Raw genomic sequence first — 56,528 nt, forward strand, 5'->3', positions numbered from 1 at the left:
GCCGATCAGCGGCAGTGCCTTGACCTTGTGAGCGCGCACCATCTCGGCGGTTTCGGCGAGTGCCTCTGCCTCGCGGTCGAGGATCGCGACATCGGCGCCCTCCTGGGCGTAGGCGATCGCCGCCGCGCGGCCAATGCCGTTGCCGGCGCCGGTCACCACGGCAATCTTGCCGGCGAATTGTCTCTGGTCAGTCATGTTTTCCCTCCCTGCGGAAATCCCGGTCTGTAAGCTGGTTGAGGCGTCAGCCGTGACGGTCGAAAAGCGTCAGTGCTCTGTAGGACAGGTCGTCTGACCCCGGCTGGCCGGGCGGGCTGCCGGCAGCAAAATCCTTGTAGGCGTCGGCGTCGACGGCGCGCTTGGTAGACCAGTCGAGCGTGATCGAGCGTCCGAGGAAACGCCACTCGCCATCGTCGCGCCTGTAGCGATCAAGGCTGCGGCTGCCGGTGATCACCTCATAGGCGTCAGGCCCGTGCGTACGGTGATAGTTGATCTTGTAGACCTCGCCCTCGGCGCGGTCGCCGTCGATCTCGAAGCTGGAGTTGACCACGTAGTGCGCAGTCGCGGCATAGCTGGACAAGGCCTTCTCGACGAAAGCCATATAGTCGTCCGGCCCGCCGCTGAACATGTCGCCATGCGCCTCGAACGCCTCGTCATGATAAAGGCTGCGCAGCAGCTTGAAATCGCGCCGGTCGACGGCGCGCGAATAGGCCGTCACCAGCCGCCGCAGCGCATCACGCGCCGCAAGTTCGTTCAGGTTCGCCTCTCGAATGCCCATGCAGGTCCTCCCAAAACCTATGCCCCAATCGACCGCGGCCTCTACAGCTTGCCGCGCGGCTCCTTGGGCATGCCGAGCCCTTGCTCGGCGATGATGTTGAGCTGGATCTCGTTGGTGCCGCCGTAGATCGTGTCGGCGCGGGCAAACAAGAACATCTGCTGCAGCCGTTCGCGGCGCGGATCGTCTGCTACAACGTTGGCATCCATCTTCAGCACGTCCATGGCGAGGCGGCCGAGGTCGCGGTGCCAGTTCGACCACTGGTACTTGTAGGTCAGCGCCTCGCGACGCGCTTCCGCCGACTGATCGTCGCTCAAAACTCGCATGGCGAGGTAGCGCATGGCGCGCAGGCCGGTCCAGGCATACGCGACGCGCTGGCGGATGGCAGGCGAGCGGTCAGAGCCGTTCTCCCTGGCGATCTCGACGATCAGGTCAAGTTCTTGCTGGAAGCTCATCTGCTGGCCGAGCGTCGAGATGCCGCGTTCGAATCCGAGCAAGGCCATGGCGATCTTCCAGCCGTCGCCGGGCTGGCCGACCACATCCTCTGCCTTGGCGCGCGCGCCATCGAAAAACACCGAATTAAACTCAGCGCCGCCGCCGATCTGCTTGATCGGATGGATCTCGACGTCCGGCTGGGAAAGCGGCATCAGCAGGAAGATCAAGCCATTGCGGCCGATCGAGCCCTCCTCGCACCGCGCTACGACGAAAATCCAGTCGGACAGATGCGCGAGCGAGGTCCAGACCTTCTGCCCCGACACGATCCAGTCGCCTGTTACAGGGTCGAGCTTGGCACGGGTCTTGATGTTGCCGAAGTCGGAGCCGGCGCTCGGCTCGGAATAGCCCTGGCACCAGAATTCGGTGCCGCTGAGGATGCCGGGCAGGAAGCGTTTCTTCTGTTCTTCCGTGCCGAAGGCGATCAGCGTCGGCCCCATCAGGCCTTCGCCGATATGGCCCATCCGGCCGGGCCCGCCGGCTCGACTGTACTCTTCCTGGAAGGCGATCTGCTCGGCCACCGATAGACCGCGCCCCCCATGCTCCTTTGCCCACCCCGGGCAGGTCCAGCCGCCGGCAGCCAGTTCGCGTTCCCATTCCTTGCGCAGTTCGGGCAGGGCATCGCCCTCACCCGAGCCACCGCGAAATTTCAGCTCGGCGAACTTGCCGGTGAGATGGATTGCCATCCAGTCGCGCACCTCGGTGCGGAAAGCTTCGACTCCGCTCATTTGAGGCCTCCATCAGCGAAGACAGATGCGGCAATGCGGTCGAGATGCGCCTCGCGCGAACCGAGCAGCGCAGCACTGGCCTGCGCGCGCTTGAAGTAGAGATGGGGGTCATACTCCCATGTGAACCCGACGCCGCCGTGCAACTGGATCGCTTCTTCGGCAGCACGGAACTGCAGGTCCGAAGCCAGCACTCGCGCGCCAGATACTTCCAGCGCGCTTTCGGCCGCATCCATTCCGCCCAAACCTGCAGCCGCACCGAAAACCAGCGAGCGTGCCTCGGCGATGTCGACGACGAGTTCGGCGCAGCGATGCTTGATAGCCTGGAACGAAGCGATGGTGCGGCCGAACTGCACGCGCTCGGCGACATAGGCGAGTGTGACATCGAGTGCGCCCTGCGCTGCGCCGAGTTGTTCGGCGGCCAGGCCGAGATTGGCGAAGGCCAGCGCCGACTGTGCTGCTGCGTCAGTGAGCCCGCCAGCGTCGATCCGCTGTGTAGTCGAGACCGCGACGCTAGCCAGCTCAAGCGAAGCGACCGGGCGCGTGCCGTCGATCACCTTGAGCGGCAGGATCACCTGTCCAGTGTCGCGTTCGAGCGCAAACAAGGCGGTCGCACCGTCCTCGAGCTGGGCCGGTACAATCACCAGATCAGCGGCGGCAAGGTCGATCACCTGCGCTACCTTGCCAGTCAGCACGTAGCCGTCCGCCGATTTGACCGCCCTGACAGAAGTGCCCGACATCGGGTTCGCCGCGGAAAGATCGCCCAAAGCGACGGTCACGGCCATTTCACCGGCGGCAATAGCGCCAAGGTACTTTGTCTTCGCAGCCTCGCTACCGGCCGCCTCGATGAGTCGTGCCGCCATGCAAACCGTCGACCAGAAGGGCACGCAGGCAAGGCGCGCACCGGTAAGTTCCATCAGAATCACCACTTCGGTGGCGCCGAGCCCCAACCCGCCGAACGCCTCGGGGATCGCCATGGCGCACCAGCCGAGCTCGCGCGAAATGCTCGCCCAAAGTCCGGCGTCATGGCTCGCGCCAGCATCAACGACCCGCCTGATCGCTTCGGAGGAAGACTGCTCACGCAGGAAGCGCTGGGCCTCCTCGCGGATCATCTGCTGGTCTGGTGTGAATTCGAGCATGCGGACCTGTGGCACGGATTGAGCGGCACGTAGCGCGTGATGCGGAAACCGAAGCGCTTCATGCCGGATGCCACCGACCAGCACCAGCAACATCGTCCAAATGTGGGATGCTGCTGCTTGGCCCGCCCTAGTCTACTCGGCTGAGACGGCCGACGCGAAGCGGTCGCGCATTGCACTGGAGGCGACTATGGGGCTCAAGCGTTTCGACAACAAGGTGGTGCTGGTCACCGGTGCCGCATCCGGCATCGGCCGCGCTACCGCCTTGCGATTGGCCTCGGAAGGTGCCACGCTGATCCTCGCCGACCGCAATGTCGAAGGCGCTAGACAAGTCTGCGCCACGGCCAGCAGACAGTACGGCGTCCGCGCCGATGCGCTTGCCTACGACGCGGCCGACAAGCCTTCGGCGCGCAGGATGGTAGATGATGCGCTGGCCCTGCATGGCCGCCTCGATAGCCTGATCAACAACGCCGGCATCTACCGACGCGACCATTTCGCCAACCAGACCGGCGACGACTGGTCGCTGGTGTTCGGTATCAACCTCGAAAGCGTTTTCCATATCGTGCACCAGGCATTGCCGGCGTTGATCGCCTCGCGCGGCAATGTCGTGTCGACGGCGTCGACAGCCGGCCTGCAGGGCATCGCTTACGCGGCTGCCTATGCTGCCTCCAAGGCAGGCATCATCGCCATGACCAAGTCGCTGGCGACGGAATATGGGCCGAAGGGCGTGCGCTTCAACGCCATCTGTCCTGGCCGCGTGCGCACTGAGATTGGCACCGGCCTGCAACCCATCGAGGACCAGGATCCCGACATCATGGTCAAGCCGCCCAAGCTCGCCGGCAAGGAGAGCGGCGAGCCTGAGGATATCGCCAGCGCCTTCGCCTATCTCGCCTCCGACGAGGCCAGCTTCGTTACCGGCGCCGTGCTGGTGGTGGACGGCGCCCAAACCGTGGGCTGACTAACCGGCACGGAAGGTCATGTCGGTGCGCCTGTGGGCGAAGCGCCAGCCATCAGGGGTTCGGACGAAGCGGTCGAAATAGCGCCCGACGACGCGTGGCAGCGTCGCTTTTGGATCGTCGCGACTTGTTCCATGGTAGGTGAAAGTCGCCACCCCAAGCGCATTGTCGGCATCGATCACATCGATGACGATGTTGTGCGCCATGTGGATGGTGGTGTCTGTCTGCGCCTTGGCGTCGAGATAGGCGCGCATTTCGGCATGGCCCTTGAGCGGCCCCTTCCAGGTTTCCCACAAGCCGTCAGACGCCCAAAGCGCAACCAGGTCCTCGTGCTTGTAGTCGTCGACAAGCACGCAATAACGCAGCACAAGCTTGGCGCATTCGTGCTCGGCAGCGATCCGATCTGCAAGGTTCATCCCATCCTCCCTGAGGTCGGGCCACCGTCGCGTCAGATGAAAGCGTCTTCATCCTCCAAACGAACGATGGCGGACGTGCCACGTCCGGCAGCTATGGAGGCTACGGCAAATGCGGAGGGTAGGATGTCGGATATCGAAGCAAGATTTGCGGTGCTCGAGGCGCGCATCGCAGTGCTGGAGGACCAACTCGCCATCTACCAGCTGTTCGCCACCTACGGGCCTTCGGTCGACAGCCGAAGTGGTAGCATCACCGCGTCGCTCTGGGCCGAGGACGGAGCCTATGATTTCGGCGGCGATCCGCTCGTCGGTGCCGAAATCGTCGGCTCGCTGGTCGATATCGAACCGCATATCCATTATGTCGCCGACGGCTGCGCCCACGTGCTGAGCATGCCGCATGTCACGATCGACGGAGACAAGGCAGTGGCGACGGGCTACTCGCGTGTCTACCTCAACCAGGGCGATCATTGGCGCGTCGAACGCGCCAGCGCCAATCGTTGGGAACTGGTGCGCGCGTCTGAGGGCTGGCGCGTCCAGAACCGCATCAACCGGCTGCTCAACGGTCAGCCTGAGGCACGCGACCTGCTGTCGAGCGGCGTGAAAGGCGATGCCTGACCGTGTTCCGGCCCAAGAAAACGACTCGCACTGGCATCGTCCGAACGTGGGATGCCCGCCTGAGCCGATCCATCCATGATGACCGGCCGGGAGGACACGAAATGAATACACTTCAGGGCAAGTCGGTGGTCATCACCGGCGCCGGATCTGGTCTGGGCGCAGCCTATGCGCGCCATGCCGCGCGCCTTGGTGCTGCGGTGGTCGTCAACGACATCAGCGCCCCGGCGGCGCAGGCAACAGTCGATTCGATCTCGGCTGCCGGCGGCAAGGCCGTGGCGCATGCTGGCGACGTCTCGTCTTGGAGCTACGCCCAGTCGCTGGTCGATGCCTGCATCGACGCTTTCGGCACTATTACCGGCATCGTCAACAATGCCGGCATCTTGCGCATCGGCAAGATCCTCGACCTCACCGAGGCCGACATGCGCCGCATGGTCGAGGTCAACCTGATCGGCACCGCCGCCTGCGCCAGCCACGCAGCGCGACGCATGCTCGCCGCCGGCAAGGGCGGCTCGATTATCAATGTTGCCTCGGGCTCGCAAGCCGGCGACGTCGCGCTCGGCGGCTACGGCGCCACCAAGGGCGGCGTGGCTTCGCTGACTTATAGCTGGGCGATGGAGCTGCGCGGCTCGGGCGTGCGCGTCAACGCGCTGTCGCCACTGGCCGAAACCGCAATGGCCGCCCAGAACAAGGCGTTGATGGCCGAGCAGGCAGCCAGCCGCGAGGTTCATTACGCCGCCCTGCCCGATCCGGAAATCAATGCGCCAGTCGTCAGTTTCCTGCTTTCCGACGCCGCTGCGGAGATCAATGGCCAGGTCGTGCGCATCGCCGGCAAGCAGCTGTCTTTCGTCACCCATCCGCTGATCGCCGACCCGGTGCTCGAAGGCGATTGGGACTATGAAGCGGTTGGCGCTGCCTTCTCCGAGAAGCTGGCCGACAGGCAGCAGCCACTCGGCCTTGGCTATGCGAGGAAGCCGATTTGAGCAGCGCAGAACACTCCTGCCCGGTCGCCGTCGTCACCGGCGCCAGCCGTGGCCTCGGGCGAGGCATAGCCATCGCTCTCGGCGAGGCCGGCTTCATCGTCTATTGCACCGGCCGCAGCGACCGCCAGGCCATCGGCCCATGGGGCGGGACTGTCCGCGATACAGCCCAAGCGATCGACAAGGCCGGCGGCAAGGGCATCGTCGCAATCTGCGACCATCTCGACGACAGTCAGACAGAAGCACTTTTCAAGCGCGTCGATGCCGAGCGCGGCCGGCTCGACCTGCTCGTCAACAACGCCTTCGCCATGCCGGACTGGGCCGTGCCCGACGGCAATTTCTGGGAACGTCCACTCTCGCTCTGGCGCGACATGATCGATGTCGGTCTGAGATCGAGCTATGCGGCGAGTCACTTCGCCGCCCCGATCATGGTCCGCCAGCGCTCCGGGCTGATCGCCAACACCTCCGGCCCCGGCGGCAAGATCTATCGCCACAGCCTGCCCTATGGCGTCGGCAAGGCCGGCCAGGACAAGCTGGCCCACGACATGGCACATGAACTGAGGCCGTTCGACGTGGCGGCGATATCGCTGTGGCCCGGCCTGATCGGAACCGAACGCACGCTGGCGGGCATTGCCGTCGGCGGGGTTGTCGGTGAAAACGCCGGCGGCCTGCCGCATATCGAAACACCGTTCTTCGTTGGACGCGTCCTGGCCGCCATCCATACGGCGGGCGATGCGCGCACCCTCAGCGGCGGCACGTTCTATTCGACCGAACTCGCCGCCCGCTACGGCGTTGTCGATGCCGACGGCCGCTTGCCCGTCTCGCGCCGGGCGATGTTCGGCGCACCGCTATATGCGCCGATCTCCGGCGAGGCCGTCGAGGCATTTTCATGACACCGGTGCGTGACGACAAAAATCCTGCATCGCGGCAGGCTTACAGAAACGCGAACCGTATTATATTCGTTCCGACCCGCAGCGCAGGCTTTGGGCGATTCGACCCCCGGTTGTCGAACGACCCGGCGAGTATCCAAAGCGTGGAGTTGCTGAGTTGAGCAGGATAGCGCGTATGGCACAGATGGACGGCGGCGCAGGCGCAGAATATCTTGATCGCGATGGCTCGGCTCGCGCATCGACCAATCCGCGCAAGGAATTGGTGCGCGAGCAACTGATCGACATTGCCGCCGAGCTGTTCGACAGCAAGGGCTATGTCCAGACTAGCATCAACGACATCGCCCAAGCGCTCGGCCTTGGCCGCTCGGCGGTCTATCACTACTTCCGCAACAAGGAAGAAATGCTTGCGGCTCTGGTCGAATCGGAGGCGCTGACACCGTCGCACCGTCTGCAGGAGTTGATGGCCGAACCCGGCCTGTCGGCGTCCGAGCGGCTGCGCCGCGCCATTGTCGACGGCATCGTTCGCCGCCTGTCTTCTGGCTCGCGCTTCATCCTGTTGTCGCGGCTCGAAACCCAGATCCCCGAGGCGCTGGGCCCGCTCTACAACCAGGGCCGCCGCCACATCTATGATTTCTATGTCCGCTGCATCTCGGACGGGATCGCCAGCGGCGAGTTTCGCACCGTCGACCCCAAGGTGACAGCCTTCGCGGTTATCGGGATGGCCAACTGGACGTCGCGCTGGTACTCGCCTGCAGGCGCCAAGACACCTCAGGAGATCGGCGAGATCATCGCCGACATGGCACTTGCCGGCCTGCGTGCTCATCACGACCAGCCGCGCGATGCCGAAGCCGTGCGCCAAACCATTTCGGGCTTGCGGCAGCAGATCGACGAGCTGGAAAAGCTGGTCAAATAGAAGCGGCCGCCTGATACCAGACGGCCGCGGTCTGACAGCAGTTTCCTGGAAATCAGTCGAACTTGACGCCGGCGTGCTGGATGAAGGCGCTATAGGTGTCGAAACGAATGATCGGATCCGCACCGGTGTAGGCCCGGATGTGGTCGAGCACCGCCTGGCGCGAACGGCGCCACATCGGCGGCACGATCTCCAGCATCGGCCCGTAGAGATCAGGCGAGCGATAATAGAGGATCGATTGGTCCTGGCCGGCGACTCGGATCTCGTAGTCGCGCTCATAGCCGGCAGCCTCGACGCGAGCGGTCGCCTCGGTATGGTCATGCACCCAGAAGCCCAGATGCTGCAGGCCTTCGCGACCGGCCGCCAGGAAATCCGTGTAGGGAGACGAGGCGTCGTTGGTCTGCTCGATCAGCTCGATCTGTACGTCGCCCATGTAGCCGAAGGCGAGCCGCAGCTCGACTTCGACGGGCTGGCCGCGATGCCAGGTGGTGCTGACCGGCTGGCTGACGCCGCGTTCCATGAAGATGAAGGGACCGACGCCAAAGACGTCGATCCAGTGCTGCATCGCCTTCTCGATATCGCGGACGACAAAGCCAAGCTGGGTGGCTGGGCCCAGAATGGGCTTCAATCCTTGTGCAAACCCGAGATGGTCAGCGGTCATCGTCCCCTCCCAAGCAGCGCCGTGCGTCCATCAGGGCGCGCAAGGATGCTTCTATGCCTTGAAACTGTGTGCGATCAGTTGAAGATTTCGAACAGGCCGGCAGCGCCCATCCCGCCGCCGACGCACATGGTAACGACGCCGTATTTCACGCCGCGGCGACGGCCTTCGATCAGCACATGGCCGGCCGTGCGCGCGCCGGTCATCCCGAACGGATGGCCGACGGCAATGGCGCCGCCATTGACGTTGAGTTTTTCCGGATCGATGCCAAGCGTGTCGCGGCAGTAGACGGCCTGGCTGGCGAAGGCTTCGTTGAGTTCCCACAGACCGATGTCGTCGACCTTGAGGCCTTGCTTCTGCAGAAGTTTCGGTACGGCGAAGATTGGCCCGATGCCCATCTCTTCAGGCGCGCAACCGGCGACCGTCATGCCGCGATAGGCGCCAAGTGGCTTGAGGCCGAGCTGCTCGGCGCGCTTGGCTTCCATGACCACCAGTGCGGCCGCGCCGTCCGACAGCTGCGACGAGTTGCCGGCGGTCACGTACTCGCCAATCTTTATCACCTCGCCATCGGCGAAGACCGGCTTCAACTTGGCCAGACCTTCCAGATTGGTGTCGGCACGGAAACCTTCGTCCTGCGCCAGCGTCACGTCCTGGAAGCTGGTCTCGTTGGTGTCCTTGTTGACCACCATCTTGCGCGACGCCATCGGCACGATCTCGTCGTCGAAGCGGCCGGCCTGGTGGGCAGCAGCGGTGCGCAACTGGCTGGCGAGCGAGAACTCGTCCTGGGCCTCGCGGCTGATGCCGTATTTCCTGGCGACGATCTCGGCGGTCTCGATCATCGTCATGTACATGTGCGGCCACTGCGAGGTCACCGCCTGCGAACGCGAGCGGTAGCTGTTCTTGTGCTTGTTCTGGGTCAGGCTGATCGATTCGACGCCACCGGCGACGACCGTCTCCATGCCGTCGACGATGATCTGCTTGGCGGCGATCGATACCGCCATCAGGCCCGACGAGCACATGCGATCGATCGACATACCCGGCACACTGTCCGGCAGGCCGGCAGCAGCAGCGGTCAGGCGGCCGATGTTGTAACCCTGTGTGCCCTGCTGGGCCGAACAGCCCAGAATGACGTCTTCCACGGCGTCTGGTGCGATGCCGGCGCGCTTGACGGCTTCGCGCACCGCATGGCCCGACAGCGCCGGCGCTTCGGTGTCGTTGAAGGCGCCACGAAAGGCTTTGCCGATGGGGGTGCGGGCAACGGAAACGATGACGGCTTCACGCAAAGGACTGCTCCAGAACAGTTGTTTTCGGCAGGGAACCAGGCAGCCAACGCGCAGGACATTTTCTGCTGCGAAGCGCCTGGAACCGAAGTTTTCCAACTACTTGCTAGGAGCGACGGGGCGGCCGAACATCGTCTGAAAAGACTAACGGCGGGTCCGCGATACGCATCGATTGCGAAGCTCGATGCACAAGAGGCAACGGCGCAGATGATGGACACCGCGCCGCAGAAGCGGTCAGACGTGATAACCGCCATCGACGTTGATGACTTCGCCGGAGATGAAGCCGGCGCGGCTGGAGGCCAGGAACGACACTGCCTCGGCAATGTCGATCGCCTTGCCGTTGCGGCGCAGCGGCGTCGCCATGGCCGCCGCCTGCATGTACTTGTCGTCGATGTAGCCGAGTTTGCTGAGCTCGGTGTGCTGGCCGGTCTCGATGATGCCGAGCGCCACGCCATTGGCGCGGATACCGTAGCGCCCCTCTTCCTTGGCCACGCCCTTCATCAGCGCATTCACCGCCGATTTAGGCACCACCGACAGGCCGTCGGCGGCGGCGAAGCGGTACTGCGCCGAACTCTGGCAGGCCACGATCGAACCGCGCGCCTTGCGCAGATGCGGGATGGCGTAGTGGACGACATTAAAGAAGCCGAAGGCGTCCTGCATCAGATGCTTGCGCATCTGCTCGGGCTCGATCTTGCTGAGATGGATCAGTGGCACCAGCGGTCCTGCGGCATAGACGACGGTGTGGATACCGCCATTGGCTTCCGCTACGCCGTCGATGAAGGCGCGGGTCGCCTCGACGTCCTCGATGTTGAGTTTGTGGGTGGACGCCTTGCGGCCTTCGCCGCGAACAGCCTCTGCTGCGGCCTCGGCCTTGGCCTGGTTGCTGTGGTAGGTCAGAGCGACATGGCAGCCGTCGCGCGCCAGCACCCGGCAGATCTCGGCGCCGACGCCGCCGCTGCCGCCGATGACAATGGCCGTTCCTTCAGTCGGGTAAAGTCCGCTCATCTTCGTCCTCCCTATGATTTCATCGCCAGTTCGGCATAGTGCCAGCCAAACTCGGCCACAGGCCGTGCCAAGGCGCCGGCCTCACGGGCGTGCGCGCTTGCTGCATTGCCGTCGACCACGCGCTTCATGATGCCTTGGCGAATGCCCGCGACGCGGAACAGGCTGTAGGCAAGATAAGCGTACCAATGGCGGTCCGACACGCCCTGCTGCCCGGTCGCCTTGAGATAGGCATCGCGGTAGCTGCGCTCGTCGGGGATGCCTAATGCGGCGATGTCGAGGTCGCCCAGCCCACGATAAGGCTTGTTCGGCAGGCGCCATGTCAGCATGTGATAGGCGAAGTCGGCCATCGGTTCGCCCAGCGTCGACAGCTCCCAGTCCACGAGCGCCACGACGCGCGGTTCGATCGGATGGAAGAGCATATTGTCGATGCGGAAATCGCCGTGGATCAGCGACGTGCGCGTTTCAGGAGGGATGTTGCCGGGCAGCCATTCGATCAGCCGGTCCATCGCCTCAATGGTTTCGGTCTCGGACGCCCGATACTGCTTGGACCACCGTGTCACCTGGCGCGCCACATAGTCGCCCGGCTTGCCGAAATCCTTGAGCCCGACCACCCTGTAGTCCGTGGTGTGGAGAGCGGCGGCGACGCGGTTCATCTCAAGATAGATGGCCTTGCGTTCTACAGGCGATTGATCGGGCAAGGCAGGTGCCCAGAATGAACGACCCTCGACGAAATCCATGACGTAGAACATGGTGCCGACGATGCTTTCGTCGTCGCAGAGCAGCCGTGCCCCGGCGACCGGCACGTCGCTGTCGCGCAGCGCGCTGATGACACGGAACTCACGGTCGACGGCATGTGCCGACGGCAACAGCTTGCCGTCGGGCTTCTTTCGAAGCACCAGCTTGCGCTTGCCGTCGAAGGACAACAACATCGTCGGGTTGGACTGGCCGCCGCGGAAGCGCTCGACCGTCAACGCACCCTCGCAGCCTTCGATGTTGGCCTTGAGGTAGGCATGCAGCCGCGTTACATCGATCTTGCTGTCGATGGCGAGCGGCTCGGTGCCGACGAAACGGCTGGCATCCATGACCTGCCCTCCCTCTGTCAGTCGGCGTATTTGGCGAGTTCGATACGCCCGATCTGGTTGCGATGCACCTCGTCGGGGCCGTCGGCGAAGCGCAGCTTGCGGGCATGCGCATAGTAGTTGGCGAGCACGAAATCCTGCGACACGCCGGCTGCGCCATGCGCCTGTATCGCCCAGTCGATGACCTTGCAGGCCATGTTGGGTGCGGCGACCTTGATCATACCGATCTCGGCGCGCGCTGCCTTGTTGCCGACAGTGTCCATCATATAAGCAGCCTTCAGCGTCAGAAGCCTGGCCTGGTCGATCATGATGCGGGATTCGGCTATGCGCTCGAGCGTAACCGACTGCTCGCCGATCGGACGACCGAAGGCGACGCGGCTCTTCACGCGCCGGCACATCAGTTCGAGGCAGCGTTCGGCGAGGCCGATCAGGCGCATGCAGTGATGGATGCGGCCGGGTCCGAGCCTTCCCTGCGCGATCTCGAAGCCGCGGCCTTCGCCGAGCAGCATGTTGGTTGCAGGCACGCGCACATTCTCGAAAGTCATGTCCATGTGGCCGTGCGGCGCGTCGTCATAGCCGAACACCGTCATCGGGCGCAGCACCTTGATGCCGGGCGTATCCATCGGCACCAGGATCATCGACTGCTGTTGGTGCTTGGCAGCACCTGGATCGGTCTTGCCCATGAAGATCAGCAATTCGCAGTGGCGGTCGCCGACGCCGGAAATCCACCACTTGCGACCATTGATGATGTAGTCGTCGCCGTCGCGGACGATCGAACTCTGGATGTTGGTCGCGTCGCTCGATGCGACTTCGGGCTCGGTCATGGCGAAAGCAGAGCGGATCGAACCGTCGAGCATAGCAGGCAGCCAGCGCGCCTTCTGCGCCTCGGTGCCGTAGCGCTCGATGGTCTCGATATTGCCGGTGTCGGGCGCCGAGCAATTGAATATCTGCGACGAGAAGTGCACCCGGCCCATAACCTCGCAGAGTGGGGCATATTCTGTATTGGTCAGGCCTGCACCGTGGGAGGAGTCCGGCAGAAACAGGTTCCACAGCCCGACTGCCTTGGCCTTGGCCTTCAATTCTTCGAGGACAGGTGGATGGCCCCAGCGGTCGGCTTCGACCTCTTCGTGATAGCGGCGTTCATTGGGATAGACATGCTCGTCCATGAAGGCATTGAGGCGATCGAGCAGGCTTTTTGTCTTGTCGCTGTATTCGAAGTCCATCTTGCGTCCGCCACTGTCATTCCAGGAAGGAGCCGCCGGCAAACTACTGCCGGCGGCAATGTCGTCACGCCGCGCGGACGCCGGGAGGATTGCCCTTCAGCACGGTGGCGCGGAGATTGTGGGGATCGAGCCTGCCGATGATCGCCATCTGCTCCTCGGTCGGGGCTGCCGTGGTGGTCATGCGTTCGGCGCGCAGCAGCGGGAAGCCGGTGGCGTCCTGCACCTGTTCGAAGGTCACGCCGGGATGCAGCGACAACACCTGGGCCGCATGGTCGGGACCATTGAAGTCGAAGACACAGAGGTCGGTGATGACCACGCCGAGCTTGACGTCGGCGGGCCTGGCACCCTCCGGCCAATTCTTGGCGTTGTAGCCGACGCTCGCCACCACATCGACCTCACCCTCGACGAAGGTGCGCTTCGAATGGCTGGGCAGGAACATCGAGTTCTTGTGGCAGATGGAGTTTCCGGGAAAGCCGCGGACACCAAGCATGGCGACCTTCGGCTTCTGGAACTCGCCGCCAAGTGCCGAGATGTTACCCTGGCCGTAGCGGTCGACCTGTACCGGCGTCACCATCGCGTGGCGACGGCCGCTCCAGACGCTGTCGAAGACGCGGCTATACGGCATCCAGCCGGAGAGCTTCGGCTTGTAGTCGCCGCGTGGTCCGAGTGGGATCGGGTCCTCGACGAGGTAGGCCTCGCCGTCGGTCATCATGATGCCGGGTGCGCAGCTCAGCTTGGCTAGACCAGCCGCCAGACGCGGCAGCGGCCCGATGCCGGTTGCCAGAACCTCGCCGTCGGAAGCCCATGCCTGCGCGCCAACGGCGACGATCAGTTCGGCAAGCGTGAATTCTTTTGCAGTCGTCATATCGTGTCCGATCAGAAAATGGGGAGCGGCAGGGCGCGGATCTTGGCTTCGCCGCCAACGCTCGCGGCGTAGCTGGCCTCGTCGCCCTTCACATATTGGTCGAAATAGCGCTGCCAGCCGCCCTCTTCGCCTGCCGAAACGGCATAGTCCTTGAGGTGACCCATATCCCAGCCATAGGCGTCATGTGCGGCGGTCGGGTGCGCGCCGAGCGGTGCTGACACCACGCCGGTGACCAGGCAACGTTCGAACAGTTGCTGCTTGGCCTGGTCGGAGTATTCGGTGTCGATACGGTCGACCAGCACCTCGGTGCTGACGAACACCTTGTCGGCGGCGCGGGCGAACAGGCCGTCGAAGAATGGATCCGGACCATCAGTCTGGGTGTTGCCCAGACGGTCAGCGCGGCTCGCGTGGATCAACGCCACGTCGAGCTTGATCGCCGGCATCGCCAGCAGCGTCTCACCGTCGCCATAAGGCGACTTCACCGTCTTGAAGTGTGGGTTGTACTTCATGACGTCGGAGCCGAGGCCGACGCGTGTCGCAGCGAACGGCAAATTGTGGCCGGCAGCCTGCAGGCCGAGCAGAAGAAGACCCTCGTCGAGCTCGGAGACTTCGACCGCGCCTGCTTCGCGCGCCTTGCGGAAGTAGGGCTCGATCGGCATCGCATCGAGCGAAACGAAACCGTAGATCAGCTTCTTGACCTTGCCCGCCGCGCACAGCATGCCGATCTCAGGCCCGCCATAGGCGACCAGCGTCAGGTCTTTGAGGTCCGAGCGCAAGATCTCGCGCACCAGCGCCATCGGCTTGCGCCGCGGACCCCAGCCGCCGAAGCCGATCTTCATGCCGTCGCGCAGCTGGGCGACGACCGCTTTCAGGTCCATTTCCTTGTTCATAGCATCCTAGTCCGTCTGTTCTTCGTTCTGGTTCGGCGGGATACGGCTCAACCGTAGAAACCCCTGCCCTCGGCAACCAGCCGCTCGATCAGCGCGGCCGGCTTGAAATATTGATCGCCCACGAGGCCCGCATATTTGTCGAGCGCCGCCTTGACCTTCGGCAGGCCGACCTGGTCGGCATAAAACATCGGTCCGCCCAGATAGGTCGGGAAGCCGAAGCCGTTGGTCCAGATGACGTCGATGTCGCCAGGCCTTGCAGCAGCACCCTCGTCGAGGATCCTGGCCGCCTCGTTGACCATGGCAAACAGGCAGCGTTCGAGGATTTCATCGTCGCTGATGGCGCGCGCGGTGAAACCACGTTCCCTACGATGCGCGTCGAGCAGTTCGTCGACTGCAGGATCGTGCGAAGCCTTGCGGTTCTCGTCATAGACGTAGTAGCCCGCGCCCGACTTCTGGCCGAGCCGGCCGGCCGCGACCAGCCTGTCGACGATGTTGCACTGCTGCTCTCGTGGCGACATGCGGGCGACGCGCGCCGCCCGTGCTGCGGCCATGATGTCCATGCCGGCGAGATCGGCCAGCGCGAACGGGCCGATCGGGAAGCCGAAGGCGGTTAGCACGCGGTCGACCTGTTGCGGCGTCGCACCGTCCTCGAGCAGAAACTGAGCCTCGCGCGTGCGCTTGGAGAGCATGCGATTGGCAACGAAACCTTCGGAGCGCCCGACCATCACCGGCACCTTGCCAAGCCGCTTGCCCAATGTGGTGATCGTCGCCAGGACAACGGCGGCGGTCCTGGCTGCGCGCACATTCTCAAGCAGCTTCATGACATTGGCCGGATTGAAGAAATGCATGCCGGCAACGCGCGCCGGGTTCCTCGACGATCCGGCCAGCTCCTCGATGTCGAGGAACGAGGTGTTGGTGGCGATGATGGCGTCGTTGCGCAGCACGGCATCGAGCTTGGCGAACACGTCCTTCTTGACCGCCATGTCTTCGGTCACCGCCTCGATCACCAGGTCGACGTCGCCAATGCCGTCATAGGATGTCGTCGGCGTCAGCAGCGCCATGCGGCGCTCCATCTCTTCGGTCGACAGGCTGCCGCGCTTGACGCTGCCTTCATAGATCTTGCCGATGGCCTTGACCGCGGTGGCTAGGCCTTCGTCCGTGAGGCCGATCAACGTCACCGGAATGCCGATGTTGAGGAAGCAGGCGGCGATGCCGCGACCCATGGTACCCGGCCCGACGATGGCGACCTTGCTTACGTCACGCGGCTTCACTTCGGCATCGACGCCGTCGATCTTCAGCGCCTCGCGTTCGGCCGCGAAGATGTGGCGCAGCGCCTTGGACTGCGGCGAGACCAGCAGCTCTTTGCAGGTTTTGTACTCAAGCGCGATGGCCTCGACGACCGGCGTTTCGGTGACCATCGTCATCAGGTCAACCGCCACAAGAGGGGCCTTGAAGCCTTTGTATTTCTTGGCCAATGCCGCGCGGCTGGTCTCCAGGACGGCAGCGTCGAATGCCGGCACCGGCAGGTCGCTGGTGCGGCGCAGCCTGGCGCCGTCGGCAATCACCTTCCCCGTGAAGGCGAATGCTGCCGCCTTGAGGTCGCCCGAAACGACTTCGTCGACGATGCCCTTTTCCAGAGCGTCGCGTGCCGAAATCTGGCCACCCTCGCTGATCATCGCCAGCGCCTGCTCGACACCGGCAAGGCGCGGCAGTCGAACCGTGCCGCCCGAACCCGGCAGAATGCCGAGCTTGACTTCCGGCAGGCCGACCTTCGAGCCTTCGAGCGCGATGCGGTAGCTGCACGCAAGCGCAACTTCAAGGCCGCCGCCGAGTGCGGTGCCATGAATGGCGGCGACTATGGGCTTGGTTGCAGCGTCGAGCGTATCGATCACCTCACCCAGCAACGGCGCCACCATCGGTTTCTTGAACTCGTGGATATCGGCGCCAGCGATAAAGGTGCGACCTTCGCAGACGATGACCATGGCGCGCGCCTCGGCATCGCTTTCCAGTGCCTTCACTGCCTCGATCAGCCCGGACCGGACCGAATGCGACAGCGCATTGACGGGAGGGTTGTCGACGGTCGCGACCAGAATGTTGCCTTGCTTGGTGACCGAAACGGTCGTTGCGAGCAGCTCGGTCATGCCGGCACTCCTTCCTTGCTATGTCCTGATTTGCCTGTCACCAGCACGACCTTGCCCTTGACGGCGCGCTCCATGACGACGTCGAGCGCTTCGGCGAAGCGATCGAGCGGATATTCGGCCGAGATATGCGGCCTGAGCTTGCCCTTGGCGAACCAGTCCATCAGCTCGCCGATGTTTTCGGCATTCTTCTCCGGCGCCGAGCGCGCATAGGCGCCCCAGAACACACCAATTAACGCCGACTGCTTGAGCAGCAAAAGGTTGAGCGCGATCTTGGGGATGTCACCGGCGGCAAAGCCGATCACCAGCAGACGGCCGAAAAGTGCCAGACCACGCACCGCCGTTTCCGTCATGCCGCCGCCGACAGGATCGTAGACCACGTCGACGCCCTGCCCGTCGGTCAGTTCCTTGAGCCGCTGGCGAAGGTCCTCGGTCGAATAGTTGATCGTCTCGTCGGCCCCGTATTCGCGGCATAGCGCCAGCTTCTCGTCGCTGGAGGCGGCAGCAATGACGCGCGCACCCATCTGCTTGCCGAGCTCGACTGCTGTCAGCCCGACACCGCCGGCAGCGCCGAGAACCAGCAGCGTTTCGCCCGGCTTGATCTGCGCACGATCCTTGAGGGCATGGTGCGACGTGGCATAGGTGATCAAGAAGCCGGCGGCCTCGACGAAGCTCATCTCGGCGGGGATCGGAAACACCTTCCAGGCGTCGACCGCGACCTGTTCGCCATAGCCACCGATGCCGGCAAAGGCCAACACGCGCGCCCCGGCCTTCAGACGCTCGACACCATCGCCGACCGCGACGATGACACCAGCAGCTTCACTGCCCGGCGTGAAGGGCAGCTCGGGCTTGGTCTGGTACTTGCCCTCGACCATCAGGCCGTCGAAGAAATTGATGCCGCATGCCTCGATGCGGATCACCACCTGGCCCGGCTTAACCACTGGTTCCGGGATCTGTTCGATGCTGAGCTCCGCCCTTGGGGCGAACTCCCTGCAGATCACTGCCTTCATTTCGATACGCCGCTTGTTGCTGCCATTTCGGCACTGCCAATTTCTTCAATCGAAGCAAGGAATGGGACAGGGGCAGACCGCTAACATCGTCTGATGGGACTAGTCACAAGGCTGCAGGTATTTTGGCCGCCAAGCCGCTGAAATGTCCGGCAATCTTAGTCCCTTCGGACGATGTTGAAGGCGCCCGGGCGCGCAGGTTCGCGGCTACAGTTTCGAGGAGATCATCATGGCCCGTCTGGCAGGCAAAGTGGCATTCATTACAGGCGCGACCGGCGGCATCGGCGAGACCGCGGCGCGGCTCTTTGCACGTGAAGGCGCCAAGGTGGCGGTGGCCGGCCGCAGCCGCGACAAGGGCGAAGCCATCGCCTCCTCTATCAATGCTTCGGGAGGCGCAGCACTCTATGTCGAGACAGACGTCACCGAGCCTGACAGCGTCGAGGCTGCGTTCAGGATGGTGATGGAAAGCTGGGGTCGGCTCGACGTGCTCTACAACAACGCCGGCGGCTCGAGTTCTGCCGACGGCCCGGTGACGGTTGCGCCGTTCGAGGAATTCTGGCGCTGCATCAAGCTCGACCTGTTCGGCACCTGGGTCTGCTGCCGCAACGCGATTCCGCTGATGCAGCAATCGGGCGGCGGATCGATCATCAATTGCTCGTCGATCGTCGGCGCCATGGGCATCCCCAACCGCGACGCCTACTCGGCGGCCAAGGGCGGCGTCATCTCGCTCACCCGCTCCATGGCAGTGGAATTCGCCAAGGATAATATCCGCGTCAACGTGCTGGTGCCGGGCGCGGTCGCCACCGACCGTGTGCTCGGCTTCTTCGAGCGTGAACCGCATCTCAAGGCACAGTTCGACGCCTATCTGCTCGGTATCGCCGAACCCATCGATGTCGCCAATGCAGCGCTGTACCTGGCTTCGGACGAATCGCGGAAGATGACCGGTCACCAGTTGCCCATCGACGGCGGCATCCTGATTTCGTGACCGGCGCGCCCGGACTGGCTTAGTCTGTGCAGACGATGCCCGCTTTCGCGGGCAAGTTCTCTAGTCGCCACGGAATCCCAATTTCGACTGCAGGAAATACGAGTATGGAAATCCTGAGCCAGGTGCTGGCGCGGAACGCACGGCTGATCGGCGAGCGCAACTTCATCGTCACCGACAAGGCGACGATCACCTATGAGCGCTTCGCCGAACTGACGGCACAGCTGGCAAATGTGCTCAAGGCGCGCGGCGTGGCCAAGGGTGACCGCGTCGGGCTCTATCTGCCGAGCACGCCGATGATGGCCATCGGCTTCTGGGCCTGTCAGCGCCTCGGCGCGATCCCAGCCCCGCTCAGCGCCATGTTCCGCCACGCCGAGCTGCGCAAGATCGTTGCCCAGACCGGAATGAAGGCGCTCGTCGCTGACAGCTCGACCTGGCCCTATTTTTCCGAGATCAGGGCCGAGTTTGCCGATCTCGCCCATTGCCTGGTCGTTTCGGGCGACGGCAGCACTGACGACCTCACCTCGCTGATGGCCACAGCACCCGCGACATTCGAAGACGTTGCCTGCCATATCGACGACATCTGCGCCCTGTTCTTCACCTCCGGCACTACCGGTGCGCCCAAGGGTGCCGCGCAATCGCAGTTCAACCAGTGCTCGACGCTGCGCGACATGATGGTGTCGCACCGCACGCGCTTTGCCGAGGAAGTCTATCTCTGCGCCGTGCCGCTGTTCACCAATTTCGGCCTGACGGTGACGCTCAACCTCTGCCTCTATACCGGCGGCACCATCGTGTTGCACGAGCGCTGGGACACCCAGCGTGTGCTTTCCGACATCGGCGAATACAAGGCGACCTATTTCGGCGGCACGCCGACCATGTATGTCTACATGGTCAACGAGGTCGATCCAGCCAGGCACGACCTGTCGTCGCTGCGCATCTGCACGACAGGCGGATCGCCGGTGCCGCAGCCGGTCATTCGCCGCTTCGAGGAACTCTCCGGTGCCCGGGTGACCCAAGTCTACGGCTCGACAGAAACCAGCGGCCAGAACGTCATGGAACCCACTGCTGGCATCCGCAAGCCAGGCTCAGCCGGCTTGCCTGTCGGCAGCTCGCGCATTTCGATCGTCGACGACGAAGGCAACGCCGTGCCGCAGGGCGAGATCGGCGAGGTCATTATCTCCGGTGATTGCGTCGCTCAAGGCTACTGGATGGACGAAAAGGCATCAGCCGAGGCCTTCGGCAATGGCGGCTGGAAGTCGGGCGATCTCGGCTATGTCGACGAGGATGGCTACCTGTTCATCGTCGACCGCAAGAAGGACGTCATCATCGCCGGCGGCCACAATGTCTATCCGCTCGAGATCGAGGCGCTGCTCTACAAGCACCCGGCGGTCGCCATGTGCGCGGTGGTCGGCGCACCCGACGAAAGCAAGGGTGAAATCCCGGTCGCCGTCGTCGTCAGGGCTGTGGGGCATGACGCGACGGCGGAAGATCTCATCCGTTACTGCCGCGAAAGTCTTGCCGCCTACAAAGCCCCGCGCGCCGTCCACTTCATCGACAACATGCCCGTCGAGGCGGCCAAGATTCGCAAGCGCGAACTGGTGCTGGCGCTGCGCGAGAACCGTCTGGGCGATTTCAGGAACAGGTAGAGGCTGGGACCAACTAAATAAACTGGCCGCGCATACGCGTCCATCTATTGCGAACCAGGCCGGTTGTCCGCACTTAGTTCAGCCAATTCAGGCCGTCGCAACGTCTCCAGCACCGCCGAAGGCGCTCCAGCCACCGTCGACCGGCAGCACCGTTCCGGTGATGTAGGAGGCCCAGTCGGACAGCAGGAACACCGACGCCTTCGCCATTTCCTCCGGCAGCGCCAGCCGACCGAGCGGCGTTCGTCGTTCCAGAATCGTCGGGTCGAGCGCCTTGCGTTCGAGCAGCGCCTGCACCATCGGCGTGCGCGTATAGGCCGGCGCGATCGCGTTGACGCGGATCCCTGAAGGTCCCCATTCGCAGGCCAGCGTCTGCGTCAGATGGTTGATGCCAGCCTTGGCCGCAGCATAGGCCGAGCGCCTGGGAAAGCCGCCAAGCCCGACGATCGACGACACATTGACGATGGCGCCGCGCTTCTGCGCCAGCATCGGCCGCGACGTAGCCCGGCACATCAAATAGGTGCCGCGCAGATTGACGTCGATGACACGCTGCCAGCGCTCCACTGACTGCTCGTGCACTGGCACAAGATCGTCGCCGATGCCGGCTGAGTTGAACACGAGGTCGAGCCCGCCGAGCACTGCGATCGCTTCCCCTGCCATGCGTTCGGCATCCGCTTCGCTGGCGACGTCACCCTGGGCGACACCGGCCGCGCCAACACGCTGTGCCGCCGGATCGAGTTGTTCGCGGTTGAGGTCGGCAATGACCACGCGTGCGCCGAGATCCGACAGCAGCTTTGCCACCGTTTCGCCAATGCCGCTGGCGCCGCCAGTCACCAGCACCCGCTTGCCGTCAAACCTGATCGCGGGCGCGCTCATGCGTCGGGATCCCCGCCGTCTTCGACGTCCTGCTTGAAGTGGAAGTCCGGCTCCCACTCCTCGCGCGGCTGCACGTGCAGCTTCCAGTAGGCGGCGGCCACGAGATCGTGGTCATAGGGCGATCCGGCCTGCATCGTGCCGTGGATGGCGACGGTCGTGACATGGATACCGGCGGGGGACAGCTCCTTCTCCAGCGAATGTCCGAGGCTGCGCAGGGCTGCCTTGCCGAGCGAGGTCACGCCCCATTCGATCCAGGGCCCGAAGGCAAGCACGCCGCCGGTGAGCAGGATCGTGCCGCGCCCACGCGCGAACATCCCTGGCACTACTGCCTGCGCCGCATGCAGCGCACCGGCCACGTTCGTCCTGAAGGCGTCGACGACGTAGTCGACGCTGGCTGCTTCGCCGTGCGACGTCCAGCCGTCGGCAGTGCCATATTTTACCTCGCCCAGTCGCGACGGCGTGACGAACCGCGCCGGCTCGACGATGGCGGCATTGTAGATCAGCGCCTCGGCATCGCCATGCCGCTCGCGGATCGCCGCATGGACATGGTCCATATCTTCGGGTTTGCCGGCGTCACCGACGAAACCGGCGACATCGAGCCCTTCGGCCCCCAGTTCCTGCTCGTAGCGCGCAATCGCCTCGACGCGGCGGCCGACGAAGGCGACACGATGGCCCTCGCGCGCGAACTTCTTCACAAGCGCCTGGCCAAGGCCCGGCCCCATGCCGATGACGACAGTTGACGGCGCGCTCATTGCGCCACCTTGATTCTGGTCGTGGCCTCGGATCGGTCGGCCGTCTGCTGGACCTTGCGCTCGGCGCGGTTCGCCAGGAATTCCTCCAAAGTGCCGATGATGCCCTTGCGCAGGAACAGCACGCAGAGCACGAAGATGATGCCCTGCACCACCACGACCCAGGCACCGAGGGTGGCCAGCTCGCGCTGCAGCGTCACCAGCACCGCCGCACCGACCACCGGCCCGAGCAGCGTGCCGACGCCGCCGATCAGCGTCATCAGCAGCACGTCGGCCGAGGTCATGAAGAACACGTCGGCCAGCGACGCCAGCTGGAAGATGATCGCCTTGAGAGCCCCCGCGACACCCGACAGCATCGCCGACAGGGTGAAGGCGATCAGCTTGAAACGGTCGGTCGAATAGCCGAGCGAAATGGCGCGCGGCTCGTTCTCGCGGATCGACTTCAGCGTTTGGCCGAAGGGCGAATGGATGATGCGGTAGACGAAGGCGAAGCCGACCAGGAACACCGCGAGCGTCACGAAATACATGTTCAGCGTGTTGGAGAGGTCGATGACGCCGAACAGCGTGCCGCGCGGCACCGACTGGATGCCGTCCTCGCCATGGGTCCACGGCGCCTGCACCGCGTAGAAATAGATGATCTGCGCCAGCGCCAGCGTGATCATGGCGAAATAGAGCCCCTGCCGGCGGATCGCTAGCCAGCCGAACAACGCGCCGATGGCGGTTGCCACCACCACGCCCAAGAGAATGCAGAGCTCGGTCGGCAGGCCCCAGGCGGCAGCGGCATGCGCCGTCACATAAGCCGACGCTCCGTAGAAGGCGGCATGGCCGAAGGCGAGGAGGCCGACGTAACCGAAGATCAGATTGTAGGCGAGTGCAAACAGCGCCAGCACCAGGATCTTCATGCCCATGACGGGATAGACGAGGAACGGCAGCGCCACGCCGCCAACCGTGAAGATCGCAAGCCACAGGCGGCCGTTCTCAAGGAAACTGCCACTCCGTCCCGACGAGACGTCGGCGACGGAGTGGCTCGTCGTTTCCTTGCCGAACAGGCCGGCCGGGCGGAAGATCAGGACAAGCGCCATGATGATGAAGATCACCGTTGCCGATGCCTGCGGGTAAAAGACCTTAGTCAGACCTTCGATCACGCCGAGCATCAGGCCGGAGACGATGGCGCCGAAGATCGAGCCCATGCCACCGATGACCACGACCGCGAAGATGGTGATGATGATGCCCTGCCCCATCTGCGGACTGACCTGGTAGATCGGGGCTGCCATGACGCCGGCGAAACCGGCAAGGCCGACGCCGAAGGCATAGGTCAGCATCAGCAGGCGCGGCACGTTGATACCGAAAGCGCGGACGAGATCGGGATTTTCGGTCGCGGCCCGGAGGTAGGAGCCGAGCTTGGTTCGCTCGACCATGTACCAGGTGCCGAAGCAGACGACGATTGCCGCGGCGATCACCCAGGCGCGGTAGATCGGCAGGAACATGAATCCGAGATTGATGCCGCCTTTCAGAGACTCCGGCACGCCGTACATCTGGCCGGCGGCACCGTAATAGACGTTGAAGGCACCCTCGATTGCCATGGCGAGGCCGACGGTCAAAAGCAGGCCGTAGGCATGGTCGAGGTCGTAGACGCGGCGGATGAAAATGCGCTCCATCAGCGCGCCGATGACGGCGACCACCAGCGGAACGATGACCAGCGCCCACCAGTAGCCGATCGACGGCAGGCCGAGGCCGGGAAACAACTCGGGCAGGCGCATGAGATACCACGCCCCGAATGCGCCCAGCATGTATTGCGCGCCATGGACGAAGTTGCCGATGCGCAACATGCCGAAGATGATCGCCACGCCGAGGCTCATCATGGCGTAGAACGCGCCGTTGATGAGGCCGACGAGAAGCTGGCCGAAAAGCAGTGCCGGCGGAACGCCAATGAGGTCCATCATGGCCATCACACCCCGAGATAGTGTTGGATCTTGGCTTCGTTGCCGGCGAGTTCATCGCGGCTGAAGCGTTCGACGACCTTGCCGTGGTCGACGACGAAATGCCGATCGGCGAGTTTTGCAGCGAAGCGGAAGTTCTGCTCGACCAGAAGGATGGTGAAGCCCCTCGCCTTCAGCTTTTCGAGCACAACCGCGATCTGCTTGACGATGACGGGCGCAAGGCCTTCGGTCGGCTCGTCGAAAATCAGCAGCTTGGCCCCGGTGCGCAGAATGCGGCCGATGGCCAGCATCTGCTGCTCGCCGCCCGAAAGCTTGGTGCCGGGGCTCTGCCAGCGCGCCTTGAGGTTGGGGAACAGCTCGAGGATCTCGTCCACCGTCATGCCGCCCTTGGCGATGACAGGCGGTAGCTCGAGGTTTTCAGCCACAGAGAGGCTGGAGAAGATGCCGCGCTCTTCCGGGCAGTAGGCGATGCCGCGACGGGCGATAATCTCGGGCGGCCGGGCCGCGACATTTTCGCCGCGATAGGTAATGACACCGGTCTTCTTGCGAACCAGGCCCATGATGCAGCGCAGCGCAGTGGTCTTGCCGGCGCCATTGCGGCCGAGCAGCGTCACGAGTTCGCCTTCGCGGATGTCGAAATTCATGCCGTGGAGCGCTTTGCTCTCGCCATACCAGGCATGCAGATCGGCAATGTCGAGCACCACCTTGGAAGTCTCAGTCATCTGCGCCACCGATATAGGCTTCGATTACGCGCGGGTCGCGCGACACGGTCTCGTAGTTGCCTTCGGCGAGCACGCGTCCCTGCGCCAGCACGGTGATGGTGTCGGAAAGGGCAGCAACCACCGACAGATTGTGCTCGACCATCAGGATGGTGCGGTCGGCGGAAACCTTGCGGATCAGTTCGGCGATGCGATCGACATCCTCGTGGCCCATGCCCGAGGTCGGCTCGTCGAGCAGCAGCATCTCGGGGTCGAGCGCCAGTGTGGTGGCGATCTCGAGCGCGCGCTTGCGCCCGTATGGCAGGTTGACTGCGACGTGATCGCGATAGTTGAGCATGCCGACGGAATCGAGCAACTCGTCGATGCGGTCGTTGAGCACGCCAAGCGTGCGTTCGCTTTGCCAGAAGCGGTAGGAGGTACCAGTCGGCCGCTGAAGCGCCATGCGCACGTTTTCGCGCACGCTCATGCGCGGAAACACCGCCGAGATCTGGAACGATCGGACAATGCCCTTGCGCGCCACCTCTTCAGGCTTCAGGGCGGTGATGTCCTCGCCATTGTAGCGGATCGTGCCTTCGCTCGGCGCAAGGAACTTGGTGATCAAGTTGAAGGTCGTCGTCTTGCCAGCACCATTGGGGCCGATCAGGGCGTGGATGGTATTGCGCCGGACCTTGAGGTCGACGTCCTTCACGGCGGCGAAGCCGTAGAAATACCGGCTCAGTCCGGACGCCTCGATGATGTAGTCGTCCGCAGTGCCTTGTTGCACCTTGTCCTCCACGTTCTCTAGGAAATGCGCGGCACGGGTCGCCCGTCATGCGTCGACGAGAATGCCCTTGCCGCATGATGCCAGCTGCCGCAGCGCCACCACGTTCTGGTAGTCGGCCGAATGGTAGAAGCGCCGGGCATCCTCGGCGGTCGGAAACTCGACCACCGAGATCGACGCCGGCCGCCAGCCGCCTTCGAGGCTTTCGATGCGATCGCTCGACAAGACGAAACGCCCGCCGCTGGCGGCCATGATCGGGCCCGCAACCTCGCGGTAATGCGCCCAGGCGACCTCGTCGGTGACCTCGATCTCGAAGATCAGATAGCCGGGCACGTCGTTGCTCCCACCAGTCGAATGCCGGACCGCGAAATGGCGGTCCGGCATCGAGGATCAGCTCTTGCCCAGCTTGCAGGCGCTCTTGTCGATCGAGCGGAAAGCCTGGTCGGCCGGGACTGTGGTCACGACTTTGAACACATCCTGCGCGTCTGCCGCTTCGCCGGGCGCGCGCACTTCGAGCAGTTGCATGTCGTGCGCAAGGCGGCCGTTGGGCATAAGCGTCGCGTTCTTGGCAAACAGGTCGTTGATCTTGCCGTCGCGCAGCTTGGCGAGCACCGCGGTCGGCTCGTCGGTGCCTGCGGCCTTGACGGCATTCAGGTAATTAGTGGACGCGGAATAGGCGCCCGCCGCTACCCAGCCCGGCGCGTTGCCGGTTTTCTTCTGCATCTCTTCCTTGAAGTGCTTGGAAGCGTCGTCGGTGTTCCAGTACCAGGCAGCCGCGAACTGGATGCCCTTCAGCGCTTCGAGGCCGATTGCGCGCGCATCAGACTGGTGGAGCACTGTCAGCGCCACGCGCATGCCCTGGTCGATCAGGCCGAATTCCTGGACCTGCTTCAGCGCATTGACCAGTTCGGGACCGTTGACGGTCAGCGCCAAAACCTTGGCGCCCGATGCCTGCGCCTGCAGGATGTAGGACGAGAAGTCGGTAGTGCCGAGCGGCGCGCGCACCGAACCCAGAATCTTGCCACCCTCTTCCTCGACGGCGGTCTTAACGCCGGCTTCCAGCACCTTGCCGGCTTCATAGTCGGGCGACAGGATGAACCAGGTCTCGCCACCCGCCTTGAGCTGGGCGCTGACCGACGAGCGCACCTGCGAATAGGCGTCGTAGGCCCAGGCCAGGCCATAGCCATTGCAGTCGGCTTCGGTCATCTTGTCGGTCATCGGCGACACGAAGAAGCCGAGCTTCTTCTGCTCGCCGAGCAGGTTGTTGACCGAAAGCGCGATCGCCGAATTGGCGACGTCGAACAGAGCGTCGACATTGTCGCGCTCCAGCCATTCGCGGGCGATGGACAGTGCGATCTCGGGCTTGTTCTGGTGGTCGGCCGACACCAGCTCGATCGGCTTGCCCAGCACCTCGCCGCCGAAATCGGAGATGGCGAGCTTGACCGCCTCGGTCACTTCGGTGCCGCCGAGCGCGGAAAAGGACGAGCTCTGGTCGTTGAGCACGCCGAGCTTGACGCTGGCATCCTGTGCGGCGGCGGTCAGCGCGGTCGACAGCAGCAATGCTGCCGCAAGAATGGATTTTTTCATATCATTCCTCCCCAGGAACGTAGGCTTTGCTGCCGGTCTGGATGCGCGCCGGCGCTCATATGCGCGCAAGGCCGCCACGCCCGTTGGCGCGGAGACTCCTCAAGGAGAAATCACAGGATGCGGCATGGCAGAACATCGTCCATGCGGACTAGCGCATATGCTGGCACGGCTGGACCGCCTCGGCCTTCGCCTGGGCTAGTTCGTTTGCAGGATGCAAGTTACCGGCCTCGCCTTCGACATCGCGGCATGAGCGAATTCGATACAATCATCGTCGGCGCCGGGTCGGCCGGTTGCGTTCTGGCCAACAGGCTGAGCGAGGACCCGGGACATAGGGTGCTTGTCCTCGAGGCCGGACCATCAGACCTTCATCCCTTGATCCGGATGCCCCGGGGATGGGTCAAGCTGACCAGGCATCCGAAACGCTCCTGGAACTTTCCTGTCGAGCAGGAAGAGGGCCGGCCGGAAGCCGAGACATGGGCGCGCGGCCGCGGGCTTGGCGGATCGAGCTCGATCAACGGAATGCTCTATTGCCGGGGCGCGCCCGAGGACTACGACGGCTGGGCCGACTTCGGCGTCAAGGGCTGGAGCTGGACCGAGATGATGCCAGTCTTCCACAAGATCGAGAACCACCAGCTTGGTGGCAATACCATCAGGGGCGGCAATGGTCCCTTGCAGGTCAGCGTTCGTCCTCTAGCCGATCCTCTCGGCCAGGCGTTCCTCGACGCAGGCGCCTCGCTCGGCCTCGATCATCTCGACGATCTCAACGGCATCAGGCGAGATGGCGTCGGCACCTACGCGCATACGGTCGACCACAAGGGGCGGCGCATGAGCGCGGCTCGCGCCTTCCTCCGACCGGCGATGCGGCGCAAGAACCTCGTCGTCCTCACCGGCGCGCAGGTCGGGCGCATCCTGTTCGAAGGCCGTCGAGCGGTCGGCGTCGAATATGTCGCGGGCGATCGCCAACGCACCGCGCGGGCGGAAAGCGAGGTCATCGTCGCCTGCGGCGCGATCCAGTCGCCGCAACTGCTGCAGGTTTCCGGTATCGGCCGCCCCGACGTTATGTTGTCAGCCGGGGTCGATACGATCGCCGACCTGCCGGGCGTCGGCCGCAACTTGGCCGAGCATCTTGTCGTGGCACTGCCCTATCGCCTTGCCGGAATGCATGGCCACAACCCCAGGCTCAGCGGCCTGCGTTTGATTGGCGAGGTCATACGCTATTACCTCGCCGGCACAGGGCTTATGAGCTTCGGTGCGTCAGAAATGGGCGGGTTCGTCCGCTCCTCGCCTGACGTCGCCTTTCCGGACCTGCAACTGTCGTTGTCGCCCTACACCTTTGCCCGCGGGCTGCTGCAAGGCAGGCTGAATCTGGAGGACAAGCCCGGCATCACCATCATCGGCTACGCTTTGCGACCTGAAAGCCGCGGCGAGATCACGATCCGCACAGCCGAGATGCGCGACAAGCCTTCGATCCGGGCGAACTGGCTGGCGACCGAAAACGACCGGCGCACCGCCGTTGCCATGATGCGCATCATGCGCGACTTCGTGGCACAACCGGCCTTGCGACACTTCGTCAAGGAAGAGCTGTGGCCGGGCAAGGCCATTCAGACCGACGACGAGTTGTTGGCTGCCTTCCGCTCGACTTTCGTGTCGGGCCTGCACGCGGTCGGCACCTGCCGCATGGGCACGGACGCAAACGCCGTGGTCGACGAGCGCCTGCGCGCCCGCGGCGTCAAAGGCCTGCGCGTCGTCGATGCCTCGGTGATCCCGGCGCCGATCTCTGGCAACACCAACGGCCCGGTCATGGCGCTGGCCTGGCGCGCGGCAGACCTGATCCTCGAAGAACGAGGATGAACTCTCAGAAATCGAAGAATTCAGAGCGTGCGCTGCTGAACGCCTTTTCGAGGCGATGCACTATGCGCCAGCCGGTTTCAGTTTTGCGATAGCGCACGTCGTACCGGCCGCAAGCCGTGCGGCTCATGGTGTGGTTGGCCGCGATCCGGCCGATGGCGACGAACTGGAAATGCAGGTGCCCTGAGGCCTCGTCGCCATCGATGTCGAGCAATGGCAGGCCCGGTACATGTACGCCGGTGAATTTCGCGGTGAATTCCCGGCAGAAGGCCGACAGCTGGTCCCTGCCCTCCACCTTGAGCGGTGGACGATCACCAACCGCAGCGATCTCGAACACGCCATCTCCTGTGAAGACGTCGGCCCAGCCATTGCCGCCGCTGTCCCAGGCGCGGGCGTAACGCGCCTCCAGCGCGATAAGGTCGAGCATGGCCTCGGCGCGCGCCAGCCGTGCTTCCATCATCTCACCCCCTCACTGCAAATGCACCGCGCAGCCGCGCGCCGCCATGGTCGATGGCTTGGCGCGCTTTGCCGATCAGCCCAACCATGCTGGCAAAGCCGTGCGAGACGCCGTCATAGCGCCGCGCCTCGACATCGACGCCGGCCTCGGCCAACGCCATGCAGAAGGACTCGACCTCGCTGCGCAACGGGTCGAATTCGGCCATGGCGACCGTCGTCTGCGGCAGCTTTGCAAGATCGGCCGACCGCAGCAATGCGACGCGCGGATCGGTCAACTCCTCCGGTTGGCCGACATATTGGCGCCAGTACCAGCGCATCATCTCGGCACTGAGGAACAGCGTTTGCGGGAAGGTTTTATAGGTTTGGCCAGAGGCCGTGGGGTCTGCGGCAGGATAAAACAACAAGAGGTGCCGCAGTATCCGGCGTACATCAGGCGACGCATGGAGTGACGCCGCCGCCGCCAGATTGCCGCCCGCGCTGTCACCGGCCAGCGCCAGACGTTCCGGATCACAGCCCAATGCGGAGGCGTTGGCTGCGGCCCATTCAAGCGCAGCCAACGCATCTTCATAGGCCGCCGGAAACTTGTGCTCGGGCGCCAGCCGGTAGTCGATCGACAGCACCGCGCAATCGCCCGCCTTGGCCAAGGCCCGGCAGAAATTGTCATGGGTTTCAAGCGAGCACAGCACGAACCCGCCGCCATGGCAGAAGACGAGCAGCGGCAGTCTCTTGCCCCCGCGCGGCTTGTAATGCCGTGCCGGAATAGCCCTTGCTCCACCGGCAATGCTGACGTCCTCGACCGAGGCCATCTCGGTACGCTCGGTTGGCCATCCCGCGGCATTCACGGCCGCGCGCAAGGCTGGAATGTCGACATTGGCCAGGTCGAGCGGTGGCCGCCTGGCGATGATTTCCGCTATCGCAGCAATATCCGCATCGAGCGCCATGTCCATCGCCAACCTCCCCGGCATTTTCTCCGCCGAATGAAGGACAGCCCTACGGTTCGTCGCATCGTTCAATCGGGTGAGCCCACGAAAAAGGCGCCGCCGGATGCCGGCGACGCCTTCGCAGACCAGCTGTTCTGCGGCTTACTGGGCGCAGTCGGCGCGCTCGACGAGGCCGTCCTCGCGTGGCTGGTCCGGGTTCTTGACGATCTTCAGACTGGTTGCAGGTGGCAGAAAATGGTTGCTTGTGCTGGCCGACAGCCTGCCAACTATGGTGTCGACCGTCTGGACGTTATTTTCCAGCCAGTCCGTCAGCGACGGTCCGTCGGTCTTGCCTGAGCCGTTCATCGCAGCAGCCAGCAGATAAGGCTGGATGTAATAGAGCTGAAGCGAAGCCGGCCCGCCGATACGTTCGAGCTCCGGGACAGCTGCCTTGGCGCGCTTGGTGTATTGCGCGAACAACGACCTGCCAAGCGGATCTCCATCGCAATAGGTCAGCCCTTCGAACTGCAGGCTATAGACCCCCTCGAATGGGTCGTGTCCGATGACGGTTGCGTTGCCCACGGCAGTCGTGGTCATTGTCGGGCTGGCCAGCACCGGCACATCCCAGCCGATATCCATCCGGTTTTCGAGGAACCTGCGGGCATCGTCTCCGGTCGAATTGATCAACACCAGGACTTCCGCTCCGGAACCGCGTAGCCCCAGCAATTGGGGCGTCATGTCTTCGGTGCGGAAGGTGAATTCTTGCACCCCAGAAGGTTCGACGCCTTTGTCCTTCATGTAGGGAACGATGTCGGCAATGGCCGATTTCGCCGCCCCGCCATTGTCGGAGATCAACCCGATCTTGCTGACCTTCAAGGTGTTGAGCGCATATTCGATGCTGGGAATGAGCTGGTTGGCACCGCGTGGCGAGGTGGTGAAATGATATGGCGCCATTTCCACCGTGATCTGCGTCGACGCGGCGGTTGAAATCTGGGTCACCTTGCCCTCTGTGGTCACAGCAAGTGTCGGCACCGTTTCCTGGCTTGTCGCCGGGCCGAGCACAGCCTCCACCTTTTCGCTATCGACCAGGCGCCGCGCCTCGTTCAGGGCGTGTGTCGGATCGCTCATCGTGTCGGCCATCACCAGCTCGAGCTTCTTGCCCAGGACACCGCCCGACGCATTGATCTCGTCGATCGCCAGCCTCCAGGCGGTCTCGGCGATCTTGCCGATCGATGCCGCGCCTCCGGTGACCGACACCAGGCCGCCGATCCTGATGGTATCCTCGGCCTTGGCACTTCCGGCACCCAGCATCATTGTCCACAAAAGTGCGAGCACGGCTTTCCTAAAAGCGGTTCCAGGCATTGCAACTCCTCCAATTTGCATGATTGCGTCTACGACTTCCCCCACCCGGCAGCCCGTTGGCGTGCCGGTAAGTTCCCAAGATGTTTGTTGCTTGATGCTCTGTTCAGCGGGCCAGAAACCCGCCATCGACCGGCAGGCAGACGCCGTTGACGTAGGCGGCGGCTGGCGAGCACAGCCATACGACGGCTTCCGCCAGATCGTTTGGCTGCCCGAAGCGCGATTGCGGGATCGTTGCCAATGCCGCTCGGCCAATATCGGCATTTTCGAAGAAGCGGCTGGTCATCGGCGTTTCGACGACACCTGGAGCAACCGCGTTGCAGCGGATGTTGCGTGCTGCATATTCCTCGCAGACCACCTTGGTAAGGCCCAGCACCCCATGCTTGGCCGCGACATAGGCCGCGATGTTGGGACTGCTGCGAAACCCCATGATCGAGCTCGTATTGACGATCACCCCGCCGCCGCTCTCCAGCATCAGCGGGAGCTCGTATTTGGTGCAGTAGAAAACGCCTGACAGATTGACATCCATGACCTTGCGCCAAACGTCGAGATCGTAGGTTGCGACATCGGCGCGGTCTGGTCCACCGCCAGAAATGCCGGCGTTGTTGAAAGCCATGTCGAGGCGGCCAAAACGCTTGCGTGTGGCCTCGACCATGTTTCGGCACTGCTCGGCTTCGCCAACGTTGGTCGAAACCGCGATCGCCGCGCCGCCCGCCTGGACAATTTCGTTGGCCAGGGCACGAATGCCGGCTTCATCCGTGTCGGCAAGCACGACCGACGCGCCCCGACTGGCGAAGGCAAGTGCCGTGGCGCGGCCGATTCCGTTGGCAGCGCCAGTCACCAGCGCCACCTTGCCCTTCATTTCGGCCATCAATTCCTCCCTGATACCTGGCTTCGATTGAAGCCAGCCAGGGGCGTTGCAGCATCGTTCGATCGGGTGAGCCGACGAAAAAGGCGCCGCCGGATACCGGCGGCGCCTTCGTAAGATGAACCGTTCGCTGCCTACTTGGCGCAGTCAGCGCGTTCAACGAGGCCGTCCTCGCGCAACTGGTAGGGGTTCTTGACGACCTTGAGGCTTTCCACAGACGGTAGGAAGTGGTTGTCGGCACTGGCCGCCAGCTTGCCCGTCAACGTCTTGATCTCGCTGGCATTGGCTTCGATCCAGGCGGCGACCGACTTGCCGTCGGTCTTGCCCGAGCCGTTCATGGCAGCGGCCAGGATGAAGGGCTGGATGTAGTAGGGCACCAGCGCAGAGGGGCCGCCCATGCGGTCGAGATCGGCGATGTCGGCCTTGGCCTTCTCGGCGAATTTGGCGAACGGCTTCTCGCCAAGCGCATCCCCCGGGCAGTAGGTCATGCCTTCGAACTGCACCGAATAGACGCCTTCGAACGGTTCGTTGCCGATGGTGGCGGCGTTGCCGACGGCGTAGTTGGTCATGGTCAAGCTCGCCAGCACCGGCACGTCCCAGCCGATGTCGTAGCGGTTTTCCAGCATCTTGCGGGCGTCGTCGCCGATCGAATTGATCAGAAGCACCGCCTCAGCTTCCGAGCTGCGCAGCGAAAACAGCTGCGGGGTCATGTCCTCGGTGCGGAAGGCAAATTCCTGCACGGCTACAGGCTCGACGCCCTTGGACTTCATGTAGTTGACGATGTCGGAAACAGCAGCTTTCGACATGCCGCCATTGTCGGAGATCAGCGCCAGCTTGGTCAGCTTCAGCATGTCGAGCGCATAGGCGATGTTGGGGATCATCTGGTTCTCGCCGATCGGCGAAGTCGAGAAATGATACGGGCCAACCTGCGGCGTCAGTTGCGTTGAGGCGGCGCTGGAAATCTGAGCGATGTTGGCCTCGGTGCCGATCGGCATCAGCGGCGTCGTTTCCTGGCTGGTCGCCGGGCCGACAACCGCCTGCACCTTCTCGCTTTCGATCAGGCGGCGCATTTCGCTTACGCCATGCGTCGGGTCTGTCATGGTGTCGGCGAGCACCAGTTCGACCTTCTTGCCCAAAATGCCACCGGCCGCATTGATATCGTCGACGGCGCGCTTCCACGCCACTTCGGCATTCTTGCCGATCGAGGCACCCGCGCCGGTCAGCGACATGATGCCGCCGATCTTGATAGTCTCCTCGGCCTGGGCAGTACTGATACCCGCCAGGGCGGTGAACGACATCAGGGCGGCGACGAGCGCGCGCCGGCTGCGAATGCTGGAAGTCATAGTCTGGTCTCCACGGAAATCGATGCCGCCGTTTCGGCCTAACGCGATTGCCACACATCGTCCATAAGGACCATTGAATTGAGCCAGCGCGTTTCCGTTCTGGCCCAACAGGCGCCGACCTTGGGGAAACGCCCTCACCCGATCGAACGATGAACTTCCGGGGCTCCCACCTGAGACTTGTGCCCATGCCGAGAAGGGCATTTGTCTCAAGCGGAGGAGCCTGCAGTGAAATTTTCCATGATCTACGAGGCACAGATCGCCGAAACCCATCGCGAGGCCGAACAGCAGGTATTTCGCGAAATGGCCGAACAATGTGTCCAGCTCGACAGGCAAGGTTTCGACGGCGTCTGGTGCGTCGAGCACCATGGCCTGACGCAATATTCGCACATGTCAGCGCCCGAGACGTTCCTGGCCTTTGTCGCAGGCCAGACGAAGAAGCTCGAGATCGGCCATGGTGTCGTCTGTCTGCCACCGGCGATGAACCATCCGATCAAAGTGGCCGAGCGTGTCGCCATGCTCGACATTCTGTCGAACGGCCGGGTCAATTTCGGCGTCGGCAAGGGCGGCAGTCAGCAGGAGGCCGGCGCCTTCGGCTACCAGCTTGCCGAATTGCAGCCACTGATCGACGAAAGCATGTACCTGATACCGCGCCTCTTCACCGAAGACAGCGTCGAGCATGACGGACAGTACATCAAGTTCCCCGCCCGCCCGGTGCATCCCAAGCCGCTGCAGGACCCGCATCCGCGCATGTACATGGCCTGCACGCGCTGGGAGGCGGTGGTGACCGCCGGTTCGCGCGGCCTCGGCGCGCTGGTCATGGGCTTCGGCGGGCCGGACGAGATCAAGACCAAGAGCGACGCCTATCGCAAGGCTTTTGCCGAGCGCAAGGCAGAGGATCAGGTCGGTTTCCGCCCAACCGAGCACCTGTCGGCGCTGTGCCCGGCCATCGTCATGCGCGATCGCGACAAGGCCCGGCGCATCGGCCTGCGTGGCCAGCGCTTCTTTGCCGAGGCGCTGTCGCATTGGTACCAGGGCGGTCCGAAGCCTGAGGTCGACGACATGAGCCCTGAGGAACATCTGGCTGCGCTCGACAAGGTGCGCAAGCACAAGTTTGCCAAGCTCGGCGAAGACAAGATCGCCTATAATCCGCAGGCCTATGGCTATCTCGACGACATCAACGACGCCTATGGCACGCCCGAGGATTGCATCCGTTATGTCGAGCGGCTGTTCCAGGCTGGCGCCGACGAGATCATGTTTCTGTCGCAGATGGGCACTGTACCGCACGAGGCGATCATGGAAACGATCGAGCTGATCGGCAGCGAGGTGATCCCGCATTTCCGCGGCAAGAAGCTGCGTGTCGCCGCCGAATGATCCGTCCGAGCGACCGGAGCATCCAGCCGGTCGCCTCTCTCAAAACGAAAGGGCCGGCACTTGATGCCGGCCCTTTCGTTTCTGTGGATTCTGGGAATTCCTAGTCACATGGCGAGATGGGCCCCGACATAGCGGGCGTCGGCATAGATCAGCGGTTCGATGCTGCCGAACAGTGCGACGTCGGTGACCCGTCCGACGAACACGCCGTGGGTGCCGTAATAGAACTCGCCGTCATTGGCGCAGAAGATGTTGGCCTGCGCGTCGCCGAGATAGGGAATGCCGTCACGCTCGCGCCAGTCGCCTTCGGCAAAGCGCGCCTCGCCCTTCACCTGCCCGCCGCAGCGTTGCGCCAGGGCTTCATGATTGCGGGCCAATATGTTGACGCAGAAAGGCGACTTCGCCTGAAAGGCTTCAAAGATCGACGCGCTGCGATTGACGCATGCAAGCAGCGATGGCGGCTCCATGCACAGGCTGTCGACGGCAGTGGCCGCCATGGCCAGACGTTGGCCATGATAATTCGTTGTCAGGATGACGACCGATTTCGCCAACCGACGCATCGCCGCCCGGGTATCCGTCACCAGCTCATTGATCTCAACGGACATTTCGCGCTCCTCCTGCCGACGTCCTTCAATGAACGGATCATCGCGCAGAGGGCGCCTTGCGGCATCGTTCGAACGGGCGAGCCAAGCAACTCCAGGAAAAGTGTGGCGTGGTTTCCGTGCGGAGTTGCGTCAGGGCAAGAAGCTAGAGCTTTCCCGCGTTTCGTAGAAAAGCGGAAAAAGCTCTAGCTCAGTTCGTCGACCGAGCGCAAAAGCAGCCGCACCAGCTCGCTCTGCCTGGAAACGCCGGTCTTGGAAAACACCATGCGCAGATGCGCCTTGGCCGTGTTCTTGGTGACGCCGAGGGCTGCACTGGCGTCATAGAGGTCGAGACCCTGCCCCATCAGTGCGGCGAGTTCGGCTTCGGCCGGCGTCAGCCCGAACAGCCGGACAAGGATCGCCGGCTGCGGCGCCACCGTGCTGCCGGCGTCAGCGATGATGACGAGTGCCGCCCCGCGTAATGGCGCATGCAGCTTGGCGGAATGTGGTGCCGGCCGTACGACGAGGCCGAGCGCTTCGCCGCTGGAGCGATGGATTGAAAACGCCCGCGAGCCGGGAAAGGAGGCGGGGTCCGCTTCCGCGATCTCGGCGACTGCCGCAGCGAACGCGCCGCTTGGCCCTGCCTCATCAAGCAGGCGCAGCCGCCCACGATCGTTCTTCAGCACGTCCTTTTCGGCCAGGATCGCCTCGGCCTGCGGCGTTGTCTGCAGGATGCGGCACTCCTTGTCGACGATGATCGCACCGACGGCCAACCGTCCCAGCGCGCCGGCAAAAAGCTCGCGTTCGGATTCGAGGCCGTTGAGCCGCAGGAACAGGCTCATCGCTTGCGTCAGATGCGGCAGCAGCAGCTGGAATGTCTGGCGCTCACTGGTGCCGAAATTGTCGCGACCCAGCACCCGCGTTGCCCGCATCCGCACCCTTGCACCCGACGCCTCCACAATGTCGGCGCCCACGACATGCATCCAGCCAGAACCGGTCATGAAGCTTGTCATGAATTCCGAATGCGAAAAGCCTTCCTCGCCGACGAGCTCGGCCAGCGTCGTCACCTTGCCGAGCGGCAGGTCGATGAACGGATCCTGCCTGTAGAGGGCGTTGTAGCGGGCGATGCGCTCTTCCGACGCCGCGCCGGAATAGATGGCGCCCGGCCTGTCGCGGCGCTGGCGCTCGATGATCAGCGTGCTGCTCTCGGCATCTACCGCCGCACGCAACGCCTTGAGGAAGCCGTCGAACGGTCTGGCCTCGCTGATGCCGGCATAGAGCAACTCGACCAGCCGGTCGTGAGCGGGTCCGACGGCCGGAGCTTCCGCCCGATCGGCCACGGTCAGTTCGCGTCCGGTGCGTAACGCTTGATCAGGTCGAGGAACAACGGCGTCTCGCCGCCGCCATGAACCTCGAGCGTCGCGCCGGTGACAAAGGTCGCCGTCGGGCTGGCGAGATAGAGTGCGGCGCGTGCGATGTCGTCGCCGCGACCCATGCGCTGCATCGGCACCGATGCGGCAATCGCCTGCTGGGCTTCGCGCGAACCATAAGTCTCGTCGGCCTTCTCGGTCTCAATGAGGCCTACGACGATGGCATTGACGCGCACTTTGGGTGCCCATTCCTGGGCAAGGCTGGTGGTCAGGCTGAGCAGACCAGCCTTGGCCGCGCCGTAGACCGACGTGCCCGGCGACGGGCGGCGGCCGGAAACGCTGGCGATGTTGATGATGTTACCGCCTTCCGGCAGCTTGGCCATCCAATGATAGACCGCTTGCGACAGGTAAACCGGCGCCATCAGGTTGAGATTGACGATTGCGTCGGAGAAGCGCGGCGACACTGTGGCTGCGTCGACATGCGGCGAGCCGCCGGCATTGTTGACCAGAACGTCGATCCGGCCATGTTCTTCGCCGACGCGATCGGCGAGTTCCTTGCAGGCCTGCGCGGTGCGCACGTCGCATTGCATGAAGATCGCCCGGCGCCCGTTGGAATGCGGCAGGCTGTCGGGCTCGGTGCGGGCGCAGACGACGACGGTGGCGCCTGCTCCCAGGAAGCCCTCGGCAATCGCCCGGCCGATGCCCTTGGTGCCGCCGGTGACGAGAACAACCCTTCCCTCAAAGGTCGCCGGGGCCGGTTGCGGGGCGTTGCTCATGTCGAAACTCCAGGCTGCTCGGGCGTCGTCGCGCATCTGCCGTTGCGCGCAGTTCTACACGGCTTTAAGTCGATCTTTGGCGGGATTATTCGTCCCTTCGGACGATGCTGGGCCGCCTCCCATGCCTATGTTCCGGCAAACTAGCCCGGTTGGCACACAAGCGCCCAGCCAAATCGTCGCATCGGCCCGCGCCCGACAGGTAACCAGATGATATCAGAAGACGCCGACTGGAAATTCACCACCATTCCAAATCTCTGCGCGCGCGCCGCCGAAGTCTACGGTACGCGAACGGCGGTCGAGGATGGCGGCGTCTCGCTGAACTTCGTCGAGCTCGACGCCATGCGCCGCCGCGTCGCCAAGGCGATGATCGCCGCTGGCGTGCAGAAAGGCGACCGGATCATGATCTGGGCGCCCAACACCTGGCAGTGGTTCGCCACAGCACTCGGCCTGGTGACGGCAGGCGCTGTGCTCATTCCCGCCAGCACCCGCTTCAAGGGCACCGAGATCGCCGAACTGGTCAAGCGCAGCGGCACCTCGATGCTGTTTTCTGCCGGCACGTTCCTGGGGACCTACTATCCGGACCAGCTGAAGGTCGAAACGCGCGACGCCTTGCGCCATGTCGTGGTCATCGGCGAAACGCGCGGCGACGACAGGAGCTGGGCCAGCTTCGTTGCATCGGGCGACAGCGTCAGCGACGCTGAACTTGCCGCGCGCGAGGCAGCGGTCGGCCCTGATGACCTGTGCGACATGCTCTTCACCTCCGGTACCACGGGGTACCCGAAGGGCGTCATGTATGGCCACCAGCAGTGCCTCAAGGCGATCGACGCATGGGCCACCCGCGTCGGCATCCGCGAGCATGACCGCATCCTTGTCATCCCGCCCTTCTTCCACGCCTTCGGCTACCGCTCGGGTGCCATCGTTGCGATGATGCGTGGCGCCGTTCTGATGCCGCACCTCACCTATGATGCCGGCGAGATCCTGAAGCGCGTCTCGGAGGAAAAGATCAACGTCATCCCCGGTCCGCCAGCCATTTTCCAGGGTATGCTGCAGCATCCGGAACTTGCGAAATTCGATACCTCCAGCCTGCGCCTCGGTGTCACCGGCGGCGCCGTGGTTCCTTCGGTCCTGATCCGCCGCATGCGCGAGGAACTCGGCATTGCCGGCGTCGTCAACGGCTACGGCCTGACCGAATGCGGCGGCTATGGCACCATGTGTCTGGCGACCGACAGCGACGACGTCATCGCCAATACCGCCGGCAAGGCAGCACCTGGCGTCGAAGTCCGCATCATGGATGACATCGGCAATTTCCTGCCCGACGGTCAGCCGGGCGAAGTCGTGGTTCGCGGCTACATCGTCATGAAGGGTTACTTCAACGACCCCGAGGCAACCGCCAAGACCATCGACGCAGAGGGTTGGCTGCACACCGGCGACGTCGGCTACTTCGACGCCGACGGCAATTTGCGTATCGAGGATCGTCTCAAGGACATGTACATCACCGGCGGCTTCAACTGCTATCCGGCCGAGATCGAACGCATGCTGAGCACCCATCCGGCGATCGGCATCGTCGCCGTTATCGGTGTAGCAGACGAGCGCCTCGGCGAGGTCGGCAAGGCCTATGTCGTGCTGCGGCCGGGAACGAACGCGACCGAGAAAGAGATCATCGACTGGTCGCGCGCCAACATGGCCAATTACAAATGCCCGCGCAGCGTCGAAATCCGCCCCTCGCTGCCGACCAGCCCGCAAGGCAAGGTACTCAAGAACCTGTTGCGCGAAGAGGCTCCCCAACCGGCCTGAGTTCCCGCCGCCTGCCTCCGATCAGGCGGCGGGCGACAGAAATCCGGACTGGAAGATTGCGGCGCTTCGGCGCCGTTTTCTTTGGGCGGACCCTGCCGCGCCGCCTGCATCGCGAGACCTCATCCAAACGCAAAAAGGGCGCCGGTTGCCCGACGCCCTTTTCAGGTCCTTGCTGCTAGCTGGCTAAGAGCCGTAGACCGGCTTCGGCGTCGGACGCGTTGCCACCAGTTCGCCGATCTTGTCGCCCAAAGCCGCGGCATCCCAACGGCTGCCCTTGTCGAATTCGGGCCCGTCGTTCCAGCCAAGGCAAACCCGGATCTTGCCGCCGATCAGCTCGAAGATCTGACCGGTCACGTCGGCTGAGGCCGCGCTGCACAGCCAGGCAACCAGTGGCGAGGTATTCTCGGGCGCGAAGATGTCGAACTCGCCATCTTTCGCCTGCATCGCATCGGCAAAGGCAGTCTCGGTCATGCGTGTGCGGGCGTTGGGTGCAAGGCCGTTCGCGGTGATGCCATAGCGGCGCAGCTCGGCCGCCTGCACCAGCGTCAGCGAAGCGATGCCGCCCTTGGCCGCCGAATAGGCGCTCTGGCCGACGCTGCCCTGCAAGCCAGCGCCCGACGAAGTGTTGACGATGCGGGCATCGACTGCCTTGCCGGCCTTCTGCTGGGCGCGCCAATAGTCGACGGCATGACGGCTGACGCAGAAATGGCCGCGCAGGTGCACGCGCAGCACCGCGTCCCACTCGTCAGGCGTACACGACACGAACATGCGGTCGCGGACGAATCCGGCATTGTTGACCACCGCATGCAGGTCGCCGAAGGTGTCGATTGCGGCCTTGACGATGCGCCCCCCAGCCTCGAAATCGGTGACGTCGTCATAATTGGCGACGGCCTGGCCACCCATCGCGCTGATCTCGTCAACCACCTGCTGTGCCGGCGTCTCCGTGGTCGCATCGCCGTGGGTGCCGACGCCGAGATCGTTGACCACCACCTTGGCGCCCTCGGCCGCGAGGCCGAGTGCATAGGCGCGGCCCAGGCCGCGGCCGGCGCCGGTGACGATCACAACCCTGTTTTCGCAGATCCCTGCCATGTCAGTCCTTCTCACTTTGTCCTTGTCGACAGTCGCACGGCGCGGGCCTGCCCAACATTGCGCTTGCGGTCGGGCTCCGCCGCACGCAGCGGTTCGCATTCCACGAGGTCGGCAAGCGACCGGTCGGCCAGCCGCTGGTACTCGCCGTCGCCATTATTGCGCCAGATGATCGCCGCCTCGGGCATCTCCTTGATCACCTTGGCCGGATTGCCAGCGATCAGGCTGCGTGGTGGCGTCACAACCTCGTTCTTCACCAGGCTGAGCGCCGCGACCAGGCTGTCGTCGCCGATGACGGCACCGTCGAGCACCACTGCATTCATGCCAATCAGCGCGTTTTCGCCCACCGTGCAGCCATGCAGGATAGCGCCGTGGCCCACCGTCGCACCGCGGCCGACGACGCAGTCGGAACCGGCACCGGTGTGCAAGGTGCAATTGTCCTGCACACTGGCATCGCCGACAACGGTGATGCGGCCAAAATCCCCCCGGAGCGAAGCGCCCGGCCCGATGTAGCAGCGCGGGCCGATGGTCACGTCGCCGATCAGCACGGCCGACGGGTGCAGATAGGTGGTCGGGTCGACCACCGGCACAATGCCCTCGAAGCTATAGACCGGCATGGTCAGAGCCTTTCGATGATCGTCACGTTGGCCTGGCCGCCGCCTTCGCACATGGTCTGCAGCGCATAGCGACCGTTGCGGCGCTCGAGTTCGTTCAGCATCGTCGTCATGATGCGCGCGCCGGTAGCGCCAAGCGGATGGCCGAGCGCGATGGCGCCGCCATTGACGTTGACCTTGTCGCGCGGCACGCCAAGATCCTTGATCCAGGCAAGCGGGATCGAAGCGAAGGCCTCGTTGCACTCGAACAGGTCGATGTCGTCGATCTTCAGCCCGGTCTTCGCCAGCGCATGACGGGTCGCCGGGATCGGTGCGGTCAGCATCCAGACGGGATCGTCACCGCGCACGCTGATGTGGTGGATGCGGGCGCGCGGCTTGAGGTTGTGGTCTTTCACCGCCTGTTCCGAGGCAATCAGCAGGGCCGCCGACGCATCCGAGTTCTGGCTGGCGACGCCGGCATGCACGCGGCCGCCCTCGATCAGCGTCTTCAGCGTCGCCATCTTCTCAAGCGTCGTGTCGCGGCGCGGCGTCTCGTCCACGGCGAAGTCGCCGACGGGCACGATTTCATCAGCGAAACGGCCCGCGTCGATGGCGGCAATCGCGCGCTGGTGGCTTTCGAGCGCGAACTGTTCCATCTCGTCGCGGCTGCACTGCCACTTCTCGGCGATCATCTCGGCCGAGCGGAACTGGCCGACCTCCTGGTTGCCGTAGCGGGCGAGCCAGCCCGGCGAGGTGCTGAACGGATCGGGGAAGCCGAACTGCGGCCCGACCAGCATGGCCGACGCCATCGGGATCATGTTCATGTTCTGCACGCCACCGGCGATCACCAGATCCTGCGTGCCGCTCATCACCGCCTGGGCGGCGAAATGCACCGCCTGCTGGGCCGAACCGCACTGGCGATCGACGGTCACGCCAGGCACATGGTCGGGCAGGCCCGCCACCAGCCAGCAGGTGCGGGCAATGTCACCGGCCTGCGAACCGATCGTGTCAGTGCAGCCATAGATAACATCGTCAACCGCGTTCGGGTCGATGCCGGTACGCGCCATCAGCGCCTTGATCGGGTGGGCACCCAGATCGGCCGAATGCATCTGCGCGAGCGCGCCCTTCTTGCGGCCGACCGGCGTGCGGACGGCGTCGACGATATAGGCTTCAGGCATTTGCGGCCTCTCTGGCAAAGGTGTGTTCAGGTCCGAGCGGACGCGCTAAAACGCGGGCTGCTACGCGCTCGCGGTGGAAGGCGGGACCGCCCCACCAGTTGGTCAGCGCGATGCCGCGCTTGAGGAAGAAGTGGACATCGACTTCCCAGGAATAGCCCATGGCGCCGTGAACCTGGATCGAGGTGCGGGCGGCGACGTCTGAAGCATCGGTGCAGGCGAGCTTGGCCTGTGAAATACGGGCGCGGCTGTAGATGTCGCCCTGTTCGAGCTGCGCGGCGGCGGCATGCAGCACCGGCCGGGCAAACTCGATCTTGACCTGCGCGGTTGCGAGATGATGCTTGACCGCCTGGTAGGAGCCGATCGGTTTGCCGAACTGCTGGCGCTCCTTGGCGTAGGCGACACCGAGGTCAACGCAGCGCTGGGCGATGCCCTGCATCTGCGCGGCGGCAAAAAGTGCGCCCCGGTCGAGCGCTGCAGCGAGAGCGGCATCGGCTTCGTTGGCTTCGGCGATCAGTGTTTCGGCACTCGGCTCGAACGCGACCGTGAACAGCCGGCGGAACGGATCGACGCTCGGCTGCGCCACGATCCTGGCCTTGGCGGCCTCGACCAGATGTACCGCCCCGTTGCGCACAACGAGCACCGCTTCGGCCGTGTCGGCATCAGCGACGAAGGGATTGGCCGGATGGGCAACGCTGACAGTCACCTCGCCTGCCAAAGCGCGTTCCAGCAGTGCAGCGGCGCGGTCGTTGCTGGCGAAGGCCGCGAGCAGCGGCAGCGCCACCCCCGCATTCTCGACCAGCGGTTCCGGCAATCCGGCATAACCGCAGACCTCGGCGATCTGAACAAAGTCGATCGCGGACAAGCCGAGCCCGCCTTTGTCCTCCGGCACAAGCGCGCCTGCGAGACCCATCTGGACAATCTTGGCCCAGCGCGCTTCGTCGCGGGCAGCGCCTTCGCCCATCAATCGGCGCAGGTCGGCCGGCTGGCAGGCATCGGCGAGCAGCTCGCGGACGACATCCGCCGTCATCGTCTGTTCTTCGGAGAAACGGAAATCCATCTGTCGTCCCTCCTTATGCGCGAGGCAGACCGAGCATACGCTCGGCGATGATGTTGCGCTGGATCTCGTTCGAACCGGCATAGATCGGCCCGGCCAGCGAGAAGAAGTAGCCGTCCAGCCAGCGGCCGATGCCACCGGCTTCCGGCGCGCGGCGCAGCAGCTCCGCGCGGGCACCGAGGATCGACAATGCCGCCTTGTGCATGGCGATGTCCATTTCCGACCAGAATATCTTGTTGGTGCTGGCCTCAGCACCAATATGGCCGCCTGCGGCGAGCCGCGACGCGGTGGCATAGATCGACAGCGCATAGGCCTCGGCATCCATCCACGATTGCAGCACCGCTGCGCGAACCGTTGGTTCGACTTCGGCCTCATGCGCCTTGTAGAGATCGACCAGCTTGCGCGCCGCCACCTGGAATCGCGCCGGGCTGCGCAGCATCAGGCCACGCTCGAAGCCGGCCGTCGCCATGCAGATGTTCCAGCCCTCGCCCTCGCCGCCGAGGCGGTTGAAGGCAGGCACGCGCACGTCGTCGAGGAAGATTTCGGCAAAACCGGTCTCGCCATCGATCTGCGGTATCGCCTGCACCCGCACGCCGGGCGCATCAAGCGGGAAGAAGATCAGCGACAGGCCCTTGTGGCGTTGCGAGGCCGGATCGGTGCGGAACAGCCCGAAGGCCCAGTCGGCGAAGACGGCGCGCGAGGACCAGATCTTGTGACCCTTGAGCACATATTCGTCGCCTTCGAGCACGGCGCTGGCGCGCACGGCAGCAAGGTCGGAACCGGCCTGCGGCTCGGACCAGGCCTGCGCCCAGATCTCGTCACCCGAAGCCATCGCCGTCAGGAAGCGTGCCTTCTGCTCATCCGTGCCATATTCCATCAGCGTCGGGCCGAGCAGGAAGATGCCGTTCTGGTTGACGCGCAGCGGCGCACCGGCGCGGTAGTATTCTTCCTCGAATGTCAGCCACTGGATCAGGTCGAGGCCGCGCCCACCATAGCTTTCCGGCCAAGTCACCATGCCCCAGCGGCCTTCGGCCAGCACGCGTTCCCAGGCGCGGTGCGCCTCAAAACCTTCGCGGCTGGCGTCGAAGGACGGTAGCGGCTTTTCAGGTACATGATTTTCGAGCCAGGAGCGCACTTCCTGCCGGAAGGCTTTCTGCTCGTCGGTGCAATCAAGATCCACGCTTGGAAATTCCCGTTGGTCGGCAGCGGCGGGCTCAGGCCTCGCCGGCCTGCTTTTTGTTGGCGGCGGCCATGCTCCTGGCGTCCTGCCCGCCCAGCGTGTTGCCGGTGGTCAGGTCGTTCTGGGCATGGGCGAAATGATGCATGTGGTAATGCGCGTCCATGGCGGTGCGCTTGCCGCGCAGGTCCTCGACATGGTTGATCGCCTGCTTGGAGAGCCAGAGCCCCAGGCGCGGATACTGCGCCAACTTCTCGGCCATCGCCCGGCCGGCAGCTTCGAGCTCGTCGCGGGTCACGACCTTGTTGACCATGCCGTACTGTTCGGCCCGCACGGCCGACATACGCTCACCCATCATCAGGAATTCCTTGGCGACACGCGGCGGCAGCTCGAAGGCATGGGCAAAGTATTCGACGCCGGGAATACCCATGCGCACCACCGGGTCCTGGAAGAACGCGTCGTCGGTGGCGACGATAAAGTCGCAGACCCAGGCCAGCATCAGCCCGCCGGCGACGCAGGCGCCCTGGACCAGGGCGATGGTCGGCTTGGGCAGATCACGCCAACGCCGGCACATGCCGAGATAGACTTCGTGCTCCCTGGTATAGAGCATCTCGGCCGCAGGCTTGTTGGTGTGGTCGGACCACATCAGGCGGCGATCGAAGGTCTTGTTGACGTCGCGGCCCGGCGTGCCGATATCGTGACCGGCCGAAAAATGCTTGCCCGCGCCGCGCAGAATGATGACCTTGACCGCATCGTCGTCGACAGCGCGTTTGAAGGCGTCATCGAGCGCATAGGTCATCTGCGAGTTCTGGGCATTGTTGAACGTCGGACGGTTCATCGTCACCCAGGCAATCGGGCCCTCGGCTTCATAGAGAACCGGCTCGGCCGTCTCATAGGTGATGTCTGCCGTGCGCGGCTCAACCAGATCGCTCATTTCAAGGTTTCCGCTGACGATTCAACTCAGTAGCTGACGGGAAACTACGTTCCCCGCCAAGGGGTGCAATCGTCCAAAGGGACTAACGCACCAGCAGCGTTGTGCGCCGCACAATCACTTGCAGATCGTGTCGATCTCGGCGAGTTCCGGCCCCGTCAGCTTCCAAGAGGCAGCCGCAGCATTGGCCACCACCTGCTCCGGACGGGTGGCGCCGGCAATGACGCTCGAGACAATCGGCTGGCAAGCGAGCCAGGAGAAAGCGAGTTCCAGGATGGTGCGCCCGTGCGCCGCGCTGAAGGCGATCAGCTTCTCGACCTTGTCGAGATTGGCCTCGGTCAGGCCTGATTTGAAATAGGCCATGTTCATGCGCGTGTCCTCGGGCATGACCTGGCCCTTGCGGTACTTACCGGTCAACAGGCCGCTCGCCAGCGGGAAATAGGGCAGCAGGGTCATGCCGGTGCGGCGCATTGCCGGGAACAGCTCAGTCTCCGCCGCGCGCGAAATGAGATTGTATTCGGCCTGAGTGGACTGCAGGCCGTGCAGATTGTGGTGGCGCGAGGTCCAGCTGGCATCGACCAGCATCCAGGCCGGCAAGTTCGAGCAGCCGAGATAGCGCACCTTGCCTTGTTTCACGAGGTCGTCCAGCGCCCTCAGCGTCTCCTCGATCGGCGTCTGTGTGTCAGGGAAATGATATTGGTAAAGGTCGATGTAATCGGTCTTGAGCCGGCGCAGGCTGTCTTCGACCGCGCCCATGATGTAGCCGCGCGAGCCATTGTAGCGGTTGGACTTCTCGCGGTTGAGCGGCGAGGCGAACTTGGTTGCCAGCACCACTTGCTTGCGGCGGTCGCCGAGCACCTCGCCCAGCGTGGTCTCCGACCCGCCATTGACGCCATAGGAGTCCGAGGTGTCGAGCAGCGTGATGCCGGCATCAAGCGCCGAATGGATCACCTTGCGAGTCGCGTCGGTGTCGAGGCTCTTGATCATGCCGCCAAAATTGTTACAGCCGAGACCGACCACCGAAACCTCAAGGCCCGTGCGGCCGAGAACGCGCTTTTCCATCTCTTCTACTCCATCGCTTTCATTCGCTAACGATCAAAATTCGTCGGCAAGCTGCCTAGCCGCGGCCTTGATCATGTCGGCAGCCTTTTCCGCGATCATCACCGTCGCGGCATAGGTGTTGCCGTTGACCAGCACCGGCATGATCGACGCGTCGGCCACGCGCAGCCGCTCGACGCCACGCACCCGCAACTGCGGATCGACCACCGAATCTAGGTCGGCGCCCATCCGGCACGTGCCGGCGGCATGGTAATGCGTCACCGCCGACGCGACGATGTCCTCGGCAATGTCATCGAGCGAACGGATCGGCCGCGCCGGCAGAAGCTCCTTGTCGAGAGCGCAGCGCAGCGCCGGCTGGTTGACTATCGCGCGGGTCCGGTCGGCCCCTTCGACGAGGATTCTCAGGTCGCGCGGATCGGAGAAATAGTTCGGTGAGATCGCAGCGTGCGCCATCGGATCGGCCGACTTCAGCGTCACCTGCCCGCGGCTGTAGGGCGAGCCGTGGTTGAGCAGCAGCGTGAAGCCATGTTCCCGCGGCAGGATGCCGAGCACACCGGGCCCGCGACGGATCACCGTTGCCGGTGCCATGCAGACCTGGATCTCGCTGCCCGGATCGCCTTCGACGGCATGGAAATAGCCCGACGTCGGGAACAGCCCGCGGCTAAGTACCCCGCGACGCTGGAACAGGTATTGCGCGCCCGCCTTCAGCGCGCCCCACGGCCTGACATGCGTGTAGGCGCTGACCGGCTTGGTCGTCGTGTACATCAGCCGGTACATCGGATGGTTCTGCAGGTTCCGCCCAACCTCAGGCCGGTCGGCGGCAACCTTGATGCCGAGTTCCTGCAGGCCACGCTCCTCACCCACACCCGACAGCATCAGCAGTTGCGGCGAGTTGACCGCGCCGCCGCTGAGGATCACTTCCTTGACCGCCCGCGCCACACGCGGTCGGCCTTCATACGCAAACTCCACGCCCGTGGCGATGCCGGCCTCGATGATCACGCGCAGCACAGGCGCATTAGCGATCAGCGTCAAGTTCGGCCGCTTCAGCGCCGGATGCAGGAAGGCCGCGGCCGTACTCGACCGTTTGCCTTTTCCGATGGTCAGGTCGACATGGCCGAAGGCTTCCGGCGCATCCTTGTTGAGGTCGTCAGTCAGCGGCAGGCCTTCCCCAGCCGCCGCATCGAGGAACATGTCGCAGACCGGCGCTGTACCTTGCCCCTTCGAAACCTGCATCGGTCCGCTGCCGCCATGGATGTCGCTGGCGCCGCGCTCATTGGTCTCGGACTTCTTGAAGTACGGCAGCACGTCGTCATAGCCCCAGCCGTCACAGCCCAGCGCCTTCCAGTTGTCGTAGTCGCGGCGGTGGCCGCGCATGTACATCATGCCGTTGATCGAGCTGGAGCCGCCGACAATCTTGCCTTGCGCCCAGTAGAGCTTGCGCCCGCCCAGCGCTTCCACCGGCTCGCTTTCGTAGCTCCAGTTGTAGGCCGGGTGCGTGCCGGTCACGACATTGGCGCCGGGAATGCGGATCAACATGCCCGTGTCCAGCCCGCCGGCCTCAATGACCGCAACCCGAACATTCGGGTTCTCGGACAGCCGCGCGGCAAGCACGCAGCCGGCAGCGCCTGCGCCAACGACGACGTAGTCGAACTCGAGATCTGCGGTGAAGTTCACGTCCTGGTCCTGAAGTCGCGCCGCACAACGCCTTTCGGCCAAGGCAGCCGCGCATGTTCATGGGAAAGCCTCGTCAGCAGATCGGCCACGTCGCGCTCGACGATCCGGGCCGCCTTGCGCAGGCGCAGGTCGACATGGATCGACAGGCCCTCGACTGACGCTGCGCGATAATTCCGGTCGACATTCCACAGTTCATGGAAATGGTGGACGCGCTTGAGGTCGGTCCACAGCACGACGCTGCGCGCCTCCAGCCTGGCATCGGGCATCAGTTCGCGCTCGTAACGCACGCTCTTTTCCAGCCTAAAAAAGCTGTAGCTGGTGCGCCTGATGTACTCGTCATGGATGCCGAAGACCTCGAATAGGTCGCTTTCGGCGATGTCGAAGACGTGGTCGTACCACGACACGTTCATGTGCCGGTTGACGTCGAGCCAATGCGGCTCGACCTTACCGCGGAAACTGACGTAGGGGCGCGGCGCGTCTTCGGCAGCTCCGGCATTCGCGCCCAAAACCTCGTCCCCGACCGCGCCCTCGTCGTTCATCAGCCTTACACCGCAGCTACCGCCGGAGCGTTCAGCTTCTCGTCGAGTTCCGAAGCGAGGCAGGAGAACTTCACCTGGCCGCGCTCGATGATCATCGCGCGGTCGGCGTAAGGTGCCGTCACCGCCAGATGCTGCTCGACGATGACGACCGCCGTGCCTGTCTGCGCCCAGCGGCGCAGGAAGGCGAGGATCGGCGGCAGCAGCGCCTGGGCCAGGCCCATCGACGGCTCGTCGCAAAGCAGCACCTTGGGCTGGGCGATGAAGGCCTGGCCAAGCGCCAGCATCTGCTGCTGGCCGCCGGAAAGATCGCGGGCGTAAAGATTCTGCTTCTCCTTGAGGATCGGGAAGACCGCATAGATCTCCTCGACCGCATTGTTGAAGCCGGCGCGATCACCTCGACGGGCCGCTGCCCCCATGCGCAGATTGTCGAAGACGCTGAGCTCAGGAAATACGCGGTGCCCGTCGAGCACCAGACGCAGGCCCGACTGCGCAACTTTCTCGGGCGCGGTCCCACCAATCGGCTTGCCGTCGAGCAGGATATCGCCGCTGTCGGGCTTGTTGAAGCCAGCGATCGCCCTCATTAGCGTCGACTTGCCGGCACCGTTCTCGCCGCCGATGAGCAGGATTTCGCCCGCCTTGGCGGTCAGCGAGACGTCGCGTAACACCGGGATGGTGCCGTAGCCGGCAACCAGATTCTTGACCTCAAGCATGGCGCGACCCCACGAACATATGCTGCACTGCCGGGTCCTTGGCGACCACGTCCGGCTTGCCAGATGAAACCACCCGGCCCTGCTCCAGCACCGTGATGGTGTCGGCAATGCCCCACACCAGGTCGAGATCGTGCTCGACGAGAATGATGGTCTTTCCCATCTGGCGGCTCAGGAACTTGACGAGATTGGCGAAGTTGGTGCGCTCGCTCTGCGACAGGCCGGCGGCCGGCTCGTCGAACAAGACGATCGTCGCTTCCTTCAGCACCGTACGCATCACCTCGACCAAGCGGCGCTGGCCGTGCGACAGCAATGTTGCGCTGTCCTGGCCGAAGCTCTCTTCCATCGCCTTGGCGAGTGCGGTGACATCGGCGCTGGCCGGGCCGACGCGGGCGTCCATGCCGATCTTCAGATTGTCCCATAGCGACAGCTGGCTGAAGATGCGCGGCGCCTGGAAGGTACGGCCGAGGCTCATATTGGCGATACGGTCGGCGGCCATGTTGGTGGCATCGACGCCATTGATCATGAACGAGCCGGTGTTCAGGCGTGACAGGCCGCTCAGCACATTGAGCAGGCTGGTCTTGCCCGAGCCGTTCGCCCCGATCAGCCCATGGACCTCACCCTTGCGGACCTTGAGATCGACAGCGCTGACGGCCACCACCTCGCCGAACTTCTTGGTGCCGTTGCGCACCTCGACGGCAATCTCGTCGCTTGGTTCGCGCACCGTCTTGCCGGCTTGCAGATCGGCGAGGAAGCCGTCGATGCGGAAGGCCTGCTCGCCACCACCTGATTGCTTACGCTTGGCGCGCAGCCGCTCGGCGGAGCCGACGATGCCATCGGGGAAAGCCATGACGGCGAGAAGCGTCAGGCAGCCATACATCAAGAGGCGGTATTCGACGAAGCCGGCAAGCAGGATGTTCGGCAGGATGTAGACGATCCAGATGCCGATGATGGGCCCGAGCATCTGCCCGCGTCCGCCGACGACGACGGCGAAGAAGAAGACGAAAGACAACTCGATGTTGAAGCCCTGCGGGCTGACGAAGGCCACAGTCGGCAGATAGAGGATGCCGCAGATGCCGGTGCCGATCGAGGCAACGATGAAGGCGAGGAAGCGCATCACGCCCGGCTTGATGCCGAGGGAACGCGCAGCTTCGGGGCTGAGTGCCGCCACGAACATGCTGCGGCCGAGCTTGGAGCGGCGGACACCATAGTGGACGAACAGCGCGATCATCGGGAATACGGCAACCGCGATCGAAAGCGGCGACATGCCGAAGACGACAGGATTGGTCAGCGCCGGCACTGAAACGCTGATGCCGTTGATGCCGTTGGTCCACTTGTCGAGGGTCACCAGCAACTGCGGAAAGACGATCGCGGCACTCATTGTGACGAAGCCGAGGTGGAAGCCCTGCACACGCAGCGCCGGCAGCGCAAACAGCAGCCCGCCCAGCACGGCGGCGAAAAGGCCACCCAGCGATGCCGCCGCGAACGACCAGCCATGCAGGCCAAAGAGGATCGCAGCCACATAGGCGGCAAGGCCGAGGATGGCGCCTTGTCCGAACGACTTCTGGCCGGCATCGACGAACAGCATGTTCTGGAAGATGGCGGCGGCGATGTAGATGTTGACCAGCTGGAACGTGTGGATCCAGTAGGAATTGCCGGCAATCATGGGGCCGAAGCCGGTGATCCCGATCAGGGCGACGCCGATCCAGACCTGTGTCAGGTCTGAGTTGAAGCGGCCTTTCGGCTTGGTTTCGGCCATGGAAACAGGTCCGGTCTGTACGTTTGCGGTCGCCTGCATGTTCACACCCGCCTCGCGCCGACGCGCCCGAAAAGGCCCTGCGGCCGGAACATCAGGATCAGCACCAGCACCAGCAGCGAGGCGAGGTCCTGATAGGCGCCGCCGACTTTGTAGGCGGTCAACATCGCCACGACGCCGACCAGCGGACCGCCGATCAGCGTGCCGGCGTTGGAGCCGATGCCGCCGACAACGGCCGCGACGAAGCCGTTGAGTACGTATTTCAGGCCGGCATCAGGGCTGACCGAGATGACCGGCGCCACCAGGAAGCCGACGGTACCGACCATCAGGCCGCTGATCGCAAAGGCGATGAGCTGCAGGCGGCGCACCGGCAGGCCGGCGGCACGCGCAGCGTCGAAATCCTGCGACAGCGCGCTGATGGCGAGGCCGATGAAGGTCTTTCGCAAGAAGAAGCGCAGCGCGAAGAACCAGAAAATCATTGCAGCGATGGCCAGCGCATAGGCGCCGGGGGTGCGGGTCCCAAAGATGCGGAAGCTGGGCACGACGCTCTGGACGGAATAGGCGAACGGCCCCTGCGTGATCATCAGCAGTGCTGCCACGATGACAGAAACCGAAACCGTAGAGATCAGCCAGCTGTCCTGCTCAACCGAAGAACGCAGCGGGAGCAGCGTGATGTACCCCTGGAAGGCAACGACGGCGGCGATGCCAAGCCCCGTCAAAAGCAGCATCAGGCTCCACTGGCCGAGCCCGACTTGGTTGGCGAGGAAATAGGCGGCGAAGCCGCCGAGGATGAACATGTTGCCTTGGGCGAAGTTGAAGATGTTCGTCGCGCCATGGACGATATTGAAGCTCATCGCGATGGTGGCGAAGATCGACCCGATGGCGATCCCGCGTATCACGATGATCAGTATTTCGCTGAGCATAAGCTCGCCTCCCTGACTTCACTTATGAACCCGCCTTGCATGCACCGCGGGCAAGCCCGAAACACCGACGAGGAGGGGTATTTTGAGGTCAGCTTATGCGTGCCAGCCACGGCCGCAACATCGTTCGAACGGACTAACGACAATTGCAGGGAAACGCAGCTTCTGGCCGCCTGGCTCAAGGGAACCGGATAGGGTCGATCGACGACGACCTCAGCCCTGTCATCGACCAACAGAATCCATTGCCCTGTTCAGGAAAAACAGGTGCTGGCAGTGTCAAACGATGTGCTCGCCGCCTCACTCAGGCAAAGAGCAGCGAGATCGGGAGAGATCACCTCGACACTGAACGGCACGGAGACGCCCGTTGCTTCAAGCGTTGCGGCGAAACCTGCGAGGTCAAACCCGCCCTGCCCGCACAGCTTGCGGTTCATGGTCTCCGTTGACAGCTGACCGGCAGGCACTTCATCAGCGTCGTTCACCTGCACGCACAGCACCTTGTCGGCCGGAATCCGCCCGAGGTCGCCCAGCGGCACGCCGGCGCGGAAGATGTGCCAAGAATCGATGACCAGACCGGCATTGGGAATGTCGCCGATGATCGCCAGCGCCGTGTCCACGTCCCGCACATTGCCCCAGGCCACCAGTTCCAGCGCGATCGTAAAGTCGTTTTCGGCAGCCCTGCTGCAGAGGTCACGGAACTTGTCCTGCATGGTCCCCAGCGAGATGCCACGCTCGCCAAGGTCAGGTCCGACATTGACCACCTTGGCGCCGAACGCCGCCGCCGCGCGAAACGCCGTCTCCTCGTTGCGCCGCGAGGCCAGCCCGGCCTCGCCGTCCATGAACCAGTCGGTCAGGAACTCGACCGACACATGCTTGATGCCATGGACATCGAGGATGGCGCGCAACTCGCCATCGCCAAAACCGCGCGCCCGCTGCTCGGCATAGTCGCGAAAATGCAGGCACATGCCGGTGAAGCCTGCCGCGGCACATGCCTCGACCCGCTCGCCAAAACCATGGCGCGATGCCACCGGGCCGCCCGGCATCACGCCGCTGACGGTATGCGAGCTGCAGATGTATTCGCGTGATTTCATGATGTTCCCGGGGCTGGCTGCTGTCGGCCCAAAAATGTCCCTCCGGCAATAGGCATACAGGTCCATTCGGACTAGACACGGTTTCGTCAGGTGCCAAAACTAAAAACCCCCGGCAAGACCGGGGGTTCTTTTTTTGAGCACGAGACACGCGCCCGGCAATGCCCGCCGGCTTACTGCGGCAGCTTGTCGTCCACGCCCTTGACGTAGAAGTTGAGGCCGAGCAGAACGCCGTTTTCGGCCACTTCGCCGGCCTTGAGCCATTCCGAGCCATCCTGCTTGGCGATCGGCCCTGTGAACGGATTGAACTCTCCGGACTTGATCTTGGCTGCGGTTTCCTCGGCAAGCTTCTTGACGTCGTCGGGCATGTTGGCGAACGGCGCCATCACGACGTGGCCTTCCTTCATGCCGCCCCAGACATCCTGCTGCTTCCAGGTGCCGTCGACGACTGCCTTGACGCGCTCGACGTAGTACGGGCCCCAATCATCGACGATCGAAGTCAGCTGCGTGGTCGGGCCGAACTTGATCATGTCAGAGGCCTGGCCGAACGCCTTGATGCCACGCTCGGTCGCAACCTGCATCGGTGCCGTCGAGTCGGTGTGCTGGGTGATGATGTCGACGCCCTGGTCGATCAGCGCCTTGGCGGCATCGGCTTCCTTGCCAGGGTCGAACCAGGTGTTGGCCCACACCACCTTGACCTTGAAGTCAGGGTTGACCGACTGCGCGCCGAGCACGAAGGCGTTGATGCCCATCACCACTTCCGGGATTGGGAAGGACGCAATGTAGCCCGCGACGCCCGCCTTCGACATCTTGGCGGCGATCACGCCCTGGATGTAGCGGCCTTCATGGAACTTCGAATTGTAGGTCGCGACGTTCGGATGCTCGCGCTTGTAGCCCGTGGCATGCTCGAACTTCACATCCGGGAACTTGCCGGCGACCTTGTTGGTAGGGTCCATGTAGCCGAAGGACGTGGTGAAGATGATGTTGCAGCCCGAACGTGCGAAACGTTCGATCGCGCGCTCGGCGTCAGCGCCCTCGGGAACGCTTTCAAGATAGGCGGTCTCGACTTTATCGCCGAGCTCCTTCTTCATGTGTTCGAGGCCCTGATGATGCTGGTAGGACCAGCCGAAATCGCCGATCGGGCCGACATAGATAAAGCAGGCCTTGGTCGCGGCTTCCGCCGCCATCGTACCGAAAGACATCACCGCGGCAGCCGCGGCAAACGACAAAATTGTCTTCTTCATGCTTTGTTCCTCTTACTGGTTGCCCGGGGCACTATCCCATCCTTTTTGTAGTCCCTGTACATGGTCCGCCTCGAATGCCGTTCGAAACGACTTTCGAATCGGTGCCATGGTCTTAGCGATCTGGCACAAACGGCCGCCCCAATGAAGCCGGAGTGTTCACCATCGTCAGTCGCCTGTTGCGCGAGATCAGCACAAGAACAACGACGGTTGCCAGATAGGGTAGCGAAGAAAGCAATTGCGACGGCACGCCGATGCCCAACGCCTGGGCATGCAGCTGGCCGATCGAAACCGCTCCGAACAGATAGGCGCCAGCGAGTATCCGCCACGGCCGCCAGGAAGCGAACACCACCAGCGCCAAGGCAATCCAGCCCCGGCCTGCGGTCATGTTTTCGATCCACTGCGGTGTGTAGACGAGTGACAGATAGGCACCGGCAAGTCCCGCGCAGGCGCCGCCGAACATGACGGCGAGGTAGCGGATGGCGATGACCTTGATGCCGAGTGCGTGCGCCGAGGTGTGGTTATCGCCGATCGAGCGCAATGTCAGCCCTGCCCGGGTGCGGAACAGGAAGTAGGCGACGCCTGCGGTCAACAGCAGAGACACGTAAAACAGCGGATCCTGCCCGAACAATAGCTTGCCCACGAACGGCAGTTCGCTGAGGAAGGGAATGTGGATGTAGTCCATTTTTATGCCCGGCAGGCCAACGAAGCTCTCGCCGAGCATGCCCGACAGACCAAGGCCGAGCAGCGTCAGGGCCAGGCCTGTCGCCACCTGGTTGGTCACCAGCGTCAGCGTCAGGAAGCCGAACAGCAGCGAAAACAGCGCACCGACGATGATCGCGGCAAGCACGCCGAGCCAAGGCGAGCCGGTGGTCAGCGCGACGCCGAAACCGGTCACCGCACCCATCACCATCATGCCTTCGACGCCGAGGTTGAGCACGCCGGAGCGCTCGACGACCACTTCACCGACCGCTGCGATCAGCAGCGGAGTTGCCGCCGTCGCAATCGTAATCAGGATATCTTCAAACATTTTGCGTGGCCTCCACGGTCTTTGCAGCGGAGGCGCCGACAAAGCGGATGCGGTAAAGAATGAGCGTGTCGCAGGCGAGGACGAAGAACAGCAGCATGCCCTGGAACGCGCGCACCACCTTGTCGGACACGCCGATCGATATCTGTGCTGCTTCGCCGCCGAGATATGACAGCGCCAGCACCAGGCCCGCAGCAATGATACCGAGCGGGTTCAGACGGCCGAGAAAGGCAACGATGATTGCGGCAAAGCCGTAGCCGGGCGAGATCGTCGGCCTAAGCTGGCCAATAGCGCCCGACACTTCCGAAATACCGGCCAGCCCGGCAAGACCGCCTGACACCAGGAAGGCGAAGAACACCATTTTCGATTGCGAAAAGCCTGCGAAGCGCCCTGCGCGTGGGCTTTGGCCCAGCACTAGAACCTCGAAGCCTTTCAAGGTACGCGACAGCATGAACCACAGCGCGATCGCCGCAACGATGGCGAACACAAAACCCCAGTTGGCGCGTCCCGAAGCCGACCAGATCTCGGGGA

General features: G+C 63.7%; 55 protein-coding genes and 1 pseudogene (2 of these 56 cut by a window edge). 10 read left to right on the forward strand and 46 right to left on the reverse strand.

Annotated features, from left to right (window positions below; all coding sequences use genetic code 11):
• The 4 genes in view from IHE39_RS07030 to IHE39_RS07045 are tightly spaced (at most 46 nt apart) and all read right to left on the reverse strand, a layout consistent with a single transcriptional unit that may run on beyond the window.
• Positions 1-195, reverse strand: partial view of an SDR family NAD(P)-dependent oxidoreductase gene (locus IHE39_RS07030; protein WP_192565916.1) — the 5' portion only. Its footprint begins 570 nt before the window's first position; the window shows 195 of its 765 coding nt (coding positions 1-195); it begins with the start codon at positions 193-195; its stop codon lies beyond the left edge, outside the window.
• A 46-nt stretch (positions 196-241) separates the two neighbouring features.
• Positions 242-775, reverse strand: a complete 534-nt coding sequence (locus IHE39_RS07035) for a nuclear transport factor 2 family protein (protein ID WP_192565917.1) — start codon at positions 773-775, stop codon at positions 242-244.
• A 41-nt stretch (positions 776-816) separates the two neighbouring features.
• A complete protein-coding gene (locus IHE39_RS07040) occupies positions 817-1,992 on the reverse strand; it encodes an acyl-CoA dehydrogenase family protein (RefSeq protein ID WP_192565918.1) in 1,176 nt (391 codons plus the stop codon).
• Positions 1,989-3,128, reverse strand: a complete 1,140-nt coding sequence (locus IHE39_RS07045; protein WP_192565919.1) for an acyl-CoA dehydrogenase family protein — start codon at positions 3,126-3,128, stop codon at positions 1,989-1,991. Before IHE39_RS07045 ends, IHE39_RS07040 begins: the two co-directional genes overlap by 4 nt.
• Before the next feature lie 187 nt (positions 3,129-3,315).
• Between IHE39_RS07045 and IHE39_RS07050 the strand changes: the two genes are divergently transcribed.
• Positions 3,316-4,083, forward strand: coding sequence for an SDR family NAD(P)-dependent oxidoreductase (locus IHE39_RS07050; protein WP_192565920.1), 768 nt, complete (start codon positions 3,316-3,318; stop codon positions 4,081-4,083).
• On the opposite strand, the gene IHE39_RS07055 is transcribed toward IHE39_RS07050, so the two are convergent.
• Complete coding sequence (locus IHE39_RS07055) at positions 4,084-4,497, reverse strand: nuclear transport factor 2 family protein (protein WP_192565921.1); 414 nt, start codon at positions 4,495-4,497, stop codon at positions 4,084-4,086.
• A gap of 123 nt (positions 4,498-4,620) precedes the next feature.
• Here IHE39_RS07055 and IHE39_RS07060 point away from each other — a divergent pair, with 123 nt between their 5' ends.
• From IHE39_RS07060 to IHE39_RS07075, 4 genes are all read left to right on the forward strand, one after another.
• Entirely contained in the window at positions 4,621-5,109 is a 489-nt protein-coding gene (locus IHE39_RS07060) for a nuclear transport factor 2 family protein (RefSeq protein ID WP_192565922.1), read from the forward strand.
• 101 nt (positions 5,110-5,210) lie between these two features.
• On the forward strand, positions 5,211-6,089 hold the full coding sequence (locus tag IHE39_RS07065; protein ID WP_192565923.1) for an SDR family NAD(P)-dependent oxidoreductase: 879 nt from the start codon (positions 5,211-5,213) through the stop codon (positions 6,087-6,089).
• The gene (locus tag IHE39_RS07070; protein ID WP_192565924.1) at positions 6,086-6,979 is read left to right on the forward strand and encodes an SDR family NAD(P)-dependent oxidoreductase; all 894 of its coding nucleotides are present in this window, start codon (positions 6,086-6,088) and stop codon (positions 6,977-6,979) included. Before IHE39_RS07065 ends, IHE39_RS07070 begins: the two co-directional genes overlap by 4 nt.
• A gap of 172 nt (positions 6,980-7,151) precedes the next feature.
• Positions 7,152-7,889 (forward strand): TetR/AcrR family transcriptional regulator, encoded by a 738-nt coding sequence (locus IHE39_RS07075; protein ID WP_246470533.1) that lies wholly within the window; start codon positions 7,152-7,154, stop codon positions 7,887-7,889.
• Positions 7,890-7,941: 52 nt separating this feature from the next.
• Here the strand turns inward: IHE39_RS07075 and IHE39_RS07080 are convergent, their stop codons facing one another.
• The 9 genes from IHE39_RS07080 to IHE39_RS07120 all read right to left on the reverse strand — a co-directional run bounded on the left by IHE39_RS07080 (position 7,942) and on the right by IHE39_RS07120 (position 18,034).
• Positions 7,942-8,547 (reverse strand): VOC family protein, encoded by a 606-nt coding sequence (locus IHE39_RS07080; RefSeq protein WP_192565925.1) that lies wholly within the window; start codon positions 8,545-8,547, stop codon positions 7,942-7,944.
• 74 nt (positions 8,548-8,621) lie between these two features.
• A complete protein-coding gene (locus IHE39_RS07085) occupies positions 8,622-9,827 on the reverse strand; it encodes an acetyl-CoA C-acyltransferase (RefSeq protein ID WP_192565926.1) in 1,206 nt (401 codons plus the stop codon).
• A 231-nt stretch (positions 9,828-10,058) separates the two neighbouring features.
• Complete coding sequence (locus IHE39_RS07090; protein ID WP_192565927.1) at positions 10,059-10,829, reverse strand: SDR family NAD(P)-dependent oxidoreductase; 771 nt, start codon at positions 10,827-10,829, stop codon at positions 10,059-10,061.
• 11 nt (positions 10,830-10,840) lie between these two features.
• Entirely contained in the window at positions 10,841-11,911 is a 1,071-nt protein-coding gene (locus IHE39_RS07095; protein ID WP_192565928.1) for a phosphotransferase family protein, read from the reverse strand.
• A gap of 17 nt (positions 11,912-11,928) precedes the next feature.
• A complete protein-coding gene (locus tag IHE39_RS07100; RefSeq protein ID WP_192565929.1) occupies positions 11,929-13,131 on the reverse strand; it encodes an acyl-CoA dehydrogenase family protein in 1,203 nt (400 codons plus the stop codon).
• A gap of 64 nt (positions 13,132-13,195) precedes the next feature.
• Positions 13,196-13,996 carry a CoA-transferase subunit beta gene (locus IHE39_RS07105; RefSeq protein WP_184767754.1) on the reverse strand — a complete coding sequence of 267 codons (801 nt, stop codon included), beginning with the start codon at positions 13,994-13,996 and terminating at the stop codon, positions 13,196-13,198.
• An 11-nt stretch (positions 13,997-14,007) separates the two neighbouring features.
• Positions 14,008-14,886: a CoA transferase subunit A gene (locus IHE39_RS07110; RefSeq protein WP_192565930.1), complete on the reverse strand. Its 879-nt coding sequence runs from the start codon at positions 14,884-14,886 to the stop codon at positions 14,008-14,010.
• A 47-nt stretch (positions 14,887-14,933) separates the two neighbouring features.
• On the reverse strand, positions 14,934-17,027 hold the full coding sequence (locus IHE39_RS07115; protein ID WP_192565931.1) for a 3-hydroxyacyl-CoA dehydrogenase NAD-binding domain-containing protein: 2,094 nt from the start codon (positions 17,025-17,027) through the stop codon (positions 14,934-14,936).
• Positions 17,024-18,034: an NADPH:quinone oxidoreductase family protein gene (locus tag IHE39_RS07120; protein ID WP_192565932.1), complete on the reverse strand. Its 1,011-nt coding sequence runs from the start codon at positions 18,032-18,034 to the stop codon at positions 17,024-17,026. Before IHE39_RS07120 ends, IHE39_RS07115 begins: the two co-directional genes overlap by 4 nt.
• Before the next feature lie 226 nt (positions 18,035-18,260).
• On the opposite strand from IHE39_RS07120, the gene IHE39_RS07125 reads away from it, so the two are divergent.
• Together IHE39_RS07125 and IHE39_RS07130 are read left to right on the forward strand one after the other, a co-directional pair.
• A complete protein-coding gene (locus IHE39_RS07125) occupies positions 18,261-19,016 on the forward strand; it encodes an SDR family NAD(P)-dependent oxidoreductase (protein WP_184767750.1) in 756 nt (251 codons plus the stop codon).
• 104 nt (positions 19,017-19,120) lie between these two features.
• A complete protein-coding gene (locus IHE39_RS07130) occupies positions 19,121-20,659 on the forward strand; it encodes a class I adenylate-forming enzyme family protein (RefSeq protein WP_192565933.1) in 1,539 nt (512 codons plus the stop codon).
• An 87-nt stretch (positions 20,660-20,746) separates the two neighbouring features.
• Here the strand turns inward: IHE39_RS07130 and IHE39_RS07135 are convergent, their stop codons facing one another.
• The 8 genes and pseudogenes from IHE39_RS07135 to IHE39_RS07165 all read right to left on the reverse strand — a co-directional run bounded on the left by IHE39_RS07135 (position 20,747) and on the right by IHE39_RS07165 (position 27,287).
• On the reverse strand, positions 20,747-21,532 hold the full coding sequence (locus IHE39_RS07135; RefSeq protein ID WP_192565934.1) for an SDR family NAD(P)-dependent oxidoreductase: 786 nt from the start codon (positions 21,530-21,532) through the stop codon (positions 20,747-20,749).
• Positions 21,529-22,284: an SDR family NAD(P)-dependent oxidoreductase gene (locus tag IHE39_RS07140; protein ID WP_246485390.1), complete on the reverse strand. Its 756-nt coding sequence runs from the start codon at positions 22,282-22,284 to the stop codon at positions 21,529-21,531. The genes IHE39_RS07135 and IHE39_RS07140 overlap by 4 nt, the downstream gene beginning before the upstream one ends.
• Positions 22,281-23,189, reverse strand: coding sequence for a branched-chain amino acid ABC transporter permease (locus tag IHE39_RS30575; RefSeq protein WP_343070069.1), 909 nt, complete (start codon positions 23,187-23,189; stop codon positions 22,281-22,283). The genes IHE39_RS07140 and IHE39_RS30575 overlap by 4 nt, the downstream gene beginning before the upstream one ends.
• 126 nt (positions 23,190-23,315) lie before the next feature.
• Positions 23,316-24,224: pseudogene (locus IHE39_RS30580) on the reverse strand (branched-chain amino acid ABC transporter permease); the annotation flags it as partial.
• Between the two features lie 5 nt (positions 24,225-24,229).
• On the reverse strand, positions 24,230-24,943 hold the full coding sequence (locus tag IHE39_RS07150) for an ABC transporter ATP-binding protein (RefSeq protein ID WP_192565936.1): 714 nt from the start codon (positions 24,941-24,943) through the stop codon (positions 24,230-24,232).
• Complete coding sequence (locus IHE39_RS07155; RefSeq protein WP_312880719.1) at positions 24,936-25,703, reverse strand: ABC transporter ATP-binding protein; 768 nt, start codon at positions 25,701-25,703, stop codon at positions 24,936-24,938. Before IHE39_RS07155 ends, IHE39_RS07150 begins: the two co-directional genes overlap by 8 nt.
• A 45-nt stretch (positions 25,704-25,748) precedes the next feature.
• Positions 25,749-26,033 carry a DUF1330 domain-containing protein gene (locus tag IHE39_RS07160; protein WP_192565937.1) on the reverse strand — a complete coding sequence of 95 codons (285 nt, stop codon included), beginning with the start codon at positions 26,031-26,033 and terminating at the stop codon, positions 25,749-25,751.
• A gap of 57 nt (positions 26,034-26,090) precedes the next feature.
• Positions 26,091-27,287, reverse strand: a complete 1,197-nt coding sequence (locus tag IHE39_RS07165) for an ABC transporter substrate-binding protein (RefSeq protein WP_192565938.1) — start codon at positions 27,285-27,287, stop codon at positions 26,091-26,093.
• A gap of 246 nt (positions 27,288-27,533) precedes the next feature.
• On the opposite strand from IHE39_RS07165, the gene IHE39_RS07170 reads away from it, so the two are divergent.
• Entirely contained in the window at positions 27,534-29,138 is a 1,605-nt protein-coding gene (locus tag IHE39_RS07170; protein WP_192565939.1) for a GMC family oxidoreductase, read from the forward strand.
• 4 nt (positions 29,139-29,142) lie between these two features.
• Here IHE39_RS07170 and IHE39_RS07175 read toward each other — a convergent pair whose 3' ends face one another.
• The 5 genes from IHE39_RS07175 to IHE39_RS07195 form a co-directional block, all read right to left on the reverse strand.
• Entirely contained in the window at positions 29,143-29,595 is a 453-nt protein-coding gene (locus tag IHE39_RS07175) for a nuclear transport factor 2 family protein (RefSeq protein WP_192565940.1), read from the reverse strand.
• A 1-nt stretch (position 29,596) separates the two neighbouring features.
• Positions 29,597-30,538: an alpha/beta hydrolase gene (locus tag IHE39_RS07180; protein ID WP_192565941.1), complete on the reverse strand. Its 942-nt coding sequence runs from the start codon at positions 30,536-30,538 to the stop codon at positions 29,597-29,599.
• Positions 30,539-30,673: 135 nt separating this feature from the next.
• Entirely contained in the window at positions 30,674-31,873 is a 1,200-nt protein-coding gene (locus tag IHE39_RS07185) for an ABC transporter substrate-binding protein (protein WP_192565942.1), read from the reverse strand.
• Positions 31,874-31,976: 103 nt separating this feature from the next.
• On the reverse strand, positions 31,977-32,741 hold the full coding sequence (locus tag IHE39_RS07190; protein WP_192565943.1) for an SDR family NAD(P)-dependent oxidoreductase: 765 nt from the start codon (positions 32,739-32,741) through the stop codon (positions 31,977-31,979).
• Between the two features lie 131 nt (positions 32,742-32,872).
• Positions 32,873-34,081, reverse strand: coding sequence for an ABC transporter substrate-binding protein (locus tag IHE39_RS07195; RefSeq protein ID WP_192565944.1), 1,209 nt, complete (start codon positions 34,079-34,081; stop codon positions 32,873-32,875).
• Positions 34,082-34,306: 225 nt separating this feature from the next.
• On the opposite strand from IHE39_RS07195, the gene IHE39_RS07200 reads away from it, so the two are divergent.
• The gene (locus IHE39_RS07200) at positions 34,307-35,452 is read left to right on the forward strand and encodes an LLM class flavin-dependent oxidoreductase (protein ID WP_192565945.1); all 1,146 of its coding nucleotides are present in this window, start codon (positions 34,307-34,309) and stop codon (positions 35,450-35,452) included.
• A gap of 104 nt (positions 35,453-35,556) precedes the next feature.
• Here the strand turns inward: IHE39_RS07200 and IHE39_RS07205 are convergent, their stop codons facing one another.
• The 3 genes from IHE39_RS07205 to IHE39_RS07215 form a co-directional block, all read right to left on the reverse strand.
• Entirely contained in the window at positions 35,557-36,054 is a 498-nt protein-coding gene (locus tag IHE39_RS07205) for a flavin reductase family protein (RefSeq protein WP_192565946.1), read from the reverse strand.
• Positions 36,055-36,236: 182 nt separating this feature from the next.
• Positions 36,237-37,370, reverse strand: a complete 1,134-nt coding sequence (locus tag IHE39_RS07210; RefSeq protein WP_192565947.1) for a helix-turn-helix transcriptional regulator — start codon at positions 37,368-37,370, stop codon at positions 36,237-36,239.
• Positions 37,371-37,372: 2 nt separating this feature from the next.
• On the reverse strand, positions 37,373-38,176 hold the full coding sequence (locus IHE39_RS07215) for an SDR family oxidoreductase (protein ID WP_192565948.1): 804 nt from the start codon (positions 38,174-38,176) through the stop codon (positions 37,373-37,375).
• Between the two features lie 207 nt (positions 38,177-38,383).
• On the opposite strand from IHE39_RS07215, the gene IHE39_RS07220 reads away from it, so the two are divergent.
• Positions 38,384-39,970, forward strand: a complete 1,587-nt coding sequence (locus IHE39_RS07220) for a FadD3 family acyl-CoA ligase (protein ID WP_192565949.1) — start codon at positions 38,384-38,386, stop codon at positions 39,968-39,970.
• A 183-nt stretch (positions 39,971-40,153) separates the two neighbouring features.
• On the opposite strand, the gene IHE39_RS07225 is transcribed toward IHE39_RS07220, so the two are convergent.
• The 16 genes from IHE39_RS07225 to IHE39_RS07300 form a co-directional block, all read right to left on the reverse strand.
• On the reverse strand, positions 40,154-41,059 hold the full coding sequence (locus tag IHE39_RS07225; protein WP_192565950.1) for an SDR family oxidoreductase: 906 nt from the start codon (positions 41,057-41,059) through the stop codon (positions 40,154-40,156).
• A gap of 11 nt (positions 41,060-41,070) precedes the next feature.
• The gene (locus tag IHE39_RS07230; protein ID WP_184767730.1) at positions 41,071-41,673 is read right to left on the reverse strand and encodes a gamma carbonic anhydrase family protein; all 603 of its coding nucleotides are present in this window, start codon (positions 41,671-41,673) and stop codon (positions 41,071-41,073) included.
• 2 nt (positions 41,674-41,675) lie between these two features.
• A complete protein-coding gene (locus IHE39_RS07235) occupies positions 41,676-42,827 on the reverse strand; it encodes an acetyl-CoA C-acetyltransferase (protein WP_192565951.1) in 1,152 nt (383 codons plus the stop codon).
• The gene (locus tag IHE39_RS07240; RefSeq protein WP_192565952.1) at positions 42,820-43,884 is read right to left on the reverse strand and encodes an acyl-CoA dehydrogenase family protein; all 1,065 of its coding nucleotides are present in this window, start codon (positions 43,882-43,884) and stop codon (positions 42,820-42,822) included. The genes IHE39_RS07235 and IHE39_RS07240 overlap by 8 nt, the downstream gene beginning before the upstream one ends.
• A 13-nt stretch (positions 43,885-43,897) precedes the next feature.
• Entirely contained in the window at positions 43,898-45,061 is a 1,164-nt protein-coding gene (locus IHE39_RS07245) for an acyl-CoA dehydrogenase family protein (RefSeq protein ID WP_192565953.1), read from the reverse strand.
• Between the two features lie 34 nt (positions 45,062-45,095).
• Positions 45,096-45,992, reverse strand: coding sequence for an enoyl-CoA hydratase (locus tag IHE39_RS07250; RefSeq protein ID WP_184767726.1), 897 nt, complete (start codon positions 45,990-45,992; stop codon positions 45,096-45,098).
• 114 nt (positions 45,993-46,106) lie between these two features.
• Positions 46,107-47,051 carry an aldo/keto reductase gene (locus IHE39_RS07255; protein ID WP_184767725.1) on the reverse strand — a complete coding sequence of 315 codons (945 nt, stop codon included), beginning with the start codon at positions 47,049-47,051 and terminating at the stop codon, positions 46,107-46,109.
• Positions 47,052-47,084: 33 nt separating this feature from the next.
• Positions 47,085-48,722: a GMC family oxidoreductase N-terminal domain-containing protein gene (locus tag IHE39_RS07260; protein ID WP_192565954.1), complete on the reverse strand. Its 1,638-nt coding sequence runs from the start codon at positions 48,720-48,722 to the stop codon at positions 47,085-47,087.
• Complete coding sequence (locus IHE39_RS07265) at positions 48,719-49,261, reverse strand: thioesterase family protein (RefSeq protein ID WP_192565955.1); 543 nt, start codon at positions 49,259-49,261, stop codon at positions 48,719-48,721. The genes IHE39_RS07260 and IHE39_RS07265 overlap by 4 nt, the downstream gene beginning before the upstream one ends.
• A gap of 5 nt (positions 49,262-49,266) precedes the next feature.
• Positions 49,267-49,971 carry an ABC transporter ATP-binding protein gene (locus tag IHE39_RS07270; RefSeq protein WP_192565956.1) on the reverse strand — a complete coding sequence of 235 codons (705 nt, stop codon included), beginning with the start codon at positions 49,969-49,971 and terminating at the stop codon, positions 49,267-49,269.
• Positions 49,964-51,766, reverse strand: coding sequence for a branched-chain amino acid ABC transporter ATP-binding protein/permease (locus tag IHE39_RS07275; protein ID WP_246485391.1), 1,803 nt, complete (start codon positions 51,764-51,766; stop codon positions 49,964-49,966). Before IHE39_RS07275 ends, IHE39_RS07270 begins: the two co-directional genes overlap by 8 nt.
• 2 nt (positions 51,767-51,768) lie before the next feature.
• Positions 51,769-52,647: a branched-chain amino acid ABC transporter permease gene (locus tag IHE39_RS07280; RefSeq protein ID WP_184767720.1), complete on the reverse strand. Its 879-nt coding sequence runs from the start codon at positions 52,645-52,647 to the stop codon at positions 51,769-51,771.
• 248 nt (positions 52,648-52,895) lie between these two features.
• Positions 52,896-53,732, reverse strand: coding sequence for a sugar phosphate isomerase/epimerase family protein (locus tag IHE39_RS07285; RefSeq protein WP_192565957.1), 837 nt, complete (start codon positions 53,730-53,732; stop codon positions 52,896-52,898).
• A gap of 170 nt (positions 53,733-53,902) precedes the next feature.
• Positions 53,903-54,973 (reverse strand): BMP family ABC transporter substrate-binding protein, encoded by a 1,071-nt coding sequence (locus tag IHE39_RS07290; protein ID WP_192565958.1) that lies wholly within the window; start codon positions 54,971-54,973, stop codon positions 53,903-53,905.
• A 112-nt stretch (positions 54,974-55,085) separates the two neighbouring features.
• Positions 55,086-56,000 carry an ABC transporter permease gene (locus IHE39_RS07295; protein ID WP_192565959.1) on the reverse strand — a complete coding sequence of 305 codons (915 nt, stop codon included), beginning with the start codon at positions 55,998-56,000 and terminating at the stop codon, positions 55,086-55,088.
• On the reverse strand, positions 55,993-56,528 hold the 3' end of the coding sequence (locus tag IHE39_RS07300) for an ABC transporter permease (RefSeq protein ID WP_192566077.1). The gene runs 565 nt beyond the window's last position; the window shows 536 of its 1,101 coding nt (coding positions 566-1,101); its start codon lies beyond the right edge, outside the window; its stop codon occupies positions 55,993-55,995. Before IHE39_RS07300 ends, IHE39_RS07295 begins: the two co-directional genes overlap by 8 nt.

Source organism: Aminobacter carboxidus, from assembly GCF_014863355.1.
Lineage (GTDB): Bacteria > Pseudomonadota > Alphaproteobacteria > Rhizobiales > Rhizobiaceae > Aminobacter > Aminobacter carboxidus.

Coding starts and splice junctions, on each gene's coding strand:
- IHE39_RS07035 (WP_192565917.1), bottom strand. CDS start 775: ATGGGCATTCGAGAGGCGAACCTGAACGAACTTGCGGCGCGTGATGCG.
- IHE39_RS07040 (WP_192565918.1), bottom strand. CDS start 1,992: ATGAGCGGAGTCGAAGCTTTCCGCACCGAGGTGCGCGACTGGATGGCA.
- IHE39_RS07045 (WP_192565919.1), bottom strand. CDS start 3,128: ATGCTCGAATTCACACCAGACCAGCAGATGATCCGCGAGGAGGCCCAG.
- IHE39_RS07050 (WP_192565920.1), top strand. CDS start 3,316: ATGGGGCTCAAGCGTTTCGACAACAAGGTGGTGCTGGTCACCGGTGCC.
- IHE39_RS07055 (WP_192565921.1), bottom strand. CDS start 4,497: ATGAACCTTGCAGATCGGATCGCTGCCGAGCACGAATGCGCCAAGCTT.
- IHE39_RS07060 (WP_192565922.1), top strand. CDS start 4,621: ATGTCGGATATCGAAGCAAGATTTGCGGTGCTCGAGGCGCGCATCGCA.
- IHE39_RS07065 (WP_192565923.1), top strand. CDS start 5,211: ATGAATACACTTCAGGGCAAGTCGGTGGTCATCACCGGCGCCGGATCT.
- IHE39_RS07075 (WP_246470533.1), top strand. CDS start 7,152: ATGGCACAGATGGACGGCGGCGCAGGCGCAGAATATCTTGATCGCGAT.
- IHE39_RS07080 (WP_192565925.1), bottom strand. CDS start 8,547: ATGACCGCTGACCATCTCGGGTTTGCACAAGGATTGAAGCCCATTCTG.
- IHE39_RS07090 (WP_192565927.1), bottom strand. CDS start 10,829: ATGAGCGGACTTTACCCGACTGAAGGAACGGCCATTGTCATCGGCGGC.
- IHE39_RS07095 (WP_192565928.1), bottom strand. CDS start 11,911: ATGGATGCCAGCCGTTTCGTCGGCACCGAGCCGCTCGCCATCGACAGC.
- IHE39_RS07100 (WP_192565929.1), bottom strand. CDS start 13,131: ATGGACTTCGAATACAGCGACAAGACAAAAAGCCTGCTCGATCGCCTC.
- IHE39_RS07105 (WP_184767754.1), bottom strand. CDS start 13,996: ATGACGACTGCAAAAGAATTCACGCTTGCCGAACTGATCGTCGCCGTT.
- IHE39_RS07110 (WP_192565930.1), bottom strand. CDS start 14,886: ATGAACAAGGAAATGGACCTGAAAGCGGTCGTCGCCCAGCTGCGCGAC.
- IHE39_RS07115 (WP_192565931.1), bottom strand. CDS start 17,027: ATGACCGAGCTGCTCGCAACGACCGTTTCGGTCACCAAGCAAGGCAAC.
- IHE39_RS07120 (WP_192565932.1), bottom strand. CDS start 18,034: ATGAAGGCAGTGATCTGCAGGGAGTTCGCCCCAAGGGCGGAGCTCAGC.
- IHE39_RS07125 (WP_184767750.1), top strand. CDS start 18,261: ATGGCCCGTCTGGCAGGCAAAGTGGCATTCATTACAGGCGCGACCGGC.
- IHE39_RS07130 (WP_192565933.1), top strand. CDS start 19,121: ATGGAAATCCTGAGCCAGGTGCTGGCGCGGAACGCACGGCTGATCGGC.
- IHE39_RS07135 (WP_192565934.1), bottom strand. CDS start 21,532: ATGAGCGCGCCCGCGATCAGGTTTGACGGCAAGCGGGTGCTGGTGACT.
- IHE39_RS07140 (WP_246485390.1), bottom strand. CDS start 22,284: ATGAGCGCGCCGTCAACTGTCGTCATCGGCATGGGGCCGGGCCTTGGC.
- IHE39_RS30575 (WP_343070069.1), bottom strand. CDS start 23,189: ATGGGCATGAAGATCCTGGTGCTGGCGCTGTTTGCACTCGCCTACAAT.
- IHE39_RS07150 (WP_192565936.1), bottom strand. CDS start 24,943: ATGACTGAGACTTCCAAGGTGGTGCTCGACATTGCCGATCTGCATGCC.
- IHE39_RS07165 (WP_192565938.1), bottom strand. CDS start 27,287: ATGAAAAAATCCATTCTTGCGGCAGCATTGCTGCTGTCGACCGCGCTG.
- IHE39_RS07170 (WP_192565939.1), top strand. CDS start 27,534: ATGAGCGAATTCGATACAATCATCGTCGGCGCCGGGTCGGCCGGTTGC.
- IHE39_RS07175 (WP_192565940.1), bottom strand. CDS start 29,595: ATGATGGAAGCACGGCTGGCGCGCGCCGAGGCCATGCTCGACCTTATC.
- IHE39_RS07180 (WP_192565941.1), bottom strand. CDS start 30,538: ATGGACATGGCGCTCGATGCGGATATTGCTGCGATAGCGGAAATCATC.
- IHE39_RS07185 (WP_192565942.1), bottom strand. CDS start 31,873: ATGCCTGGAACCGCTTTTAGGAAAGCCGTGCTCGCACTTTTGTGGACA.
- IHE39_RS07190 (WP_192565943.1), bottom strand. CDS start 32,741: ATGGCCGAAATGAAGGGCAAGGTGGCGCTGGTGACTGGCGCTGCCAAC.
- IHE39_RS07195 (WP_192565944.1), bottom strand. CDS start 34,081: ATGACTTCCAGCATTCGCAGCCGGCGCGCGCTCGTCGCCGCCCTGATG.
- IHE39_RS07205 (WP_192565946.1), bottom strand. CDS start 36,054: ATGTCCGTTGAGATCAATGAGCTGGTGACGGATACCCGGGCGGCGATG.
- IHE39_RS07215 (WP_192565948.1), bottom strand. CDS start 38,176: ATGAGCAACGCCCCGCAACCGGCCCCGGCGACCTTTGAGGGAAGGGTT.
- IHE39_RS07220 (WP_192565949.1), top strand. CDS start 38,384: ATGATATCAGAAGACGCCGACTGGAAATTCACCACCATTCCAAATCTC.
- IHE39_RS07225 (WP_192565950.1), bottom strand. CDS start 41,059: ATGGCAGGGATCTGCGAAAACAGGGTTGTGATCGTCACCGGCGCCGGC.
- IHE39_RS07230 (WP_184767730.1), bottom strand. CDS start 41,673: ATGCCGGTCTATAGCTTCGAGGGCATTGTGCCGGTGGTCGACCCGACC.
- IHE39_RS07235 (WP_192565951.1), bottom strand. CDS start 42,827: ATGCCTGAAGCCTATATCGTCGACGCCGTCCGCACGCCGGTCGGCCGC.
- IHE39_RS07240 (WP_192565952.1), bottom strand. CDS start 43,884: ATGGATTTCCGTTTCTCCGAAGAACAGACGATGACGGCGGATGTCGTC.
- IHE39_RS07250 (WP_184767726.1), bottom strand. CDS start 45,992: ATGAGCGATCTGGTTGAGCCGCGCACGGCAGACATCACCTATGAGACG.
- IHE39_RS07255 (WP_184767725.1), bottom strand. CDS start 47,051: ATGGAAAAGCGCGTTCTCGGCCGCACGGGCCTTGAGGTTTCGGTGGTC.
- IHE39_RS07265 (WP_192565955.1), bottom strand. CDS start 49,261: ATGAACGACGAGGGCGCGGTCGGGGACGAGGTTTTGGGCGCGAATGCC.
- IHE39_RS07270 (WP_192565956.1), bottom strand. CDS start 49,971: ATGCTTGAGGTCAAGAATCTGGTTGCCGGCTACGGCACCATCCCGGTG.
- IHE39_RS07275 (WP_246485391.1), bottom strand. CDS start 51,766: ATGCAGGCGACCGCAAACGTACAGACCGGACCTGTTTCCATGGCCGAA.
- IHE39_RS07280 (WP_184767720.1), bottom strand. CDS start 52,647: ATGCTCAGCGAAATACTGATCATCGTGATACGCGGGATCGCCATCGGG.
- IHE39_RS07285 (WP_192565957.1), bottom strand. CDS start 53,732: ATGAAATCACGCGAATACATCTGCAGCTCGCATACCGTCAGCGGCGTG.
- IHE39_RS07290 (WP_192565958.1), bottom strand. CDS start 54,973: ATGAAGAAGACAATTTTGTCGTTTGCCGCGGCTGCCGCGGTGATGTCT.
- IHE39_RS07295 (WP_192565959.1), bottom strand. CDS start 56,000: ATGTTTGAAGATATCCTGATTACGATTGCGACGGCGGCAACTCCGCTG.